This window comes from Empedobacter sp. UBA5924 (assembly GCF_002431085.1).
In the GTDB taxonomy this organism is placed as follows: domain Bacteria; phylum Bacteroidota; class Bacteroidia; order Flavobacteriales; family Weeksellaceae; genus Empedobacter; species Empedobacter falsenii_B.
Genome location: NZ_DJDM01000022.1, coordinates 115,343 through 156,363 on the forward strand (window position 1 = coordinate 115,343; position 41,021 = coordinate 156,363).

General features: G+C 31.2%; 27 protein-coding genes and 1 pseudogene (1 of these 28 cut by a window edge). 20 read left to right on the top strand and 8 right to left on the bottom strand.

The annotated features are described in order from the left end of the window. From B3792_RS05805 to B3792_RS05825, 5 genes are all read left to right on the top strand, one after another. Positions 1-1,001, top strand: the 3' portion of a protein-coding gene (locus tag B3792_RS05805; protein WP_291069092.1) for a glycosyltransferase family 9 protein. 94 nt of this gene lie to the left of the window's left edge; only the last 1,001 of its 1,095 coding nucleotides appear in the window; the start codon falls outside the window, past its left edge; it ends in the stop codon at positions 999-1,001. Between the two features lie 81 nt (positions 1,002-1,082). Then, the gene (locus tag B3792_RS05810; protein WP_291069094.1) at positions 1,083-1,796 is read left to right on the top strand and encodes a glycosyltransferase family 2 protein; all 714 of its coding nucleotides are present in this window, start codon (positions 1,083-1,085) and stop codon (positions 1,794-1,796) included. Beyond that, positions 1,796-2,431, top strand: a complete 636-nt coding sequence (locus B3792_RS05815; protein WP_291069096.1) for a lipid-A-disaccharide synthase N-terminal domain-containing protein — start codon at positions 1,796-1,798, stop codon at positions 2,429-2,431. Before B3792_RS05810 ends, B3792_RS05815 begins: the two co-directional genes overlap by 1 nt. Further along, entirely contained in the window at positions 2,415-4,046 is a 1,632-nt protein-coding gene (locus B3792_RS05820) for an ArnT family glycosyltransferase (RefSeq protein ID WP_291069098.1), read from the top strand. Before B3792_RS05815 ends, B3792_RS05820 begins: the two co-directional genes overlap by 17 nt. A gap of 93 nt (positions 4,047-4,139) precedes the next feature. Further along, positions 4,140-7,523, top strand: coding sequence for a hypothetical protein (locus tag B3792_RS05825; RefSeq protein WP_291069100.1), 3,384 nt, complete (start codon positions 4,140-4,142; stop codon positions 7,521-7,523). Positions 7,524-7,566: 43 nt separating this feature from the next. Here B3792_RS05825 and B3792_RS05830 read toward each other — a convergent pair whose 3' ends face one another. The 3 genes from B3792_RS05830 to B3792_RS05840 form a co-directional block, all read right to left on the bottom strand. Beyond that, positions 7,567-9,930, bottom strand: a complete 2,364-nt coding sequence (locus tag B3792_RS05830; RefSeq protein ID WP_291047871.1) for a TonB-dependent receptor domain-containing protein — start codon at positions 9,928-9,930, stop codon at positions 7,567-7,569. Between the two features lie 129 nt (positions 9,931-10,059). Then, positions 10,060-12,414: a hypothetical protein gene (locus tag B3792_RS05835; RefSeq protein WP_291069102.1), complete on the bottom strand. Its 2,355-nt coding sequence runs from the start codon at positions 12,412-12,414 to the stop codon at positions 10,060-10,062. 228 nt (positions 12,415-12,642) lie between these two features. Further along, positions 12,643-14,853 carry an NADP-dependent isocitrate dehydrogenase gene (locus B3792_RS05840; RefSeq protein ID WP_291069104.1) on the bottom strand — a complete coding sequence of 737 codons (2,211 nt, stop codon included), beginning with the start codon at positions 14,851-14,853 and terminating at the stop codon, positions 12,643-12,645. Positions 14,854-15,205: 352 nt separating this feature from the next. Between B3792_RS05840 and B3792_RS05845 the strand changes: the two genes are divergently transcribed. The 9 genes from B3792_RS05845 (at position 15,206) to B3792_RS05885 (ending at position 24,711) form a co-directional block, all read left to right on the top strand. Beyond that, positions 15,206-16,153 (top strand): endonuclease, encoded by a 948-nt coding sequence (locus B3792_RS05845; protein ID WP_291069106.1) that lies wholly within the window; start codon positions 15,206-15,208, stop codon positions 16,151-16,153. Between the two features lie 28 nt (positions 16,154-16,181). Beyond that, entirely contained in the window at positions 16,182-16,655 is a 474-nt protein-coding gene (locus tag B3792_RS05850; RefSeq protein WP_125350002.1) for an Lrp/AsnC ligand binding domain-containing protein, read from the top strand. A 9-nt stretch (positions 16,656-16,664) separates the two neighbouring features. Then, entirely contained in the window at positions 16,665-17,408 is a 744-nt protein-coding gene (deoC, locus tag B3792_RS05855) for a deoxyribose-phosphate aldolase (RefSeq protein ID WP_291069108.1), read from the top strand. A gap of 228 nt (positions 17,409-17,636) precedes the next feature. After that, positions 17,637-18,500, top strand: coding sequence for a helix-turn-helix domain-containing protein (locus B3792_RS05860; protein ID WP_291069110.1), 864 nt, complete (start codon positions 17,637-17,639; stop codon positions 18,498-18,500). Between the two features lie 170 nt (positions 18,501-18,670). Next, positions 18,671-19,240, top strand: a complete 570-nt coding sequence (locus B3792_RS05865) for a hypothetical protein (protein WP_291069112.1) — start codon at positions 18,671-18,673, stop codon at positions 19,238-19,240. Positions 19,241-19,289: 49 nt separating this feature from the next. After that, positions 19,290-20,096: a molecular chaperone gene (locus B3792_RS05870; RefSeq protein ID WP_221856221.1), complete on the top strand. Its 807-nt coding sequence runs from the start codon at positions 19,290-19,292 to the stop codon at positions 20,094-20,096. After that, positions 20,086-21,111 (top strand): hypothetical protein, encoded by a 1,026-nt coding sequence (locus B3792_RS05875; protein ID WP_291069115.1) that lies wholly within the window; start codon positions 20,086-20,088, stop codon positions 21,109-21,111. Before B3792_RS05870 ends, B3792_RS05875 begins: the two co-directional genes overlap by 11 nt. 102 nt (positions 21,112-21,213) lie before the next feature. Beyond that, complete coding sequence (locus B3792_RS05880; protein WP_291069117.1) at positions 21,214-23,931, top strand: hypothetical protein; 2,718 nt, start codon at positions 21,214-21,216, stop codon at positions 23,929-23,931. 39 nt (positions 23,932-23,970) lie between these two features. Then, the gene (locus B3792_RS05885; protein WP_291069119.1) at positions 23,971-24,711 is read left to right on the top strand and encodes a DUF4184 family protein; all 741 of its coding nucleotides are present in this window, start codon (positions 23,971-23,973) and stop codon (positions 24,709-24,711) included. A 41-nt stretch (positions 24,712-24,752) separates the two neighbouring features. On the opposite strand, the gene B3792_RS05890 is transcribed toward B3792_RS05885, so the two are convergent. Genes B3792_RS05890 through B3792_RS05900 form a run of 3 tightly spaced genes read right to left on the bottom strand, consistent with a single transcriptional unit; the run spans position 24,753 to position 27,745 of the window. Then, a complete protein-coding gene (locus B3792_RS05890) occupies positions 24,753-25,820 on the bottom strand; it encodes a diphosphomevalonate/mevalonate 3,5-bisphosphate decarboxylase family protein (protein WP_291069121.1) in 1,068 nt (355 codons plus the stop codon). Between the two features lie 14 nt (positions 25,821-25,834). Continuing rightward, the gene (locus B3792_RS05895) at positions 25,835-26,836 is read right to left on the bottom strand and encodes an NAD-dependent epimerase/dehydratase family protein (protein ID WP_291069123.1); all 1,002 of its coding nucleotides are present in this window, start codon (positions 26,834-26,836) and stop codon (positions 25,835-25,837) included. A gap of 6 nt (positions 26,837-26,842) precedes the next feature. Further along, positions 26,843-27,745 carry a CorA family divalent cation transporter gene (locus B3792_RS05900; RefSeq protein ID WP_114998077.1) on the bottom strand — a complete coding sequence of 301 codons (903 nt, stop codon included), beginning with the start codon at positions 27,743-27,745 and terminating at the stop codon, positions 26,843-26,845. Positions 27,746-27,961: 216 nt separating this feature from the next. Between B3792_RS05900 and B3792_RS05905 the strand changes: the two genes are divergently transcribed. The 3 genes from B3792_RS05905 (at position 27,962) to tyrS (ending at position 34,065) form a co-directional block, all read left to right on the top strand. Beyond that, on the top strand, positions 27,962-31,105 hold the full coding sequence (locus B3792_RS05905) for a SusC/RagA family TonB-linked outer membrane protein (RefSeq protein ID WP_286495243.1): 3,144 nt from the start codon (positions 27,962-27,964) through the stop codon (positions 31,103-31,105). 18 nt (positions 31,106-31,123) lie between these two features. Then, entirely contained in the window at positions 31,124-32,608 is a 1,485-nt protein-coding gene (locus tag B3792_RS05910; RefSeq protein WP_291069126.1) for a RagB/SusD family nutrient uptake outer membrane protein, read from the top strand. Between the two features lie 161 nt (positions 32,609-32,769). After that, positions 32,770-34,065: a tyrosine--tRNA ligase gene (tyrS, locus tag B3792_RS05915; RefSeq protein ID WP_280050042.1), complete on the top strand. Its 1,296-nt coding sequence runs from the start codon at positions 32,770-32,772 to the stop codon at positions 34,063-34,065. A gap of 74 nt (positions 34,066-34,139) precedes the next feature. Here the strand turns inward: tyrS and trpA are convergent, their stop codons facing one another. After that, a complete protein-coding gene (gene trpA / locus B3792_RS05920; protein WP_291069128.1) occupies positions 34,140-34,907 on the bottom strand; it encodes a tryptophan synthase subunit alpha in 768 nt (255 codons plus the stop codon). 2 nt (positions 34,908-34,909) lie between these two features. Then, a complete protein-coding gene (locus B3792_RS05925; protein WP_291047845.1) occupies positions 34,910-36,115 on the bottom strand; it encodes an endonuclease in 1,206 nt (401 codons plus the stop codon). A 91-nt stretch (positions 36,116-36,206) separates the two neighbouring features. Here B3792_RS05925 and B3792_RS05930 point away from each other — a divergent pair, with 91 nt between their 5' ends. From B3792_RS05930 to B3792_RS05940, 3 genes and pseudogenes are all read left to right on the top strand, one after another. Next, on the top strand, positions 36,207-38,963 hold the full coding sequence (locus tag B3792_RS05930) for a carboxypeptidase regulatory-like domain-containing protein (RefSeq protein ID WP_291069130.1): 2,757 nt from the start codon (positions 36,207-36,209) through the stop codon (positions 38,961-38,963). Positions 38,964-38,990: 27 nt separating this feature from the next. Continuing rightward, positions 38,991-40,376: a DUF5689 domain-containing protein gene (locus B3792_RS05935; RefSeq protein ID WP_291069132.1), complete on the top strand. Its 1,386-nt coding sequence runs from the start codon at positions 38,991-38,993 to the stop codon at positions 40,374-40,376. 476 nt (positions 40,377-40,852) lie between these two features. Further along, a pseudogene (locus B3792_RS05940) lies at positions 40,853-41,021 on the top strand (IS982 family transposase); the annotation flags it as partial.

Below are 41,021 nucleotides of genomic sequence, written 5' to 3' on the forward strand. Positions count from 1 at the left end.
AAGAAAAACCTCTTGAACTTAATAGAGTACTGATAAACAGACCCAATCAGCGTTTAGGAAATATTCTATTGATTACACCTTTGATTCAGGAAATTATCCGATATAATCCTGGTGTTAAAATTGACTTATTTGTAAAAGGAAAGGTCGCTCCGATTATTTTTGAGAACTATCCTCAAGTTGATCAAATTATTGAATTACCTAAAAAACCTTTCAAAGAATTGATTCAATATGCTAAAGTTTGGCTAAAAATCAAGAAAAAGAATTACGATTTAGTGATTAATGTTGATAAAAATTCATCTTCAGGACGACTTTCAACTTCTTTTGCGAATTCTAAGTATAAAATTTTTGGGAATGAATTTGAAATGAATTCGAATCAAGAAATTCATATTCATCAAGCACAATATCCAGTTTATGTGTTTAGAAAATTCTTAGAATTATTTAAAAATAAAGAAGGAAATTTAGATAATCCAACTCTAAATATTCAGTTAACAGAGCAAGAGTCTACAAAAGGAATAGAAATGTTAACTGAATTGATTCAAGATCCTTCAAAGAAAACACTTGCATTTTTTACGTATGCAACTGGTACAAAATGTTATGATGAAAAATGGTGGACAGAATTTTACAATTTATTTTATCCAAAATATTCGCAAGAATATAATTTAATTGAAATTTTACCTGTCGAAAATATTTCGATGCTAAATCATAGATTGCCTACTTATTACAGTAAAGATGTGAGAGAAATTGCAGCTGTGATGAAAAGTTGCGAATTTGTGATTGCAGCCGATTCTGGTATGATGCATTTGAGTTGTGCAGCGCCTACAAAAACAATTGGTTTGTTTAAAGATCAAAGCTTCTTAGAGCGTTATAAACCTTATGGAATAGGAAATGCTGTAGTCTTGATTAATAATGAAGATAAGGGTATTCTTGTTCAAGAAATGGATAAATTATTGGTTAAAAAAAAAACTGTTTTTTATCATCAAACAAAGTTCGTTTCGATTTGATATGAAATAAATTAGCTTCAACAAAAATATTTTAATTTCGTTTGATTATTTCATAGCTTTGTCCTCTGAAATAATTTAAAAATGTCAACAGAGTTTACAATTATCATCCCAATTTATAATGAGGAAGATAACTTGATAAGATTGGAAGAAACAATGAATCAATATCTGTCAAAGTCAATAAAACGGACTGAAATTTTATTGATTAATGATGGTTCTAAAGACAAAAGTTTGGCTCTTATCAAAGAGATTTGTAATAGAAATCAAGCTTTTCATTATATTTCTTTTGACAAAAATTATGGTTTATCTTCAGCTATAAAAGCTGGTTTTGATACAGTGGAATCAAAATGGGTTGGTTATATCGATGCGGATTTACAGACTGATCCAGAAGATTTCAATAAATTATTAGCGTTAGCAGATCAATATGATTTGGTGACTGGAGTTCGTGCAGATCGCAAAGATTCTTTCGTGAAAAACATGTCATCTAAAATTGCCAATTCTATTCGTAGAGCATTTACTAATGACGGAATGGATGATACGGGTTGTCCATTAAAAGTTATAGATGCTGAAAAAGCGAAGAAAATTCCGATGTTCAAAGGATTGCACCGTTTTTTACCAGCTATGATTTTATTACAAAATGGAACGGTTACTCAAGTTCCTGTCAAACATTTTCCTCGTATCGCGGGCGAATCAAAATTCAATTTATGGAACCGTTTATTAGGACCGTTAATGGATTGTTTTGCATTTGTTTGGATGAAGAAAAAATACATCAATTATAAAATTCAAGAAAGAGCATAATGCCAAATTGGGTTATCATCAGTATTGGTTTTCTTGCACAAGCACTTTTTTCGAGTCGTCTTATTTTACAATGGGTTGTTTCTGAAAAGAATAAGAAAGTTCTTACACCAAAATTATTTTGGGAAGTTAGCTTGTTTGCATCTGTTTTGCTATTTTTATATGGTTATTTGCGTCATGATTTTTCGATTATGTTGGGACAAACATTGACGTATTATATCTATATCAGAAATATTCAACTTCAAAATCATTGGAAAGAATTTCCGAAAATAGTACGCATTTTCTTGTATGTTTTTCCTGCATTAATTGTTTTATATGGTTTCAATAACGGAATTTTTGATGTAGATTTATTATTCAAAAACGAAAAAATTCCGATGTGGCTTTTATCTTTAGGAGTCGTATCTCAGGTACTTTTCACATTTCGTTTCGTCTATCAATGGATTTATTCCGAACGAAAACACGAATCGCAATTACCAATGGGATTTTGGGTCATTAGTTTAACAGGATCATTGTTGATTTTAATTTACGCGATTATTCGAAAAGATCCCGTTTTATTTGTTGGTCATTTTATGGGATTTATCGTTTATGCTCGAAATATATTAATCAAACGAAAAGAGAAAAATGGTTCAGTGGATTAAGCAAAATTCAGTTTTATTTTTAATCATCGTAACAATTTTGATGTTGTTTGTTAATCTTGGCGTTTTACAAACCAACATTATGGAGGCTCGAAACATTATTTCGGCGCGAGAAATGGTACACGAAGGAAATTGGATTTTTACCACGCTTAACGGTTTGCCTCGTTATGAAAAGCCACCTTTACCAACTTGGATTACAGCTATTTTTGGAAGTGTTTTTGGTTTCGAAAACTTTTTTTGGCTACGCATTCCAGTTGTTCTAATTACCATTTTATTAGTCGTTTGGTTCTATAAAACATTAACGCATTTCGATTTAACAAAACAACAAGTTGTTAATTCTTCATTGGTTTTAATCACTTCATTTTACGTGTTTTTCTCTGGGAGAGATAACAATTGGGATATGTACACGCATAGTTTTGTGATGGGAGCGATATTGTTTTTGGTGAAAGAATTTCAATCATCAAAATTTAATTTATTCAACTTTATTGCTGCATTTTTATTGTTAGCTTGTTCGATAATGAGCAAAGGTCCAGTTTCGTTGTATGCGCTATTTTTACCGTTTTTAATTGCTTATTTTATTTTTTATAGATACAAATTAGGAAGAAATTTAGGAATTACAATTTTAACGATAATATTAGGTTGTGTCGTAGGATTTGCATGGATGATGTATGTGAAATATTTTGATCCAGAACATTTTTTAGCGGCTTCTCAAAAGGAAGTGAACAATTGGCACAGCTATAATACTCGTCCAATTTATTATTATTGGAGTTTCTTTACACAATCTGGTTTATGGACAATTCCGGCTTTGGTAAGTTTGATTTATCCTTATCTAAAAAATAAAGTTGCAAACAAAAAAGCCTATCAATTTGCTTGGTTATGGACAATTTTATCGGTGGTTTTATTATCTGTAATTCCAGAAAAAAAATCAAGATATTTATTACCAGTTTTAATTCCTTTAGCGATGAATATTGGCTTTTATATCGAATATTTACGATTAGAATTCAAAAATTTATCAAATAAAACTGAACGATATTTTACCAATTTTGCGTTTGGTTTATACGGAATAATAGGAATCGCAATTTCAGTTGGTGTTTTTATTTATACAAAAGATCGTTTGTCAGAATTTTTGGTTTGGTCGATTCCTTTTGCTATTGTTGGATTAATTTTAGGAATCTCAATTTTTAAAGGATTAAAGATAAAATCATTCGAACAGATATTTTACTCAACTATTTTATTGATGTGTTCAGTTGTTGCATTTGGATTTCCACTTTCCAAATTAACTTTTTCCGAAGAGTTGTATTCTTCTGCTAAAAATCTGAAAAAATTAGAACAACAAAATCAAATCAAAACATACGAATGGCAAAGTTTTGTTCCTGAAATAGTGTTGGATTATGGGACTTCAATTCCTGCAATTAACTATGGAAAGAAAACTATCTTTCCGAAAGAAGAGAAATTTGGAATGTTAGCAAGTCCGTCAGATTCTACTTTTTTTGCAGATCATTTTAATAATTATTCAATCAAAAAAATTGGTGTGGTCGATTTGAATCATTCTTCAAAAAATCAAAAAAATTATAACGATCGTATCCAAAGAAACTATTATTTGATTCAAAAAAAGTGATTAAATTTCGAGTAAAATTTTTAGCTTAAATTTTCGTTATTCTAATAAAATCTTTTGCAGTTTCGGATTCTATTTTTTCTATGTTTTTGGTTAGTGAACAGTTTTGTTTTTGCTCAACATTTTGGGTGGAAAAATCCTAATTTTAGACAAGATTCTGTTCAACTTTCTGATACGATAAAGCTTCAAAATAAAGGAATTTTATCCGAAAAATTTCAAATTTTAGATTCAACAGGAAATCCAATTTCAAAAGAATTTTATACGATAAATTTTGAACGAAACGAGGTTTATTTCAATTCTTCAATCGCCAAACAAATGGTGAAAATTCAGTATTTTGTTAATCCAAAATTAGCCGAATCTGTTTTTTATGCCAAAAATCCGAATATCATTGTTAATGATGCAAAACCAGTTGATATTTTTCATCAAATAGAACCGAATTCAAAACAAGCGAACAAAGATGTTTTTGATGGTTTGAATAGTAAAGGTTCGATGGTTCGTGGTATTCGTTTTGGGAATAATCAAAGTGCGTCTGTGCAATCTTCGTTGGATTTGGAATTGTCAGGAAAATTATCGGATGATATTACAGTAAATGCGGCGATTGCGGATAATAATGTGCCAATAGAATCGGATGGATACACGCAAAATCTGCAAGAATTTGATAAAGTTTACATCGAATTAGCCAGTAAAAATTCGAAAATTAGAGCTGGACATATTGATATTAATACCAATCAAGAACGAGATTTTTTCAATCCATTTAATCAAAAAGTAACAGGTTTACAATTGTCAACTCAGTTAAAAGGCGAAAAATCGTCGACCAATATTTTTGCTTCTGGAAGCATTACACGAGGTGAATTTATGCGTGTTAATTTTGTTGGACAAGACGGAAATCAAGGTCCTTATAGGCTTTCTGGAAAGAATAATGAATTGTATGTGATTATTATTTCTGGTAGTGAGAAAGTATATATTGATGGTGTTTTGTTGGAGCGTGGCGAGCAAAATGATTATGTAATTAATTACAATACAGGAGAAATTTCTTTCACTTCAAACCGATTGATTACCGCAAATACGCGCATTAATGTGGAGTATTTGTACAATTCTCGAAATTATTCACAAGTTTTACTTTATGGTGGAGCTGAATATGAATCGGAACGATTGAAATTGTCAGGTTTTTTCTTTTCTCAAGGAGATTCGAAGAATAATTCACTTGGAAATGATTTGACAGATGCTGAAAAGCAAATTTTGGCAAATGCAGGGAATGATCCAGATAAAATGTACACCGTTTCTGCAGAGAAAACGACGTATGATTCGAATAAAATCTTGTATCGAAAAGTAAATCAAAATGGATTAGATATCTTTGAATATTCGACAGATCCAAACGATGAATTGTATCAAGTGGCTTTCACGTATGTTGGAGCTAATCAAGGAAATTATCGACAAATAAATGCGAATCAAAATGGGAAAGTCTTTCAATATAACGAAGCAATTGCTGGAGTTTTACGAGGTGATTATGAACCAATAAAGCAATTAATTTCGCTTAAAAAGTTGCAGATTTATACGTTGAATGGACAATATCAATTGAGAGATAATGGAAATGTTGGTTTTAATTTAGGTTTGAGTAATTATGATCAAAATTTATTTTCATCGATTGATGATCAAAACAATTCTGGTTTAGCAACTCGTGTTTATGGTGAAAAAACATTTTCTTTCAAAAATTGGAAAATTACACCTTATGCGGAATGGAATTTTATTAATAAAAATTATAAAAGTGCAGAGCGTTTACGAGCTGTTGAATTTGCACGAGATTTTAATTTGGAACAAGAATTAAGTGGCGTAAATCAGAATTTTATCACAACAAAAATCAATTCATCTTGGAAAGAAAAATTTAATGCACAATATAAATTCGATTATCTTGAAAATACTGGTTTGTACAAAGGTTTGAGAAATCAACTTGATGCAAATTATAAAACTGAAAAAGACGAAATCGTTGCGCAAGCAAATATTTTATCAACAAAAGCAACGCTTCAAAATACCAATTTTGCGCGTTATATGGTAGATGGAAAACGAAAAATTGGAAATAAATTTTGGGTTGGAGCGAGAGTTTGGGGCGAGAATAATGACATGGATGATTTGACAAAAAATCAAAAATCAGATTTAAGTTTTAAATGGAATGAATTTCAGTTGAAAGGAGGTTTTGCAGATTCGCTTGGTCATAAAATCGATTTGACGGTTTATCAACGTCAAGACGATTCGGTTCGTTTAGGGACTTGGCAAAATATTCAACAAAGTAAAGGAGCTATTTTTAATTCAACATTAATACAAAAACAAAATCATCAATTAAATTTAAATTTCCATTATCGACGAGTTAATTATCAATTTTTAGATGCGCCGAACGAAGATTTTATGACAGGAAGCGTAAAATGGTACAAAGCTTTTTTCAATCAAGGTTTACAATTAAATGTAGATTATGAAGTGGGAAGCGGTGTGGAACCGCAGCGTGAATTTCAGTATGTAAAAGTTTCGGATGGAATGGGAATTTACAAATGGACGGATTATAACGGCGATGGAATTGAGCAAATTGACGAGTTTGAAGTGGCAGAATTTATCGACCAAGCAAATTATATTCGCGTGTATACGAATACAATCGAGTATTTGAAAACGAATAAAAATCAATTCAATTTTACGTTGCGTTTTCGTCCAAAACAAGTTTTTAATACCGAAAATGAATTCTGGAATCGTTGGATGTTTCAGCAAAATATCTCGGCAAGTAACTCGTTGCGCAAAGAAGGAACGACGTTAGAATGGAATCCTTTTACGAATTCGGCTCAAATTTTAGGTAAAACAAGAAGTATTCGTTCGTCGATTTTCTTTAATCAAGGAACACAATATAAATGGTCGTCAAATTTTATTTACAATCAACAACAATCCCAAACGTATGTTTACACAGGTTCTGAATACCGTGATTCAGACAGTTATTTGTTGCAAGCGCGTTATAAGATTTTGCAAGATCTAATCGCAAGTTTCGATACTGAATATATGGTGATTAACAGCGATTCTGAATTATTTTTGAGTAGACGATATAAGTTAAATAATCTTCGTTTATCACCAAAAATTACGTATCAAACAGAAAAAAATCTTGTTGCGTCGTTGTTTTATAATTATCAAAATAAGAAGAATGTTTCGGGTGAAGAGCAATTAAATCAGTCGGATTTGGGAACAGAAATTCAATGGAACGGTTCGGATAAAATGAGTTTGTTGGGAAGTTTTAGTTTTATCAACAATAAATTTATCGGAAACCAAGAATCTGTTGTTGGAAATCAAATGATGGAAGGTTTGCGCGCTGGAAATAATTTTGTTTGGCAGTTGCAAATCCAACGGCAAATCACAAGTTTTTTGCAATTGAATATTTCGTATGATGGACGAAAAACCGAAGAAAATAAGCCAATACATACGGGAAGTGTGCAAGTGCAAGCGAGGTTTTAAATAATAAAAGACGATTTTATAAAATCGTCTTTTATTATTATTTTTACATTCTATTTACTTCATCTTGATTTCCAGTTTCGCGATTTTTTACTGATAATTTATTACTTCCGAATTTATAATTCAATCCAATTCTTATGCTTTGAGTATCCCATACATTCGCAAAAGTTTGTACGATTCCATTGTTATTTTGTGATAAATATTCTTGCGCTTTGAAAATATCTGTTGCATTCAAACTCAATTCTAATTTTTTATCTAACATCAAATATTTGAACGAAAGATTGAAACGAGCATAAGGTTTTAGTTTATAATTTTGGAAAGTTTCTCCAAAATTTTGAAAATAAATCAAGTTAATAAACATCGTTTTTTGTTGATTAAGCGTAAAATCATTTGTCGAAAATAATGAACTCGACCAACCTTTGAATCGCTTAGAAGAAATTGCAACATTTGCGCTCGAATAAGAAACTTCAAAAGTAGTAACGCTTGACCACCATTTTGTAGGATTTATCGTCATATTTTGGCTCAAACCAAAGCTATCCGAATCTACAAAATTCATCCAAACAAAAGTATTATGTTTTGTGTTCTCATCAATGATTGAAGCTTGATTGACACCATCTCTCAAACTTGAATAATAAAGTCGAGTATCAAATTTTTTGTAAGTAAAAGTAAGTTCTAAATTGTGTGTAAAAGCTGGTTTCAAAAAAGGATTTCCTTCGTTGTAAACATATTCGTTTTGTATCATTCGAAAAGGATTTAAACTTTCGTAATTTGGACGATTGATACGACGCGAATAATTAATTCCTAAACTTTTACTTTTATCAAAAGTGTGCAACAAATAAAATGACGGAAACAGTTTGATATAATCTGTTTTATTCGTTTGATTATTTTCTCTCGAAAAACCTTCTGTTTGTGTTGCTTCTAATCTCAAACCAGCTTGCATCTGCCATTTTTCTCCAAACTTTTTACTTCCGTTCAAATAAATTGCTTCGTTATTTTCTTTGTATTTGAAAAGATTCGACAAATTTTCATCAAATGTATAGTTGTAATTTTCGTCTGCTTTATATGCTTCAACCAAATTATTTGATTTTGATTGCGAAAATTTAGCCCCAAAACTCCAATTGAAATTTGTTAAAGGAAGTTCTACATCAATTTTAGATGAAAAATTCTCAATACGATTGTTTAAATTACTTTTTCCACCAAAAAAAGAATCTTCTATTAACTGATTATTTTTGTAAGAATTGGTTGCATAAGTTCTATTCATAGGAGATGAATAATTGGCGTAATCGGCATCAAATGAAATCTTTTTACCTAATGAATCAAGTGCAAATTCAGAATAAAGATTGACCAAAGATTGATTCGTCTTACCATTTTCGAATGAATTTCCTTTATTTGTTTGATAAACTTCGTTCGTTAAATTCTTGAAAAACATTTCTTGTGGATTTTCTGAATTATATTTCGAATTGTTGAATGAAAATTTAGAACCAATTGTCCATTTATCGGTTAATTTATAATCAACAGAGAATCGTCCTCCTAGATATTTGTTGATATAATCTGTGTAAGAAATGTTGTGTCTGCGCGCATCAGAGAAAAATAATTCGTTGTTCCATGTTCTCAGAAATCTTCTATCTCCAGCATTCAACGAAGTCTGAACTGTCCATTTATCTTTTTGTAAATTGTAAGCTGCATTGTAGCGCTCTGTGTTTCTTTTACTTCGCGTATATGATGCTCCAATAGTGGAATTCCAGCTATTATTTTTTATTTTTTTTGTTACAATATTTATAATTCCACTATTTCCTTCTGCTTCATATTTTGCAGGCGGAGTCGTGATGACTTCAATTTTTGAAATATCAGAAGCGCTAATACTTTCCAAATAATTAATCAAATCCGTTTGTGACATATAAGTTGGTTTGTCATCAATCAAAACCATTACAGAATTTTTTCCAGAAACCGCAATATTATCATTTGTTACATTCAAACCAGGAGTGACGCGCAAAACATCCATTGCAGTTCCGCCAGCCGCTGAAGTAGAATTTTCTACATTGAAAACAAACCGATCGATTTTTCGTTCCATGATTTTCTTTTCTGCTCCAACGACAACTTCTTTCAAGTTTGTAGATGTTTTAATTTCAATCTTTCCTAAATCGATAGAATTATTCAATTGAATATCTTTCTGAAAAACAATTTCTTCAAAATAGTTGATTTCAAATTTGTACGTATTTTTCTTTGCTTCAATAGCGAATTTTCCAAGTTCATCTGTTGTTAAATTGATAATTGTGTCTTGATTAGATAAGGTAATGTCAACATAAGGAAGCGCTTTATTTTGCTCCATAACTTCGCCTGTTAGTGTATAGTTTTGAGCAAATAGAAAACTAGCGCTAAATAAAATGATAAGTTGAATAAATGTTTTCATGTTGAATTAATTTTAAACAAATATTCTCCAAATCGATTCTTTTTGAACTTTAAAATCGACAAACCCTACTATATTATCGACGAATTTGATTAAAACCAAAAACCTCGAGAATCTCTTGAGGTTTTTGATTTAATTTATTTTTCCTTCATAATAAACAGGATTTCCTTTTTCATCGAAACCAATTATAGTTAATTGATAATCTTTTGGTTTATCGTTGTTGAAATATTCTATTTCTGTGTCTTCTCCTGGAGCTGTATACAAATTAGGATTCCAAAATAAAGTACTTCTTATGTCATTCGGAACATCGTTGTAAAGCGATTCGTAATCATCATTGTTAAAATATGGAAGGGATTGATTATAACCACCAATTTGAATTAAATTATTAGGTAACATAGGCGTGTTATCAACTGGCGCATCACTTCCTCGTTTAGAGTAAATTGCAATTGCATTACCAAGTAAACCAGCGCCTTTGAAAATTTTTACCATCGCAATATCTCTAGGATTAATACTAGTTAAATTATCTGAAGTCATTTTCATTTCGTTCCAATAAATTGCAACTTCAGAATTTCTAATTTTTGGAACTCCGTTAGAAACCGTTAATCCTGCAACTCGTCCAGCTAAAAAGTCCATAATATTTGTATAACCTTCTATTGGCTGAGATTCGTTTACGAAATCTATCACAGTTTCGTTTATGTTATTGAACATTCCGCTACTTAATTCATTGTTCAGCTTCTCAGTTTTCGATTTTTTATCCGCTTTTACAACAACTTCTTTCAGACGAATACTTTTATCATTGATGATTTTGATGTTCTGTTTATACGTATTCTGCTTCTCGACTTCTTCTTTATTCGTAATTTCTTCTAATAAATAAGGCGTTGCAGGCAATTTGGATTTATAACTTGTACTTTTATAATTTGGCACAACAGATAAAGTTAAAGTTCCGTTGTTGGCAGATTTTCCATTTTCCGAATTCAAGAAATAATTCATCGCCATTGGCCCATAATAAAACAAATTATTCATCTCGAAGTTTCCTTCATAATCAGTATCAAGCGTTGCAAATTCTTTTCCATTATTCTGCATTTTATAAATAATACTCAACGAAGCATTGCTCAATTCTCTCCCGTTATTATATGCTTTCACTTTGTAGGAAAGATATCTACGATCGTTGTCAATAGTAGGTTTTACGATATTTCCAACCACTAAATCTTCCCAATTAAATCTTTTCCATTTTTCTGTTATTAAAAGCGCATCCAGATTTTCTGAGAATTCATTATTTTTAAAATATTGTGTAGGATGATTAATTTTCGAACTAAAATCTCGCGTCAATAACATTGCAGAAATTAAATTGTCTTCATCATTATTTTTTTGATCTTTGATAACAGCCGAAAAATTAATTTCTTCAGGATATTTTACCTTAATTGTGTTTAATTCTCGTGGATTAGCCGTTGTTTCGAAAGAAATTTCAGGTTTTTTGTACGATTCTTTTGGATTGATAAATATCAAACGATGAGCAACCTGAATATCATTTGCATCAAAAATGGCAATGTTCAAAATACCTTTGTCATTGTCTAAAACCTCTTTTGGAACATAAGTTGAAACCGATTCCACACTTTTTACAATTTGAGAACTCATTACAAGTTCATTATTAATTGTTCCAATAATTTTATGATTCAATAAAGGATTTTCTTGATTGATGCTTTTTAATTGGATCACAATGTCTTTGCTATTTCGAACAACTTTCATCAGAATCCCATCTTTTTTAGCTTCAGGTAAATCAATAATTTGTTGATTTCCTTTTTCGTCATTTAATTGTACTTGATAAGATTTGCCTTCTTCTGCTCTCAACGCAAAAGTCGCAACGTTTTCATCTAGATTATCAAATGTTGTAATTTTATTGGTAGGATTATTTTTCTCGAATACAAAACCATTCCATTTTTTTGGTAAATCTTCGTCCGATTTTAATCTTACAGCAAATTTAGTTGTCTGATTTTGAATAAAATTTCCACCTTCCGCAAAAGCTTTTGCATTCCATTTTAAATTTGGATTTGGAACAAGTTTTAATTTAGAATTTGGATTATAAATCTTGACTTGATTGATATGTTGAAATTCTTCTGAGAAGAAAGTCATGTACGTTGTGTAGGCTCTTACAAAGTAAATTCCTTCTTCGTTTTCGTTTTTGGTATTCAGTGTTCCGTCACTTTCACCGTTCACAATCGGAACCAATTTTCGGTTGATTAATTTTTTGTCTTTATCGTATAATTCAACAATAAGATTTGTAGAAATTAAGCTTGGTTTGTAGCCATTTAATGTATAAGCTTTGAACCAAATATTATCTCCAGCAATGTAATCTTCCTTATCAAATAATAAATAAACTTTTTCTTGAGCGTAATTTGTATCCAGACTTTTTATAGCCGTTTCCAATTTTGATTGCGCAAAAGTTGTAATCGAGCAAAAGTATAATGCGAGTAAATAAATATATTTCATGCGAGAATGATTAATCTAATAGAATGAATTTGAATTCTTAAAATTATCATTATTTAGATGATTTTCATTCATACTTTTTATTAAAATTTATCATAACTTTTGATTGAATGACGATTTTTCTTCTCGAATAATGTTAATTTTTGTTAATGAATTTAATTAAAAGACTTTAACAAAAAAACCTCGAGAATTTCTCGAGGTTTTAAATTTATAAAGAAATGTTGTGTTGGATTAGATTCCGTCAACAATTGCATTTAATGTTGCAGATGGACGCATTGCAGCAGTTGTTTTAGCAAAATCTGCTTTGTAGTAACCACCAATATCTTGAGGTTTACCTTGCGCTCCGATTAACTCTTCGTTAATTTTTGCTTCGTTTTCTTCCATAGCTTTTGCAACAGGAGCAAATTTAGCAGCTAAATCAGCATCTTTTGTTTGATTTGCTAACGCTTCTGCCCAGTACATAGCTAAATAGAAATGAGAACCACGGTTATCGATAGTTCCTAATTTACGACCTGGAGATTTGTCAGTTGCTAAAAATTTAGCATTTGCTTCATCTAAAGCATCAGCTAAAGTTTGAGCTTTTGCATTTCCTTGTGTTTGAGAAAGGTGCTCTAAAGAAGCTTGTAATGCTAAGAACTCACCTAAAGAATCCCAACGTAAGTAACCTTCTTCTACGAATTGTTCGATGTGTTTTGGAGCAGATCCTCCCGCACCAGTTTCGAATAATCCACCTCCGTTCATTAATGGAACGATAGATAACATTTTAGCAGAAGTTCCTAATTCTAAAATTGGGAATAAATCTGTTAAGTAGTCACGTAAAACGTTACCAGAAACAGAAATAGTATCTTTTCCTTCTCTTGCACGGCTTAAAGTTTCTTTCATCGCGTCTTTAACGTCCATGATACGAATATCTAAACCTGTTGTATCGTGATCAGCTAAGTATTTTTCAACTTTTTTGATGATTTGTTGATCGTGAGCTCTTCCTTTATCTAACCAGAAAATTGCTGGAGTATCAGATAAACGAGATCTGTTAACCGCTAATTTAACCCAGTCTTGAATAGGAGCGTCTTTCGTTTGAGACATTCTGAAAATATCAGAAGTTTCAACTTTTTGCTCTAATAATGTGTTTCCGTTTGCGTCTTCAACTTTGATTGTTCCGTTTGCAGGAGCTTGGAAAGTTTTGTCGTGAGAACCATATTCTTCCGCTTTTTGAGCCATTAATCCAACATTAGGAACAGAACCCATTGTTGTAGGATCTAACGCTCCATTTGCTTTCATATCGTCTACAACAGCTTCGTAGAAACCAGCATAAGAACGGTCAGGGATGATCGCTACAGTATCTTCTTCAGCGCCATCTTTGTTCCACATTTTACCTCCGTTTCTTACCAATGCAGCCATAGAAGCATCAACAATAATATCAGAAGGAACGTGGAAGTTCGTAATTCCTTTATCAGAATTAACCATTGCTACACGTGGTCCGTTTGCTAGATCAGCTTCAATTGCAGCTTTGATTTCTGCTTCTTGAGGTTGACCTTTTATTTTTTCGAATAAATCTGCTAAACCATTGTTTGGATTAATATCTAATGCTTTGAAAGTATCAGCATATTTTACAAAAACATCTTTGAAGAAAGTTTCAACGATTGCTCCAAAAATAACAGGATCAGAAACTTTCATCATTGTTGCTTTTAAGTGAGCAGACAATAATACGTTTTTGTCTTTTGCTTCTTGAATCGCTTCTTGAACAAATGATTTTAAAGAGTTTAAGTTCATTACAGAAGAATCAATTACTTCTCCAGCTTTTAGAGGCGCTGCTGATTTTAATTCTTGAACAGAACCATCTTCTCCGTAAAATTTGATTGTATATTCAGTTGCGTTTTCTAACGTAGTAGAATTTTCAGTACCGTAGAAATCACCAGATTTCATGTAAGCAACTTCTGTTTTGCTATCTGTAGCCCAAGCTCCCATTTTGTGAGGATTTGCTTTTGCATAGTTTTTAACAGCTTTAGGCGCACGACGGTCAGAGTTTCCTTCACGTAAAACTGGGTTTACAGCAGAACCTAAAACTTTTCCGTATCTAGCTTTGATTGCTTTTTCATCTTCATTTTTTGGTTCAGCTGGATAATTTGGTACAGCAAAACCTTTCGCTTGCAATTCTGCAATCGCTTCGTCTAATTGAGGAACAGAAGCCGAAATATTAGGTAACTTAATGATATTTGCTTCCGGAGTAGTCGCCAAAGCTCCTAATTCTGCTAAAGCATCAGGAATTCTTTGTTCTTCTTTTAAGAATTCAGGGAAATTAGCTAAAATACGTCCAGCTAAAGAAATATCTGGAACTTCGATTGTAATATCAGCTGTTTTCGTGAATCCTTGTACGATTGGCAAAAATGAGTGAGTTGCCAACATCGGAGCTTCATCCGTAAGTGTGTAATGAATTTTTGACATTATGTTTTAAATTTTTTTGAGACTATTTTAATAATAGTCAATTAAAAATACATTTTTTCAATTTTGAATGCAGAAACTGCAAACTTTGCAAATATACAATATTTAGCAGATTAAGTTGACCATAAATCAATCATTTACACTAATTTTAGTATAATTTTTAACATGATTTTTGATAGGTCGTCAAGTTGATAATTTATTGAAACAAAATTGTTCAAGTTGATAATTTTTGACTGTTTTTTTTTTCAACTTCATGTATAATTTCACTTTTGAAAGAGCTGTCTATTTAATTCTTTTAAGAAACCAATTTTTATACACTTAGTTTCTTTCTTAATTTTGCATAAAAACAATTCTTTTGAAACAAAATCTAGCGACAATCGCATTTTATAATGTCGAAAATTTTTATTCTAAATCTTCAGACAAATCTTTTTTGCCAAGTAATTTTATCAAATGGAAAGATAATCGTTACGATACAAAGGTGAATAAGATTGCATTTTGCATCTCTAAAATTGGCAAATTAGAAACAAATGAATTACCATGTTTGGTTGGTTTGGCTGAGGTTGAAAATGAAGAGGTTTTGCAAGATTTGATTCAAAATGATTTTTTGAAAGATGGCGATTATAAAACACTTTTATATAAATCATTAGACGAAAGAAAAATAAATGTTGGATTAATTTATCGTCAACAATTTTTTGAAGTTATAGAAAGCGAACCAATTAGATTTATCTTTAAAGATCAGTATGATACAAAATCTTATACACGAGATATTTTGTATGTAAAAGGAATTTTAGTTGGCGAAATTATTCATATTTTTATTGTTCATTTACCTTCTAAAATTGATAAAGAAATCAATCAATTAAAACGTCAACATATTTTTAAAACAATTCGAAAAAGAATTAACGATTTGTTAACCGAAAATTATTCGGAGAAAATTGTTGTGATGGGAGATTTTAATGATTCTCCAACAAATTCTGACTTAATTGATGAATTGGATACACGTTCTAAACAAGAAGAGATAAACCGAAACGAATTATTCAATCCAATGGTCAGTCTACAATCGTATAAAAGGGGTTCGATGATCTTTAAAAAACAATGGATGTTATTTGATCAACAGCTTTTTTCGAAAGGATTTTTTACTTCTCAATCAAATTTAGAATATATAAAAACAGATATTTTTGATGCTGATTTTTTGAAGAATACAGGCGGAAAATCAACTGGTTTGCCATTTAGAACTTTTGTTGGCGGAAAATATTTCGGTGGATATAGCGACCATTTTCCCGTTTATACCATTTTAAAATATTAAATTTGTAGCGGTATAATTTTAAGAATAGGTGAGAATCCACGAAAATGGTCAGGTTGAGATTGACGGAATCGATAAGTTGATTCTGAATGCCTTTATGGATAATGCAAACATACCTGTTTCGCAATTAGCAAAAGAATTAGGTATATCAAATACGGCAGTTCATCAACGCATTAAGAAATTAGAGGCTTCTGGTGTGATTGATTCGACAAAAGTAATTGTAAATCCTGCAATTTTAGGCTATTCAACGATGTCATTCGTTGGTGTTTTTATGGACAAACCTTCTTCTTATAAATTAGTTGTGAAAGCTTTGGAAGAAATTCCAGAAGTGGTGGAAGCTCATTTTACAACAGGAAATTATGGGATTTTCCTTAAAATTTTGAGTCGTGATAATCTACATTTAATGAATGTGTTGAACAAAAAAATTCAGCAAATTGATGGGGTTACACGTACAGAAACTATAATTTCGTTGGAGCAACCAATAGATAGACAAATAAAACTTTAATATACAAAGATGAATATTAATCAATATTTAGACTCGACGTATCTTAAAACACCTGAACAAGCAGGTATTTCGAATTCTGATACATTAGATATGGTGCACAAGTTGGCACAAGAAGCTATTGATAATGATATCTATGCAGTAATGATTCGTCCTGATTATGTAAGATCAGTTCGTGAATTATTGGATGAGAAAAAATCGAATGTTGTTTTGGGAACTGTAATTGGTTTTCCTGAAGGGACTTACGATTTGAATGAAAAGTTGAGAGAAGCGCAAAAAGCAATTGCTGATGGAGCCGATGAATTAGATTTTGTAGTCAACTACGAAGCATTCAAAAAAGGTGATAGCGATAAAGTAAAAGAAGAAGTAGAAGCTGCAACATTAGTCGCATTGCGTGAAGGTAAAGTTGTAAAATGGATTATCGAAACTGCTGCTTTAACAGATGAACAGATTGTTGGTATAACACAATTAATTCGTGATACTGTTTTAGAGAAAGCAGGTGAAGAAAATGCATCAAAAGTTTTTGTAAAATCTTCTACAGGTTTTTATAAAACTGAAAATGGAGAACCAAATGGAGCAAACGAGCATGTTATTAAATTGATGCTTGAAAATTCAGGTTCGCTTCCAGTGAAAGCTTCTGGCGGAGTTCGCACGACAGAAGAAGCTGAAAAAATGATCGCTTTAGGCGTGAAAAGAATTGGAACATCATCTGCTTTAGCGATTGTAAAAGGAGAGCAAGGAGCAAAAGGTTATTAGAAAATTTCTACATTATAATACATTTAAAAGTCTCAATATTTATTGAGACTTTTTTTTATTCATTTAAAATAAGCTTTCTTTTTTAGTTAATTTTTTAAAATACTTAAATAGCATATTGTATTTTATTATTTTTGGAGCACTAAAATTATAACTTGATTTAAATCAATTAATTTGGTTAAAAAAGGTCGTGATTTTGCATTGATAACACTGATAAAATAGTATAGACGTATGTTGTTGAATAATCGTAAAGTTTATAATAATTTGGTTTTTGATGTAGGTATAACTGCATTTGAATTGAATGATATCCTACATACAGAAAAATTGAGAAAAGAGTTATCTGTTGATGAGTATTTTGGAATAATCTGGTCTGGTTCTAAAAAATTTGTTCATAAAATAAATGGAAAAGAATATTCGATTCCTAAAAACCATTTTCTTTTTATAGCTCCCAATATCTCTCAAGAATTTGTGAAACAAACTACTCGTACTGATGCTTATTATATTGTTTTTAAACAAGAATTTTATTCAAAATCAATCGAAGAGAACTTGAAGTTAGAAAATTCTACACTTTTTTCGCGAGATATTATAAATATTGTTGAGAATACAATTTGTTCTGCTCCAATTTTTGAGGCTAATTATTTGCAATATTTCTTTACTGCATTCGAAAATGAATTAGATATGAAGCTTGCTCATAATCTTTTGGAACGTATTATTATCAATGGTCAAATGGAAACATTTGATATGCAAAGCCAATTTATACAAGATGATTTTGATGTAGAACTTGCGACAAAATTCAAAAAACTTTTGCAAGAAAATGTCAAGGAAAATAAACAAGTATTTTTTTACAGTGATAAACTTTTTATTACAAAAAGAAGGTTAGATAAAGCAACTCAAATCGTTTTTGGAAAAACAGCAAAAGGAATGATTGTTGAAGAATTGATGAAAAATGCAAAGATTTTATTAGTCAACTCAAAAATGTCAATAAAAGAGATTGCGCTGGAACTCAATTTCCTTCAAGAAACCAATTTTACTGCGTTTTTTAAGAAAAACACGGGGATTTCTCCGACTAAATTCAGACAAAGTACTCCGAATTAAATAGTTAGAAATGTCGTTTTTCATCATCTTTTGGTATGATTTAATCTTTTTTAGAACAAAAACAACTTCTACATTTGCAATGGAATTTGAGAATAACCAATCTTAAATATACAAACTACCAGATTATTTAACAAATATTTTTTAATAAATTTTTAACAAATTTTAAAATCATGAAAAAATTAGCATTTTTTTTAACAATTTTCTGTGGATTAGTTTCTGGAACAGCTTTAGCACAAGTTACGAATACGACTGGGCCTGGGCCTAAAACAGCAACAGCAACATTAAACGTAAAATTATACCCAATTCAAACAATTCTTATTGGTGCTAATAGTACAGTTGATCTAGAATATCAAACTAAAGAAGATTATTCTAACGGTGTTACAAAAACTATGAATGACCACTTAATTGTATATAGTACTGGTGGTTTTGCTGTAAAAGTAAAATCTGAAAATGAAAACTTAGTTAGAAAAGAAGGTGATAGTAAAATCGCTGTAAATACAATTAATTTACAAGCAAGTTTAGGAAGTAATACTACATTAACAGATGCTACTTTTGATGAAAATGTAAAATTAACTAATTCTTATGCTAGTTTAATTTCTAGCAAAGTTGGTGGTACAGATTTAAAATTCAACGTTGCTTATAACGGAATAGGAAACAACGATTATGTAAATAAATATAATAATGTTGAGAATCCTACTGTTTATACAACTACTGTAACTTATACAATTGAGGCACAATAATATAAAAAATAGGAAGTGGTATTGAAAAATATCACTTCTTTTTTTGCTTATGAAAGTTCTTCGTTTTTTAACAATCTTTTCTTTTTTAGCATTAATCATTTCAACTAAGATTAGTGCGCAATCAGGTATATCTGTAAGTCCACCAAGGACTTATTTTGCGTTAAATCCTGGTGAGTCTGAGCGTAAAAAGATTATGGTAACCAATGTAAGTGATGTACATACATTAGAGTTGTCTGTTTCTTTTAATGATTGGAAGTATGATGAGTTTGGAGGTAATGTAGTCTCTGAACCTAATACTTTACCAACAAGTAATGCAAACTGGATCACAGTTTTACCAAGTAATACATTTACACTTTTGCCAAAAGAATCAAAAGAAATAGAAGTTCTGATGCAAGTTCCAGAAAAGATAAATGCAGAGAGTGTGCATACAGCAATGATGTACATCACGCAAACAAATCCGATTGCTGGACAAAATAAAAGTGGAGAAAATATTATATTCTCGATTCGTACAGGTATCAAAATTTATCAACGATTAAATATTGCACGTGATACAAATGTAGAGTTTACAAATTTTGTTTACGATAAAACTGAAAATCGTTTGGTGCTTAATATTTCCAATGAAGGAAATGTTTGGAGCGAAGGAACGATTACAAATGAAATCATTAATCAAGAAAATGGTCAACAAACAAAATTGCAAGATGCAGTTTTCTATAGTTTACCCAATGATAAAAGAATTGTATATATACCATTGCCAAAGGATTTGCCAAAAGGCTCGTATATTGTTACCTCAACTTTAAGTTTTGAGAAAGATGATCAATTGAAAATTGCTGAATTGACGTTCTCAAATGATAAATAGTAACTTGTTTCAGAAGATAGTTTCAACCATAACATTATTGTTGACAATCGCAGTGTCTGCTCAGTTTACGTTAAATGCCCACAATAATGGTTGGGTGCAAGTAAATGGAAGTAGTGGAGTTACGGTGACTAATGTTGTGGCTGTAGAAATGCACATGTCTGGTGCTTTAAATTATAAAAATTGGTCTTTAGTTGCGCGTGTTGTCTCGCCTATTGTAAATTCTGAGAAAAAAGAATTTCCTGTCGAAAAACTGAAATTGAAATTCAATAATTATACAACTTCTCAATATTATTCAGAGAATTATCCTACAATAAATCAATTAGGAGTTATTCAGAATAACATCGCGATGAGTTTTTCTCCAAATTATTTTATTCGAAGTTCACCTTTAACAATAGCAACACCAGCAGGAAAATATGGTGCAATTGTACTGAATTATGATATTGTGATAGATGCAGGAACATATCTAAATGCTCTAAAATCATGGAACAATTATCCTATTCAATTCGAGTTTTCTTTATTGAATGAATTTGGAACCCTGATTGGTAAAAGTCTTTTTCCGATTGAAATGCAAATTAGTCCAAACGGAAATTACGAATCAGCTCCGGCGTTTTCTATTGCGGTCGATGGTTCTGCTGTAAATGCAGAATTGGTTTTCAATACAATACAAGATTATAGAAATGGTGTGAAGAAAGAATATCAAAATGGCTTAATTGTTTCTTCTGATACAGCTTACGATATTCAAGTTTCGTCGATTAATCAATATTTACAATCAAGTGATGCGCAGAATTTGGAATTAAATTCAATCAATGTTCAGATAAAAGACACCGAAACAAATAATCTTTCTAAGGTTATAAAACTTTCGAATTACAATCAATCATTGATGACGAATAGTTCTAAAACAGCTTCAAAAAAGTATAATATTATTTATTATACAACTCCGTCGGATAATAAAATTTTGAATAGCAAACCTGGGAATTATTCAACTTCTTTGTTGTACACGATTACACCTCTGTAAAACAATATGTTCTTTTCAAGCCATAATTTTCGAAGCGTATTTTTTATTCTGCTTTTCCTTGTTAGCGGACAAAACTTACGTGCTCAAACAATAAATAACGGATTGAAATTTAGTACAATAAAAGAAGTTAAATTAGAAGATAGCAACAACTTTTCTGTTATTCTTCAATTAGAAAATACAAACAATGATACGATAAATGCTCGTCTAGGACTTAAAATCCCTTCGGCTATAAGATCGTATTCGCAAGATAATCTTCAAATAAAAATCAATCCAAACAAGAAGGCTTTTATTCCTATGCAATTTACGGTGAGTAAATCGCAAATGGCTGGGAAATTAGATTTAGAATTCAATATTATTGATTTTTTAAGTAAAAAAGAAATAGGAAAATCTGTTACTTCAGTTGTTGTTTTGCAAAAGAGAAACATCAAAATTTTTCCTGTCCAGAGTAATATTTTTTACCGTCAAGAAGGAGATTCTATTCATTATGAATTAAAAGTAATGAATATGGGAAATCAAGCCGAAGAAATTTTGTTAACCAATGTACTTCCTGATTTCAGAGGAAGTTATACTTATAATAACAAACGACTTATAGTTGAAGCTTTTCAAGAAAAAATTGTTCGATTTTCTAAATATGTAGACCGAGATATGATTAAAATTGAAAGTTTTCAGGCAAATGTTTCGGGTTATACAACGACCAAAGATTTTGCAGGAAATGTGTTTTTTACCATTCAGAATGCAAGTTCCAATCGTGTGTATATAGATCCAACAATGCTAAATCAGAATTGGACCAATTTTTCTTCAAATTATGTTCGATTAACTGCTCGCGATATTAATTCTGCTAATGCGAATTATAATTTAATGGCTCATCAAGAATTTTCGGTTGGGTTGAATGAATTTGCATATAATATTAATGGAACAACTTGGAATAAGAATCAAGACATGGTTTTGACAGATTCTTGGGTGAAATATCAACGCAAAGACAAAGGAATTTTAATAGGATCAATCAACAACAACGATTTTGATATTCCAGTTAACGGACGTGGAGTGATGTTGTTTAATAATTATGATAAGAATGATAACCGAATTGTAGTCGGAACGGTCGAAAAAAATTACAATTTATTAGATGATTTGACGAACGATGTTTTCAAGAATAGCAACACAACTTTTGCGAATGGACGATTTTTAATAAAAGATAAAAACGAATTAGAAACAACAGCTTTGTTTGATAGAACTTATTCAACAACGAACTTTATTTTGACAAATGGTTACAAATGGATTACACCAAACAAGTGGAATTTTTCGATGAAATTTGGGTATGGTTTGTCTAAATTTAAAGCAACAAATGATGTCGAAAATTCATTATCAGTTTCTGCAAATGTTTCAGGAACAATAGGTAAATTTGATTTTTATAGTTCCAATTATTACAGCTCAGGATATTATCCTGGAACGCGACGTGGAGCTTTGTATCTGAATCAGCGTTTGCAACGTACGTTTTCTAAATTTTCGTTATGGTCTTCATTAACGGTTACGAACAATAATCCGAAATCTATCGATCCATATTTGATGAATTATACACAAGCGAATGAGTCGAAAGCGTTACGTTTTGAGACGGGTATATCATTCAAATTGGCAAGTCACTTTAACCTTTCGATTTCTCCTAAATTGAATATAGAAAAATCAAATATTCTGAATTATGAGACGTTTAAGTATATGCCGATGGATTTTAAATCAGCTTATTTAAACGGAACATTTACGTGGTTGTCTAATTCTCGTGTGCATCAGTTGGTGTTGAATGCTTTGGGAGGATTTTCTGAACTAAAAGAATTGAGAAATGCTGATCCAATTGTTTATGGACAATTAACGTGGAGTGTTAAAAACTTTCAGTTAAACTCAATTTATCAAAGAGGAAGTATGATGATTGCAGAAGTTTATTCGATGAATAATTTAAATCATCAATTAGAACGTTTTACAAATTCTGCGAGTTTTCGTCAAAGTTTTTTTCAAAAAAAATTGAATACAGCAGTTTCTACTTATTATAATATTGACAAAAATTTTGGAAATACCCTAACTTTTGGAGCTTCTTTAGATTATCAACCAATTGATAATTTTATTGTGAGTACACAAGCGAATTTTAGTCATTACGATTCGAAAACATTGAATAGCAAACAAACTTATTTGCAAGTTGGTGTACAATATAATTTGCCTGCGAAACGTACTGTGACAGATGTAAAAGACGGAACATTAAATTTGTTTGTGTTTTATGATTACAATGCAAATGGTATTTTTGATGAAGGTGATAAAGTGGCTGATAGTCGTAATGTGAAGATAAATGAAACTAACTTTATTACAGATTTGGAAGGTAATATCAAGTATAAAAAAGTTCCCTATGGTAATTATTTAATCAAACTTCCTGGACAAAAATGGTTTGCACAAGATTATGCGGTTAATATTAATTCTAAAACGACTTCTATTTCTATTCCAATGCAACAAACTGGTGTTGTGAGAGGAAAAGTTGAGTATGAATTATCTTCAAATTTGGAGTATCAGGTTTCGGCAAATTTATTCGGTTTTACGTTGATTTTTAATCACGAAAATGGACAGATTTTTACAGTTAAAACAAATGATAGAGGTGAATATACAGCTTTTTTACCTGTCGGAAATTATACGTTTCACCTTGTAGAAAATAGTTTACCAGAACATGTTTATGCAAAAACATATTTGAATAAAATAACGGTAGAAAAGGAACAAAATACAGAATATGAACCGCTTATTCTGAAAATTAAGGAACGAAAAGTTAACATCAAACGTTTTGGTAGTTAATGGATATTTTGATTTACTTTGCATCAAAATAAACTCTAAATGCCACTAACTTTTTGCCATCCAGCAATTATTCTTCCGCTAAAAAAACTAAAATCGAATTGGTTTTCGATGACGGGATTAATCATTGGTTCGATGTCGCCAGATTTAGAATATTTCTCTCGAATAGAGATTGTAGCGACGCATAGTCATTTGTTTTGGGGTGTTTTATATTTTGACTTACCAATTGCTCTTATTTATTGTTTCGTTTTTCACTTATTTGTCCGAAATGTTTTAATTCATCATTTACCAAATTCTTTAAAAGAACGATTTGCTCAATTCCTAAATTTCGATTGGATTGATTATTTCAAAAAACATTGGATAATTGTAATTCTCTCAATAATAATTGGTGCATATTCACATCTTTTTTGGGATGCTTTCACACACGAATGGGGATATTTTGCGAAATTAATTCTAGCTTTAGAGGAAACTTGGTTTCAAATTCCTTTCAATAATTTTGAAGTAAAAGGTTATAAATTTCTACAACATTTTAGCACATTTTTAGGTGCGATTTTTATTGCTTTTTGGATGTATAAAATGCCAAAACAAATTCTTCCAAAAACTAAATTTGATTACATTTTTTGGTTAAAAGTAGTTCTATTTACAACTATTATTTCCACAATACGATTAGTTTTCTTCCCAATAGAAATTGGATTAGGCAACATCATTGTCGTTATCGGAATGAGTATTTTTTTGAGTTTGATTATTTTTGGGTTAATGGAGAAACTATTAATAAAAAAATAAAAGGTTATCAAATAATTGACAACCTTTTATTTTAGAAGTGATTAAAAACTCACTTTATCTTTTATATAATTTCCGTTTTGACAGAATTGTTTTAATTCATTTTCGATGAAAATTTCAATAGCTTCCGCATCTTGCGAAGGATACAATAAATGTACATTTGCGCCAGCATCTAATGTGAAATACAAATGATTTCCTGTTTCACGACGGAACTCCCACAATTTTTCTAAAGCAGCAACTGTATTTGGTTTCATCAAAATAAATGCAGGATTCGACATCATCATCATGGCGTGCAATGTCAAAGCTTCATGTTCTACCAATTCTCCAAACGCTTTGATATCGCCAGATTTTAAAATTGGTAATAAAGCTTTTAAGTTTTCATTTGCTTCCACAAAACGACGTTCTGCATACGGATGTCCATTCATTAAATTGTGACCAACAGTAGAAGAAACCGATTTTTGACCTTCGTGAATCAATAAAATGGTATCATGAAAAGTTTTGAAAACATCATGAATTTCGGTATCAGGATATTTTGTTCCAAATAAATCTGAGCTTCCTTCGATAAAATCATTTTCTCCCCATTCAACCAAACCTTTGTAAATCGAACGGCAAGCACTTCCAGAACCTAAACGAGCCAAGAAAGAAGCTTTTTTCTTGGCGTCTTCTTCTGATAAATTTGCGCCAAGAATATTCTCAATTTGAACTAAACATAATGCCATTGCCAACATTCCAGAAGCTGAAGAAGCAATTCCAGAACTATGTGGAAAAGAATTATGTGTGTGAACTTCAAATTTGAATTCATTCAAAAATGGAATGTAAGCCGTAATTCTTTCGAAAAAAGTAATGATTTTTGGAGTAAAACTTTCTTTCAATTCACCTTCTAAATAAACTTCAACTTCGAAAGCATCCGATGTTTTTGGCGAAAATTTTAATTCAGTTTCTGTATAGCTATTGGTTAACGTATAACTAATTGAACTATTGGTTGGAATTTGATTTTTCTTTTTTCCCCAATATTTTACCAACGCAATATTTGATGGACTTTTAGCAGAAACGCTTCCTGATTTTAATTCCGAAGCAGTTGTTGAAAGTGTTGAAATGAATTGTTGTTCCATAAAACAAAAGTAAACTATTTTGTAGAATTCAGCTTTTGAAAGCGTTTATAATGATAATCAATTGCTTCTTTGATTGGAATAAATTCGTATTGAAGCAAATTTTTAACTTTAGAATTGTCGTATTTGGTATAAGTTGTCAACGAATAATAATTCGCTTTTGTCATATATTTTCCACCAAAGATTCGACTAAAAATAGATAGATTTTTAATGATTTTCAAGGTTGAATTCGAAACATTTTTGACTGAACGTTTGCTATTGATCGAAACAAGATCAAATACTTCTCGGTAACTTTTATTTTCAGAAATTACCACAAATTTTTGATTGTAAACTTGTTGATTAATTAACTCTAAAAAAATCTTCACCACATCGCGTACATCAACAAATCCTGTTCCGCCCGAAGGAGCATAATCACTTTTTGATGAATTTTGTTGAAATAAACTTTCGCTTGCACGTTTAGTATCCAATGTTCCGATGATTACACCAGGATTAATAATAATGACTTTAATCCCTTCTTGTGAAGCACGCCAAACTTCCATTTCTGCTCTAAATTTTGAGATAGAATAAGAAGAATGTGTTAAGCCATTATTCCAAACAGAACGTTCGTCGATCATTTTAGTTGCTGGATTCAAATCGTCCATTGAAGCAATAGAACTGATGAAAAAAAATTCTTTCACGCCAGAATCAATCGCTTCATTTACCAAAGTTTCAGTTCCTAAAATATTCGTATTGAAAATTTCTTCTTCTTGACGTTCATCAAATGAAACAAAAGCCGCAGCGTGATAAATTGTCTCGATTCCGTCTAATAAATTCGGAAGTTCAGTTACATCCAACAAATCCCCATCAATCCAATGAATAAATTGATAAAATTGCGAAGCATTTTGTTCCGCAAAGAAATTTTGGATGGTTGCTGTGTTCGATGTTTTTCGTTTTAAGGCACGAATAGGTTGTTGCTTTTTTGCCAATTCTACCAACAAATGCGCGCCAACCAAACCTGTTCCTCCCGTTACGAAAATCATACTGAATTATAAATATTTTTTTTTCCTGAACCAAAAGTAAATAAAAATTACCACTAATAACATGACAAGTAAACAAATTGGATAGCCTAATTTGTAATTTAACTCGGGCATGAAATCGAAATTCATTCCATAAATTCCAGCGATAAAGGTTAAGGGTAAGAAAAATGCAGAAAAAACGGTAAGCGTTTGCATGATTTCGTTCGATTTTTGTCCATTTAACGAAAGGTAAATTGTTAACAAACTTTGTACATCATCTACAATTTGCGAATGCAAGTGTAACATTTTTACGTTTTCTTCGTACAAATCCTGTGATGAACTTGTCTTTTTGTTATCTGCGCGATATTCTTTCAGTGCTTCAAGCGTATAATCTAATATTTTTTTGCAAGCTGTAGCTTCTCGTTTGATTTTATATAAGGTAGGAAGTTTAATTTTTCTGAAATCATCCGTAAAAATTAAATGTTCGAGTTGATTGACTTCTTCGTCCATTTGATATGCTGGTTCTTCATATGTTTTGATGGTTTCGGAAATAATACGATACAAAATTCCTTTGATAATGATTTTAGAAGGATCAGTATTAGCTAAATATTTTTTCTGAATTTTCTCGAAAATATCCGTTTCCTTTTGATGAACAGTTACAATAAAATCTACTCCGATGTAAATACTGATTTTGTGACTAAATTCTCGAACAGTGTTTTTCAACATACGGTGTTCTTTATCAAAAAAACGAATTAACAAAAACGAAACTTTTGAATCATCTGATTCATATTTAGGTAAATGTCCAGGCTCCAAACTATCTTCAATCGTTAATTTCTGAAAACAATATTTTGTAGCAATTTCATCTAACTCAATTTTTGTTGGATTTTGTAAATTAATCCATTTGAATTTTTCATTCTCGAAAAGTGTTTGCATGACGATTAGATATTGATTATAATAATACAAAAATATTATATTGTTGAGATTAATTTTATTTATTGATTTTTCATTAAATAGGTGTTATTGTTAAAAATAATTTATTTTATTTAACAATAATTGAAAATATTACTTTATAATGTAAAAAAAACATTTTTTTTTTTTTAATCATGTTAAAAAATGTTAATATTGTATTAAAATAAACTATAAATACACATGAGAAAAAAATTGACTTCTTTGTCATTGTTAGCTTTTCTTGGGTTGAGTACAGCAGTATTTGCTCAAACAAAAGGAACAGTGAATGATGCAAATGGTTTTCCTGAAGCTGATATTGAAGTTTCAGTAAAAGGAACTGATAAGGTGGCTTATACAGATGAAAATGGAAACTTTGATATCGACGCAAAAGTTGGTGATGTTTTATTAATTAATGGGACAGAGTATATTGTTACAAATGCAAATTTAGGAGTATTAAAACCTAAAAAGACTGATACAGTAGATCTAGAAGAAACTGTTGTCACTGCTTTTGGAGTTCAGAAAAAAGAAACAGTAGTTGGTTCTATTGGTACTATAAAATCAGAAGACATAGAAAATAGACCAATTTCAAACGTTGCTAAAGTTTTAGATGGTTCTGTTTCTGGGGTGCAAGTTTCTACAGGTTCTGGACAACCAGGTTCTGGATTGAGTGTGCAAATTCGTGGTGTAAGTTCATATACATTGTCTTCTACTCCATTATATATTGTAGATGGTGCTGTATATACAGGGAGTTTACAGGATTTGAATCCAAATGATATTGAGTCTTTGACGGTATTGAAAGATGCTGCCTCAACATCATTATATGGTTCATCAGCTGCGAATGGTGTTGTTATGATTACATCTAAAAAAGGTAAGAAAGGTAAAGGGGCTTTTAGATTTTCTTCTAATACAGGAGTTGTCTCTAGAGCAATCCCTGAATACTCAAGAATTGGAGCTGGAGATTACTATGTGACAGCTTGGGAAGCTATGCGAAATGGAGTTTTAGGAACTACTAATAGTGCAACAAAACTACCTTACACATTAGCAGAGGCAAATGCTTATGCAAACTCTTCTTTAATTAAAGATAACTTAAAAAATAATATTTACGGAGTAGCTAATGATAAAGTTGTTGTAGATGGTAAATTGACAGATGCAGCAATGTTATACAACGACTTTGATTGGCAAGATTATATTTCAAGAATTGGTACTTTTCAAAAGTATGATGTAGATTATTCGGGAGCAACAGATAATACTTCTTATTATGCTGGTTTTGGGTACTCGAAAGAGACAGGTTATGTGATTAAGTCTGATTTTGAACGTTATACTGCTAAGACTAGTATTGATAGTCAAGTAACAGATTGGTTAAAATTAGGAACGAATTTATCTGGTAGTTTAGTGAAATCTACATTAGCAGATGACGGAGGTGGTTCGTCATATATTAATCCATTCTGGTTTACTCGTGCAATGGGGCCAATCTATTCTCCATTCTTATATGATGCAAATGGTAAAAGAGTTTATGATTCTTATGGAAATCCGTTATATGATGGAAATGATTCAAGAGGTAGAGGTGCATCAGCTAGTTCAGGACGTAATGTTTTACAAGAAACATTATTGAATAATAATAGACAAGATACTAATGCTATAAACTCTAGATTTTTTGCAGAATTTAAAATTATACAAGGGCTGACATTTACAACAAACTTAACATATGATGTAAGAAATTACACTTATAAAGAGTATGGTAATAAAGTAATTGGAGATGCAGCAGGAACAGCCTCTTTAGGATTAACAACTTATAAATATACAGGGGTTACTTGGAATCAATTATTAAACTATAAAAAATCAGTAGGGTTACATAATTTTGATGTTATTCTTGGTCATGAATCTTTTGATAGAAAAGTAGATTATGGTTATTTAAGAAAAATTGGAGAAACAGTTTCAGGAATTTATGAAATGTCAAACTTCTTGACACCAACGTCTTCATCTGGATATAATTATGTAATTAGAAAAGAAGGGTATTTTGCTCGATTAAATTATGATTTCAGTAACAAATATTTATTATCTGGATCTATACGTATAGATAAATCATCTAGATTCTCTGATCAAAATTATCAAGGAACTTTCTGGTCTGCAGCAGCAGGATGGAATATACATAAAGAAGCTTTCTTAGCTGGATCTTCTGTTGTTAATGAATTAAAATTAAGAGCTTCTTATGGGCAAGTTGGTAATGATGGAGGAATTGGTGCAGAGCCTGGTTATCAAGTGGATTTAGATCTTTATTCATTAGGTTACAACAATGGAGGTGAGTCGGGAGTTTATCTTGGTCAAGTAGGTAATCCTAATTTAACTTGGGAATCTAAAAATTCTTGGGATTTTGGATTAGATTTCTCTTTGTTTAAAAGAAGAGTATCAGGATCTATTGAATATTATCTTCAAGATATTAATGATATGATTTTTGCAGAACCAGTACCTAATTCTGCTGGGGTTCCAGGAAACTCTATTTATAGAAACATCGGAAAGATGCGTAATAGTGGTTTAGAATTTTCATTGAATTTAGGGATTGTTCGCAATGATAAATTTTCATGGGATTTAGGTTTGATTGCAGCACACAATAAAAATGAAATGATTAAAATGCCAAAAGGTAAAGATGATGCAATTATTAATGGTACAAAACGTATTGCTGAAGGTAGATCTTTATATGAATTTTGGTTACGTCAATGGTACGGAGTAGACCCTACTGATGGAGCTGGTTTATTTATTCAAGATCCTGATAAAGCATCAGATGGAAACTCTAGAACTGTAAATGGAGTTTTAATGACGACTAATCAAAATAATGCGTTGTACGCTTATTCAGGAACTTCTAATCCAGATATTTACGGAAGTGTTACAAATACATTCAAGTTTGGTAATTTTGATTTATCTGTAATGTTAAACTATCAATTAGGAGGAAAAACGTATGATGGGAATTATGCTTCTTTGATGAATAGTTATGCGCAAGGTCAATCTCAACATGTTGATATTTTAAATGCATGGAAAAAACCAGGAGATATAACTTCTGTTCCTATTTTAAGTTCAGCTAATGCTAGTGCAGTAGGAGCAGCTTCAACAAGATGGTTGGTTAAATCTGATTATTTAAACATCAGAAATGCTCAAATCGGATATAACTTTGATAGAAAAGTATTAGATACCGTTGGATTAAAAAACTTTAGAGTTTATTTAGCAGGAGAAAATTTATATGCTTGGACAGCTAAAAAAGGTTTGGAACCAACACAATCTTTCAATGGTACAACGACATATCGTTATACACCTTCAAGAACTGTAAGTTTAGGAGTTAATGTATCATTCTAATCTAAAATTTAAAAAAAAATGAAAAAAATTAAAATTTTAATATCAGCATTAGTTGTATCGTCTCTGTTTTTTACTTCTTGTAATGATGACTTTTTAGATACAACACCATCTTCATCTGTAGGAGATCAAACTATTTATTCTTCGGCAGATAACTTAATAGCAGCTATTAACGGTATGCACCGTAATATGTATGTACGTCAAAACTCTTCTCAAGGTAATAATGGATATACAGCTCAATTAATTATTTCTGATGTGATGGGAGAAGATGTTGTATTTCCAAGTGTGGGTAATGGATGGTTTAGAGACGAAATTAGATGGATTACTCAAAATAATACAAGTTCAGGAACAGCTTCATATCCATGGACATTTTGGTATGGGATGATAAAAAATGCGAATAATATCATTACTTATGGACCAGCTGCTTCAGGAGATCCTTTGTTAAGAGATAAGGCTATTGGGGAAGCTTATGCATATAAAGCATTTGCTTATTTTCAGTTAGTACAAACATATGGTAAAAGATATGTTGCAGGAGACACTAATGCTAATGATGGAATTGTCTTAAGAGATGATCCTACAGAAGTGACACCTAAAGAAAGAGCAACTGTAGCAAAAACTTATGAAGCAATTTGGGAGAATCTTAATAAAGCTGAAACTTTATTAACAGGAAAAACAGCTGCAAATAAATCACATTTTTCTGTAGCAAATATTAAAGGTTTGAAAGCTCGTGTAGCATTAGTGCAACAAGATTATACTAAAGCGGCTCAATTTGCGAAAGAAGCAAGAGGGGTATTGACACTTATGACTCAAACTCAGTATAAAGCTGGTTTTAATGATTATACGAATCCAGAATGGATGTGGGGTGTTAAAATTATTTCTGATCAGACAGATTATTTTGGAAACTTCCATGCGTACATGTCAAGAAATTATAACTCAACACAAATTAGAACAGCTCCTAAAGTAATGAATACGAAATTGTATAATGCATTTCCTTCTACTGATGTGAGAGTACAAGTTGTGGATCCGACAGGAAAACATACAAGTTTAGGTTTGCCATCAAATTATTCGTTATTTGCTTATACATCTCAAAAATTTCTATCAGAAAGTACTGCGTCTTCATTAGGCGATGTGCCATTTATGCGTGTAGCTGAAATGTATTTAATAGAAGCAGAAGCATTATATAAGTTAGGTAAAGAAGCAGATTCGAAAACAGTATTGTCTACTTTAGTAAAGGCAAGAGATACATCTTTTACAACATTTACAACTACTGGAGATGCTTATTACCAACAAATTTTGTTGAATAGACGTTTAGAGTTGTGGGGAGAAGGATTTAGATTCTATGATTTAAAACGTTTAGGGCAAAAACTTGATCGTACTGGAGCAAATCATAATACAACTGTTATTAATAATGTGTATACAATTGAGGCATCAGACAATAGATGGCAGTGGGTAATTCCTCAAGCTGAGATAAACTCAAATCCATTATTAAAACAAAATCCATCATAACATTTTTAATATAATTTATCCTCATTAATTATATACTTAAAATAGAGGTTTTCCATTAGGAAAACCTTGATTTTTTATATCCAAAAATCTCTATTATAATCTACTGAAAAATCATAACTTTGTACCTTGTAAAAATTAGATAAAAAATATATTAAAATACTATGAATCCATTAATTGAAGAATTGACTTGGAGAGGACTGGTTCACAATATTATGCCAGGGACAGAAGAACAACTAAATAAAGAAATGACTTCTGGTTATGTAGGTTTCGATCCTACAGCAGATTCTCTTCACGTGGGAAGTTTGGTTCCTATTTTCTTATTGGTTCATTTGCAACGTCACGGTCATCGTCCAATCGCCTTGGTTGGTGGTGCAACTGGTTTTATCGGTGATCCTACTGGTAAAGCAGCAGAGAGAAGTTTATTAGACGAAGAAACATTGAATAAATATGTTGCTGGAATTAAAGCACAATTGTCTCGTTTCTTAGATTTTGATACGAATAATGGAAATTCAGCTTTATTGGTGAATAACTATGATTGGATGAAAGATTTTTCGTTCATCGATTTTGCACGTAATGTCGGAAAACACATTACTGTAAATTATATGATGGCAAAAGATTCTGTAAAATCTAGACTATCTTCTGAATCGAATGTCGGAATGTCTTTCACAGAATTTACATATCAATTGATTCAAGGATATGATTATTTACATTTGTACAAAGAATTAGGTGCAAAATTGCAAATGGGAGGTTCTGATCAATGGGGAAATATTACAACAGGAACAGAATTAATTCGTCGTACAGTACAAGGTGAAGCTTTTGCTTTTACTTGTCCATTAACAACTAAAGCGGACGGAACTAAATTTGGGAAATCGGAAGGTGGTGAAAATATTTGGTTAGATAAAAACCGTACTTCTCCTTATAAATTCTACCAATTTTGGTTAAATCAAGCGGATGCTGATGCTGAACGTTACATCAAAATTTATACGTTCTTAGAAAAAGAAGCGATTGATGATTTAATCGAGCGTCATCGTCAAGAGCCACATTTACGCGAATTACAACGTAAATTAGCAACTGAAATTACAATTTTAGTTCATGGTGTTGAAGAATTACGCAAAGCAGAAAAAGCATCTCAAGTTTTATTCGGAAAATCAACTTCAGAAGATTTGAAAGAATTAGATGGAGATACTTTCTTATCAGTTTTCGAAGGTGTGCCTCAAGCAACTATTGCAAAAACTGATATCGAAGCGGGATTGGATATTGTTACTGCTTTAGCAGAAAAATCAGGCTTCTTAAAATCAAATTCAGAAGCGCGTCGTGAATTAAAAGCAAACGCAATTTCTGTAAACAAAGAAAAAGTAGCGGAAGAATTTGTATTAACAACAGAAAATTTAATTGCTGATAAATATGTTTTATTACAAAAAGGTAAAAAGAATTATTTCATCTTAATTGTTGAATAATTTTTTAGATAAAACATTTCCAAAATAGAAAGCAAGCTGAATTAAGCTTGCTTTTTGTTTTGAAAACTATTTTTTTATCTCAATTCTGAAAGATAATTTTTTATGGCTTCTGAAAGATTTCCGGTTGAATTTTCTAAAACGCGTAAAAAAGCACTTCCTATAATTGCTCCATTTGCGTAATTCCAAGCTTTTTCTACATCAGCTTTTGTCGAAATCCCAAATCCAATTTGATGTGGTTTTGTTAAGCCTAGATTTTTAACATTTGACAAAAAATCTTCATTATAATTAGATTCTGTTGCACCTGTAGTTGCAGAACTAGAAACAATATAAACAAATCCAGAAGTTGCATCATTAATCTCTTTGATGCGTTTTTCTGTTGTTAAAGGTGTAATTAGAAAAGTAACTTTTTGATCGTATTTCTCAAATAATTCTTTGTGTTGTGCCAAGTAAATTTCGTACGGCATATCAGGTAATATCAACCCTGAAACTCCACTTTCTTGACAGTTTTGTAAGAATTTTTCTAATCCGAATGTCATTACTTGATTGTAATAACCCATCAAAACAATTGGCGAAGAAATTTCATTTTGAACCGATTTTAATTGTTCAAACAAAATGTCCAACGTCATTCCATTTGCTAACGCTTTTTCACTTGTAGCTTGTATTGTTGGACCATCAGCTAAAGGATCAGAATATGGAATACCGACTTCGATAATGTCAACATTGTTTTGATCTAATTCTTTTAAAATAACAGGGGTATCCGATAAATTCGGATACCCAGCTGTTGTGTATATTGTAATGAGGTTTTTATTTTTTTGACTAAATAATTGCTCTAATTTGTTCATTTTTATTTTGCTTGTTTTAATAAGATTGTATAGACTGGAAAGTGGTCAGAATAACCGTTTGCACGATAAGTATCGCCGCTCCACATACGGTTAGGGAAGCCTTTATATGCACCTTCTGTCGCTTTTAAATAATCTTTGTTGTAAATTTCAGTTTTGAAGATTTTATACGTTGAATAATCTTTATTTTTTGTAACCAATGATGAAGTTGAGATAAATTGATCAAATAGATTCCAAGCATCACGATAAGCTAAAGTACCAACACCTTTTTTATATAAAGGTAACATAGGATCGTAATATCCGTTATCCGAAACTTTAGCAATTTCTCCAGCCGGATCAAATATGTTTTTAATACTTGGAGAAATAGGATCATCATTAAAATCACCCATTGCAATTACTTTTGCATTTGGATTTTTAGATTTTAACTCATCAAAAATTCCTTTCATCACCTTTGCTGCTTCCATACGAGCTGGCATCGAAACTTTTTCTCCACCACTACGAGAAGGCCAGTGATTCACTAAAAAAGTGATTTCTTCACCGTCTAATAAACCTGTAACTTGTAGAATATCACGCGTATATTTGCGTTTACCTTCAGCATCATAATTGAAAATTGGATGAGGTCTTGCATCAATAACCTTGAAACGAGATTTTTGATACAATAAACCTGTATCAACTCCACGAGCATCAAACGAATTGAAATGAACAACACCATAATCGTATTTTTTCAAAGCAGAGCTTTTTGCTAAATCTTCTAAAGTTTCTCTTGTCTCGATCTCACAAATACCTACGATTACTGGAGCAGAGCCTGTAACATCTGCGCCTAATTCGCTAATAACTTTTGAAATATTATTGACTTTTTGGAAATATTTTTCTGTATTCCATCTTTTATTTCCGTTTGGTAAAAATTCTTCTTGAAGAATTAATGGACGGATAATTTTCTTTCCTTTTATATTTTCGTACGTATAACTTTGTTTGAATTCTTCTGTTTCGTACTTCGATATGTCAGATTCTGCAATCTGAATGTGATAATTTTTGTCATTAAAAGGTAAAGTTCCATTTACATATCCAACTGATTTTATGGTGTCAAAAAGATTTTCAACATTGTAAAAGGCTACAGTTGCACTTGAATATTTGCTTTGAGCTTTAACATTTAACGTTAAGAATAAATTAAAAATTATTAATAAAGTTAAAGATTTATTAATTTTAAACATATGTTATTAATTATGAATTTATTAAATTTGTTGTCCTATTTTTTCTGATGAAGGAAATAGAGAGCTAATTTATAAATAAAAATTCGTTTGAATGAACAAATTATTGTTAAGTCTTTCAGTCTTTGCTGCAACTGTCGCTATGGCGCAGGCGCAAACAAAGGTTACTGGGGTAGCAAAAAATGCTGCTACAGGTGAAGAGGTTTATAACCTCACTGTACGTTTGGACGGAGGAGCAGTAAGCGATGCTGCTATCACCGATCGTATAGGTTATTTTCAGTTTGTAGATATTCCGGATGGAACATACAAATTACAAGTTTATGGCGTGGGCTATGACCCATATGAAAAAGAAATCACTGTAACAGGGCAAAAAGAGCTTGACTTAGGTGATATTAAATTAACATTTAATCCAAATACAGCAGAAGTTGGAATTATTACATTAACAGATGATGAATTATCTGATGATGAAAGTTCGACAGCTTCAAATTCAGGACTTTTACAATCTTCGCGCGATGTTTTTGCTCGCGTTTCTGCGTACGAATTAGGTTCGTATTGGTTTAAACCAAGAGGTTTAGACAACAAATATAATGACGTATTATTTAATGGGGTTCGTATGAACAAAATGGATAATGGTCGTGCAACTTTTAATAACTGGGGAGGTTTGAATGATGTAACTCGTCGTCCAGATGAGTTAACATACGGAATCGAACCTTCTAATTATGCTTTTGGAGATTTAGGAGGAGTTACAAATTTTGATACTCGTCCTTCAACAATGCGTAAGGGAGTAAGTTTGGCTTATTCTAGTACAAATCGTTCATACAGAAATCGTGTAATGGCAACATACAATACAGGATTAATGGATAACGGTTGGGCATTTATGGTTTCAGGAAGTAGACGTTGGGCTGATGAAGGTATTATAGAAGGTACTTTTTATGATGCGTATGCTTACTACTTAGGTGTTGAGAAAAAGTTTAATGAAAAACATACTTTAAACTTAACTAGTTTCGGTGCTCCAACTCGTCGTTCTACTGGTTCACCTAATACACAAGAAGTTGTGGATTTGAAAGGTATTTACTATAATTCTTATTGGGGATGGCAAGATGGTGAAAAACGTAATGAACGTGTAAAGAAAACTTTCGAACCAATTAATATGTTGACGCATCATTGGAATATTAATAATAAATCTAAATTAACGACAACTATTTCGTATCAATTTGGAAAAGAAAGTGGATCTCGTTTAGATTGGTTTAAAGCAAATAATCCTTCACCAACATATTACCGTAATATGCCGAGTTACTTAGCTTTTAATGGAGCGTCTGCTGATGCAATCGCAGAAAGAGAGCAATTATGGAGAAGTGGTCAAATCTCTCAGTTAGATTGGGCAAGTATGTATCGTGCGAATGAAAATAGTACGACAGGAAGAGCGGCTTATTGGTTAACTGCAGATGTTAATGAAGATAAAACAGCTACGGCTTATACTAATTTTCAAACAGAATTAACTTCAAATATAGATTTAACAATTGCAGCATCTTATCAAAATACAAAATCTAAATTGTATCGTGAGATTCAAGATTTATTAGGTGCACAATATGTATTAAATGTAGATGATTTTAATGTGACGACAAATTTACCTGTTAATCATTTTTATAATTTCAACTTATTGGATCCTGATTATGTTGCTAAGAAAGGAGATAAACAAGAGTATTACTACGAAATTAATCGTGATTATGCAGATTTATTCGCGCAGTCTAAAATTAAATCTAAATACTTAGATGTTACTATTGGGATGAAAGCTGCTTTAACGAAGTTTTACCGTGATGGAAAGTTCCAAAATGAAATGTATAAAGACAATTCTTATGGAAAGAGTAAAACATATGATTTTGTAGACTTTGGTGTAAAATCTAACTTTTTAGTAAAATTAGATGGACGTAACTTTATTCAAGCAAATGTAATGTATCAGACAGAAGCACCAACTTCTGATGAGATTTTTCCAAATGCACGTCTTAATGATGTAACTGTTAATGGAATTGAAAGTGCTAAAATATTTTCAAGTGATTTATCTTATATTTTAAGAGCTCCACGTATCAAAGCTCGTGCGACGGCTTTTTATACTAGAACAAAAGATGAGATAGAGAAGGCTTTTGGATATATTGATGGTGTTTCGGATCAAATTTTTGTTTCTGAGGTGATGACAGGTGTTGGAAAAGAATATTTAGGAACTGAGTTGGCTGTAGAAGCGCAAGTTTTACCAGTTCTTACAGTTTCTGCTGTAGCTGCTATTGGACAATATTTATACAAAGACAATTCTGATTATAACCTATATTCTGATGAATTCGGGATTAATGGAATTCCTTACAAAAATTATGGAACTGCTTATTTAGAAAACTATAAACTTGCTTCTGGACCTCAATCAGGATTTACTTTAGGTGCTGAGTATCGTGATCCTAAATTTTGGTGGGTTGGTGTTTCTGGAAACTATTTAATGAACAATTATGCAGACCCTGCTCCTTTTAGAAGAACAATTAATTTTATTACCCAAAACGGGGTTCCAGTTAACGGAGTAACAGAAGAAGGGTTGAAAGAAGTTTTGAAACAAGAGAAGTTTAGTGATGAGTTTATGTTGAATATCAATTTAGGGAAAACGTTCCGTATTGGTAAATATTCAGCAGGGATTTCAGGAACAGTAAATAATGTACTGAATAATAAAAACTATGTTACAGGAGGTTTTGAACAAATGCGTACAGGTAATTATAATAATGCAATTGATAAAAACTACCAACGTATGTTTGGTTCAAAAATGTTCTACGGAATGGGAACAACTTATTTCGCTAACATTTATTTCAGATTTTAATTTTATTAACAACGAACACAATTTAAAATGAATACAATATCAAAATTAACAATAGCTGGTGTTTTAAGCTTAGGTTTATTTACAGCGCAATCTTGTGTGCAAGATGATGATTATGCAACACCTCCAATTGAATGTAATTTACCAAGTCCTAATATTTCTTTGGCTGATTTAGTTTCTAAAGTAACTGCTGGATCTATAAAATTAGATGCTAATAAAGCAATAGCAGAAGATTTAATCGTACAAGCATATGTTATATCTAGTGACGAAACGGGGAATTTTTTCAAAACGATTTCTTTACAAGATAAAGTTGAGAACCCTACAACAGGTATCCAAATAGAAATTGACGGAAGTAATTTATATAATTCTTATCCATTGGGAGCGCAAGTACAAATTAATTTGAAAGGGTTAATAGTTGCGAATGATCGTGGAGTAATGAAAATAGGTTCTGTAGATCCACAATATACTGTTGGTCGTATTCCAAGTGCTGTCATGTCAACTTATATGGTTAAAACATGTGAAGCAATCCAAACGATTAAACCAAAAGTTGTTTCTTCATTAACAGATGCTTTAAAACCTGAAAATCTAAATACATTAGTAACGATAGAGGGAGTTCAATTCAGTGATCCTGATGGAGATAAAACGTATGGGGTTTCAGGTGCAACAGTGAATAGAGTGATTGTGGATAAAAAAGGAAAAGAAACAGATTTACGTAACTCTGGCTACGCAACATGGTATGCAGATGTTTTACCTAAAAAAAGCGGGTCTATTACAGTAGTAGTTTCTCGATACAATTCAACTTATCAAGTATTTATTCGCGATACAAATGATGTGAAGTTTGATCAACCTCGTTTTGATGTAGGTGGAGGCCAAAATCCAGGTGGAGGCAATAATTCCGAAGCAGTAAATTTATTGTTCAAAGGTTCTGATTTCAATGTTTGGGCTGACTTTTTATCTTCTATTAACTCTTTTGGCTTAGTGAAAGATACCTATGCAACTAGCGGAGTTGGTGTTGGTAGAGATAACACAAATGCATTACTTTTAAAAGGAACACCAAAAGCAAATGATTACGTATTTACAACTATTGTAAATAATACAATTCCTGCAACTCCAAAGAAAATTACATTTTATGTAAAAGGAACATCTGGGAAATCATTGTCACTAAATGTGTATAAATCTGATAAAAAATACGTAGTATATAATGTAGGAGATTTATCGAATTCAAATGTATCTTTATCACCAATTGATGCAAATCAATATACAGGTAAAATTGATACTAAAGGCGAATGGGTTCTTGTTACTCTAAATATTGAAGGAGTAGATATTCAAAAAACTGCTGGTGAAAATATTTTTGCACTAAAAGTAGGAAAAGATGAAGCTTATGATTTAGTTATCGATAATATCAAAATTGACTAATTAATCAGTTTAAATATTATAATAAAAAAGGCAACCAATTGGTTGCCTTTTTTGTTTTTATTAGGTTAATATATTCCTAAATATTCTTCATTTTTTAACGTGATTTCACTTTCTGAAATGTATAAAATTCAAATAAAAATTATCTGTTAATGAGTATCGATTTTAATTTTATAAAAAAAAATAAAAAAAAGATTTATTAATCATTTAATAATGGATAATTGATAAAAATAAAGCAATGTATGTCTTATTTGGATAAAATGTTAATTATGTATCATTCGTTTTTTCTATAGGAAATAGTGTTCAGATTTGTTACCCTATTTTATAAAAATAAGACTATGAAGAGAATTGGATATCCTAACAAAACTTCCGTAGTAAGAAAAGATATAAGACACCCGTTGTGCATTTTGATTAATAAATAATATAGTTGTTCATTTCATTGAAAATAAGTAAATTAATTTAACTTTAAAACATTTACAATGAACAACTTAGTTGCTAATTATGAAAGAATATTGGAAGTTCTACGAAAAATTTCCACAGATACACTTTTAATTTATCAACGTAGAAGACCTAAACTTTTTGATTTAGAACTCATAAGTCTTGTTTTAACCGCTGAATTTATGGGTCTTGATAGTGAAAATCATTTAT

What these genes read in the sequence shown, in the direction of transcription:
- deoC (WP_291069108.1), top strand. Translation starts at nt 16,665, where the DNA reads ATGAATATTAATCAATATTTAGACTCGACGTATCTTAAAACACCTGAA.
- B3792_RS05925 (WP_291047845.1), bottom strand. Translation starts at nt 36,115, where the DNA reads ATGTTTAAAATTAATAAATCTTTAACTTTATTAATAATTTTTAATTTA.
- B3792_RS05900 (WP_114998077.1), bottom strand. Translation starts at nt 27,745, where the DNA reads ATGCAAACACTTTTCGAGAATGAAAAATTCAAATGGATTAATTTACAA.
- B3792_RS05860 (WP_291069110.1), top strand. Translation starts at nt 17,637, where the DNA reads ATGTTGTTGAATAATCGTAAAGTTTATAATAATTTGGTTTTTGATGTA.
- B3792_RS05820 (WP_291069098.1), top strand. Translation starts at nt 2,415, where the DNA reads ATGGTTCAGTGGATTAAGCAAAATTCAGTTTTATTTTTAATCATCGTA.
- B3792_RS05810 (WP_291069094.1), top strand. Translation starts at nt 1,083, where the DNA reads ATGTCAACAGAGTTTACAATTATCATCCCAATTTATAATGAGGAAGAT.
- B3792_RS05905 (WP_286495243.1), top strand. Translation starts at nt 27,962, where the DNA reads ATGAGAAAAAAATTGACTTCTTTGTCATTGTTAGCTTTTCTTGGGTTG.
- B3792_RS05885 (WP_291069119.1), top strand. Translation starts at nt 23,971, where the DNA reads ATGCCACTAACTTTTTGCCATCCAGCAATTATTCTTCCGCTAAAAAAA.
- B3792_RS05865 (WP_291069112.1), top strand. Translation starts at nt 18,671, where the DNA reads ATGAAAAAATTAGCATTTTTTTTAACAATTTTCTGTGGATTAGTTTCT.
- B3792_RS05830 (WP_291047871.1), bottom strand. Translation starts at nt 9,930, where the DNA reads ATGAAAACATTTATTCAACTTATCATTTTATTTAGCGCTAGTTTTCTA.
- tyrS (WP_280050042.1), top strand. Translation starts at nt 32,770, where the DNA reads ATGAATCCATTAATTGAAGAATTGACTTGGAGAGGACTGGTTCACAAT.
- B3792_RS05835 (WP_291069102.1), bottom strand. Translation starts at nt 12,414, where the DNA reads ATGAAATATATTTATTTACTCGCATTATACTTTTGCTCGATTACAACT.
- B3792_RS05890 (WP_291069121.1), bottom strand. Translation starts at nt 25,820, where the DNA reads ATGGAACAACAATTCATTTCAACACTTTCAACAACTGCTTCGGAATTA.
- B3792_RS05875 (WP_291069115.1), top strand. Translation starts at nt 20,086, where the DNA reads ATGATAAATAGTAACTTGTTTCAGAAGATAGTTTCAACCATAACATTA.
- B3792_RS05935 (WP_291069132.1), top strand. Translation starts at nt 38,991, where the DNA reads ATGAATACAATATCAAAATTAACAATAGCTGGTGTTTTAAGCTTAGGT.
- B3792_RS05895 (WP_291069123.1), bottom strand. Translation starts at nt 26,836, where the DNA reads ATGATTTTCGTAACGGGAGGAACAGGTTTGGTTGGCGCGCATTTGTTG.
- B3792_RS05930 (WP_291069130.1), top strand. Translation starts at nt 36,207, where the DNA reads ATGAACAAATTATTGTTAAGTCTTTCAGTCTTTGCTGCAACTGTCGCT.
- B3792_RS05840 (WP_291069104.1), bottom strand. Translation starts at nt 14,853, where the DNA reads ATGTCAAAAATTCATTACACACTTACGGATGAAGCTCCGATGTTGGCA.
- B3792_RS05910 (WP_291069126.1), top strand. Translation starts at nt 31,124, where the DNA reads ATGAAAAAAATTAAAATTTTAATATCAGCATTAGTTGTATCGTCTCTG.
- trpA (WP_291069128.1), bottom strand. Translation starts at nt 34,907, where the DNA reads ATGAACAAATTAGAGCAATTATTTAGTCAAAAAAATAAAAACCTCATT.
- B3792_RS05815 (WP_291069096.1), top strand. Translation starts at nt 1,796, where the DNA reads ATGCCAAATTGGGTTATCATCAGTATTGGTTTTCTTGCACAAGCACTT.
- B3792_RS05870 (WP_221856221.1), top strand. Translation starts at nt 19,290, where the DNA reads ATGAAAGTTCTTCGTTTTTTAACAATCTTTTCTTTTTTAGCATTAATC.